Raw genomic sequence first — 56243 nt, 5'->3', positions numbered from 1 at the left:
GGCGGCCACCCTGCAGAGCCTCTACGGCGCCGCGGTGGGCACACAGCTGCGCCTGCCCTGGCACTACTGGCTGGGCGGGCTCGGGGTGACCCTGGGCGGGCTCTTCGTTGCCGGCAGCGGTATCCTTTGGCGAGCCGCGCGGCTCGGCGTGCTGGGGCTCGGCCAGGCCCAGGCGTGGCGCGCGGGCTTCCAGCGCCAGCTGCGTGGCCAGGCCATCGCCAGCACCCTGGCCGCCCTGCTGGCGCTGGCGGTGTGGGCCTGGCTGGCCACGCAGCCCGCCGGCGAGGGGCTGGTCGCCGGCTTCGTGCTGGTGGGAGCGATGATGCTGGCCTGCGCCCTCTGGCTGTCGCCGCTGCTGGCGGCCGGGCTTTCCGGCCTGGGCCGGCTCGCCCGGTCACACCCCTTGACCCAGTGGGCGCTGGCCGACCTGCAGCTCCAGCTGCCGCGTCTCTCGCTTGCCCTGATGGCGCTGCTGATCGCGCTCTCCGCCAACCTGGGGGTGGGCAGCATGGTCGGCGGCTTTCGCCTCACCTTCCTCGACTGGCTCGACCAGCGGCTGACCGCCGACCTCTACCTGCGCCCGCCGGCCGGGCAGTTCGACGCGGTACAGACCTGGCTGGACGCGCGCGACGAGGTCGCCGAACTGCTGCCCACCGCCGACGCCGAGTCGACCCTGCTCGCGGTGCAGGCCGGAGGCGAGCGCCAGCGCCTCGCGGTGCCGGTGACGCTGTTCGGCATCACCCCGGGCGCCCGGCTCACCCCGACCTGGCCGCTGCTCGAGACCCGGGCCGGACGGGACGCGGCCTGGACCGCCCTCGAGGCGGGCGAGGCCTTTATCAACGAGCAGCTGGCCCTCGGCCAGGACATCGCCCCCGGGGAGCGGCTGGTGTTGCGCTCGCCGGGCGGCGACCAGCGGGTGACGGTGGCTGCCATCTATCCCGACTACGGCAACCCCCGCGGCGAGGTGCTGCTGGCCACCGCCGCGCTGCGGGAGCGCTTTTCCGCCGCGCCGGGGTCGCTGGGCATCGTGCTCACTGATGCGGGCCCGCCGGGGGAGCGCCGGGTCGAGTCGCTCTCCCGGGCGCTCGCCACCCGCTTCGCGCTGGGCCGCGACGCGCTGCGCGACCAGCGCGAGGTCAAGGCGCTCTCCACCGAGATCTTCGAGCGCACCTTCGCCATCACCCGGGCCCTCAACGCCCTGACCCTGGCCGTGGCGGCCCTGGCCCTGCTCGCCAGCCTGCTGGCCCAAGCCCGAGAGCGCCGCCGCCGGCTGGCGCCGCTGTGGGCGCTGGGCGTGACCCGCGGGCGCCTGGCCAGCATCCAGCTGGCACAGTTGGGCGGGGCGGCGCTGATCACGGGGCTGGCCGCCGTGCCGCTGGGCATCGCCATCACCGTTTGTCTCGTGGCGGTGATCAACGTGGCCGCCTTCGGCTGGCGCCTGCCGCTGCATGTCTTTCCCGGCGAGATCGGGCTGACCCTGGCCACCGCCCTGGGGGTGGCGCTGCTGGCGGCGGCCCTGCCGGCCCTGACCCTGTGGCGCACGCCGCCCCGCACCCTGCTGGCCGAGGAGGAGGCGACATGAGGCGGGCTCTGACCTGGCTGCCAGTGGCCCTGCTGGCGACCGTACTGGCGACAGGGCTGGCGGGCTGCGAGGGGGAGGCGCCCCCTGCCTCCCAGGGCTTCGCGGGGCTGGGCGCCGAGGCCGGCGGCTTCCGGCAGGCCTCACCCGGCACGCAGCTGCGCTTTCCCGAGGACCACGGCCCCCACCCCGACTACCGCCTGGAGTGGTGGTACCTGACCGCCAATCTGGAAGACGAGAGCGGCGAACCGCTGGGCGTGCAGTGGACGCTGTTCCGCCAGGCCCAGCAGCCCCCGGCCGAGCGCCCCGAGACATCTGGCCCCTGGGCCGCCGACCAGCTGTGGATGGCCCATATGGCCGTCTCCCAGGGAGAGACCCACCGGGTGGCCGAACGCTTCGCCCGGGGCGGTTCGCGGGAAAGTGATCCCGTGCGCGACCAGGCGGGTGTCACCGCGGCCCCCTTCCGCGCCTGGCTCGACGACTGGACGCTGACCAGCCGCGTCGACGACAGCGACCTGGATGCCCTGTCACAGCTTGAACTGGCCGCCACGGCCGAGCATGACGGCGCTCCCTTCGGCTACCGGCTGTCGCTGGACGCCGAGGGGCCCCTGGTACGCCACGGCGAGAACGGCTTCAGCCAGAAGTCCGCCGACGGCCAGGGCTCGATCTACTTAAGCCAGCCCTTCTATCGCGTCAGCGGCGAGGTCACCCTGGACGGCGAGCCGCGCTGGGTGACGGGCCGCGCCTGGCTCGACCGCGAGTGGAGCAGCCAGCTGCTCGGCCCCGACCAGGCGGGCTGGGACTGGTTCTCGCTGCACCTGGCCGATGGCCACCGGCTGATGGCCTTCCGCCTGCGCGGCGGCGGCGAGGGCGGCGACTACCTCTCGGGCAGCTGGATCACCCCCGAAGGCGAGACAACGCCCCTGGAAGACGATGCCCTTGCCCTCACCCCCCTGGCCACCTCGACCGTGGCCGGCCGGACGCTGCCCACCCGCTGGCGGCTGCGGCTTCCGGACCATGACCTCGACCTGACGGTCGAAGCACCCCACGCCGATCGCTGGATGGCCACCACGGTGAGCTACTGGGAGGGCGAGGTGAATGTCTTCGACCACGCCAGCGGCGCGCCGCGAGGGCGGGGCTATCTCGAGATGACCGGCTACTGAGACGACTCAACGACGGAGAACCCCAATGCTTCCCAGCCTGTTCATTTCCCATGGTTCACCGATGCTGGCCCTGACCCCGGGGCCGGCCCACGACTTCCTGCGCCGGCTGGGCCATGAGTGGCAACCGAAGGCCATCCTGGTGGTCTCGGCCCACTGGGCCAGCCGCCAGCTGCTGGTCAGCACCAGCGAGCGTCCCGAGACCATCCACGACTTCGGCGGCTTCCCCCGGGCGCTCTTCGAGTGCCAGTACCCCGCCCCAGGCGAACCCGGGCTGGCGATGCGCCTGGCCCGTGAGCTCAACGCCGTCCCCACCGAGCGCGGCCTGGACCACGGCGCCTGGGTACCGCTGTCGCTGATGTACCCCGAGGCCAAGATCCCGGTAGTCTCGCTGTCGCTGCCGGTGGGGTGGACGAACGCCGAGCTGGTGGCCCTGGGCGAGAAGCTGGCCGCGCTGCGCGAAGAGGGCATCCTGGTGGTCGGCTCGGGCAGCCTGACCCACAACCTGGCGGAAATGCAGGCCCTGGAGGCGCCGATGCCGGCCTGGGTCGGCGAGTTCGCCGACTGGGTCCATGCCCGCCTGGAGGCCGATGACCGGGCGGCCCTGCTCGACTGGCAGCGCGCCCCCCAGGCGCGGCGCAACCACCCCACCGCGGAGCACTTTCAGCCGCTGCTGGTGGCCATGGGGGCCGGCGGGCCGGGCAAGCGGCTGCACCACAGCGTGGCGCACGGCGTGCTGGCCATGGACCTCTATGCCTTCGCTTGAGAACCGCGGCGCCAGGTGAATCGCCACGCCGCACATGAACGAGGCCGCCCCATGGGGCGGCCTCGTCGTGTCACTCATCGCGGCAGGATCAGGCGTCGGGGATCTCCAGCGCCTGCTGCACCACCGGCCAGCCCGGCTCGCCGTCGCGCGTGGTGACCCCTTCCAGGAAGGCCTGCACCTTGCCGGGGTTGGAGCGGATCCAGTCCAGCGCCACCGCCTCGGGCTCGCGTTCCTCGTAGCTGAAGCCGAGGATCATTGCGCTCTGGTCATCGGCGCTGAAGCGGATCTGGTCGAGCAGCCGGGTGGCATTGGGGGCGGCCTCGGCGAAGTCGCTGGTCACCAGGGTCTTGACGTCGCTGCTGCCCTGTTCCGGCCCCCACATGTCTTGGGGATCCTCCAGGTACTTCACATCGTATTCGATGTTCATCCAGTGGGGGGTCCAGCCGGCGAAGACGATCCACTCCTCGCGGTTGATCGCCGCGTCCACCGCGCTGAGCATGCCGGGCGTAGAGGTCTCGGAGAGGTGCCAGTCGCCGAGGCCATAGGTGTCTTCCTCCACCGCGCCGTTGAGGATCTCGCTCATGCCGGAGCCGACCTCGATGGAGTAGATGGTGCGCTCGAGCCGGTCGGCGAACGCCTCCTTGTCCAGATCCTCGGCGGAGGTCAGGCCCACCTCATAGACATAGCTCGGTACCGCGAAGCCCAGCCGCGCGCCCTCGACGTTGTTGCCGAGGTCGACGATGAGGCCCTTCTCCATGGTGGTGTCGTACATGCCCTGCTGGCCGGGCAGCCAGGCGGCCAGGAAGGCATCCAGTTCACGCTGAGTGAGGGCCTCGTAGGTAATGGTGGAGCCCAGCTCCTGCTGGCGGGTCTGGTAGCCCAGGGCATCCAGCAGCTGGGCGGCCAGGGCGGTCTTGACGGTCACACCGGGCCAGGCGGGCACGGAGAAGCGCACCTGGGCGGGCTCCTCGGCCAGGGCAGCGGAGCTCCAGGCCAGCGGCACGGCCAGCAGGGCACCGGCCAGGGCAAGGGTCACGGGGCGATCGAGTGCTTTCATCGGGTCTCCTTGGCAGGTCATGCCATGAACAAACATGGCCGTGACCTTATCCCCGGGAGCCGTGAAAGGCAAAGACCGGGACGGCGTGCGCCTGCCTCAGGCCGCCACTTCCTTTATAAGGCATATACATACATTGCGTTCGCCGCCACGCCATCGGCCGCCACCAGCGTGCGACGCGCTTGATATGGCCGAAACGCCTTCTACACTCGTTGTACACCCATGAACCCACACGAGGTAGCCCCATGTCCATCCCGGCCTATCAATTGGGTGACCATGTTTCCCTGAAGCAGATCGCCAATGCCGTCGCCCATGGCCTCACGCCGATCGTCGAGGTCGAATCGATGGATGGCATCTACACGGTGCGCTTCCACCACGCCAACGACGTCTCGGAGCTCTCCGACAACCAGGGCAGGACCCGCACCTTCCTCGGCACCGGCGAGATCCGCGACCTGCTCGGCGGCATCGGCCTGACCCATGGCGTACTGACCTGGGGCGACCAGTGCGGTGACGAGATGATCGGGGTGCCGGGCCACGCCCTCTCGCCGGACGAGCTGCTCGCCAGCGGCACGCGGATCGCCTTTCGCTGAGGTGCTGCCGCGCCCGCCCCCTGACGCCACGCCAGAGAGGGGCAGGGGGCACCGCATCAAATAACATATGTGTATAAAAAATCCTTTTATATAAATATTTCAGACATAAGAGCCCCAAGCGCTAGGATGAAGGGTCATGATTCACGCCCGGAGAGTGCCCATGTCCCGCGTCCCCCGCCTGCTGGCCCCACTGTTGGCCCTGCTGATCACCACCGGCCCGGCCCAGGCCGCCGACACCATCACCCGCCTCGAGGTGGGCTACATGCCGATCCTGCCGGTCGCCCAGCTTTTCGTCATGCAAGGTGAGGGCTGGACCACCGAGGCCGGCCTCGAGCTCGAGCTGACCCGCTTCTCCAGCGGCCCGGCCATGGTCCAGGCCCTGGCCTCCGGCGAGCTCGACGTCATGTACTTCGGCATCGGCCCGGCCATGGTGGCTCGCGCCAATGGCGTGCCGATCAAGGTGCTGGCGGCCAGCATCCGCGAGCAGATCGGCCTAGTCGCCCGCGGCGAGCTGGCGGACACCTTCGCCCGCGTCGAAGATCCCGCCGAGGCCATCGCCCGCTTCACCGAGGCGCAGGGCCGCAAGCCGAAGATCGCCACCTTCCCCCGCGGCTCGGTGCCCGACACCGTGCTGCGCTACTGGCTGGTCGAGCAACTGGGCGTGGGCGAGGAGGCCGTGGAGATCGTCGCCATGGGTGCCGACCGGGTCCAGCAGGCGCTGCTGGCCGGGGCGGTGGATGGCGCCTCGATCCTCGAGCCGATCCTCACCACCGTGCAGGAGCGCGACGACAGCGCCCGGGTCGTGGCCCGCGCCGACGAGATGCTGCCCGGCCAGCCCGGCGCCGTGCTGGCGGCCCGTGAGAAAGTGCTGGAGGCGCACCCCGAGGCCATGCGTAAGCTGATGGCCCTGCATCTGCGCGCCACCGAGGTACTGCGCGAGGAGCCCGAGCGCGCTGCACCCCACGTGCGGGAGTTCGTCGGCAAGCGACTGATCGGGCTCGATACCGTGGAGGCCGCCCTGCGCTCGCCCTCCTCGAACTACCTCGCCGACCCCCATGCCATCCGCGAGGCCACCCGCACCATGCATGACTTCCAGGTCGCCCAGGGCACGCTCAGGAAACGCGTCGACCTGGATGCGCTGTTCGACACCGACCTCTACGATGCGGTGGCCGAGGAGCTCGCGGGATCATGACACCGGTCCTGTCGCGCTATCGCCGCAGCCTGCTCGGCGCCCTGGGCCTGGCCGCCTTCCTGCTGCTCTGGGAACTGGCCCTGCGCAGCGGCCTGCTGCCCGGCAGCCTGGTGCCGCTGCCCTCGACGATTCCCGGCGTCCTGGCCGCCGAGATCGCCGACGGCATCTGGCTCGAGGTGGTGACGGCGAGCCTCGCCCACTACAGCGTGGGCCTGCTGCTGGGCTCGCTGCTGGGCATCACCGTGGGCGTGTCGGCGGCGATGCTGCCCGTGTTCGATGCCCTGCACGCCTGGCTGGCCCGGCTGCTGCGCCCCATTCCGCCGCTGGCCTGGATCCCCTTCGCCATCATCTGGTTCGGCATCAACCCCTCGGCGGCGGCGTTCATAATCAGCATCGGCGTGTTCTGGATCAACTACTTCGCCAGCGTCAGCGCGGTGCGCTCGGTGGACCCGGGCTATGACGAGGTCGCCCGGGCCTTCGGCCAGGGCGGCTTCCTGGCGCGGCTGACCAAGGTCAGCCTGCCGGCAGCGGCCCCGGGTATCCTGGGCGGGCTGCGTGCCGGCCTGGGCCAGGGCTGGATGACGGTGGTGGCCGCCGAGCTGTTCGGCATTCCGGGCATCGGCCAGCGCATGATGGAGGCCTCCAGCCTGCTCGCCACCGACATCGTGGTGGTCTACATGCTGACCATCGCCGGGCTCTATGCGGCCTTCGACTTCCTGTTCATGACGCTGCAGCGCCGGTTGCTCAGGTGGCAGCCATGACCGCTTCCCAGACGACCCTGCCCCCGGTGCTTCGCGCGCGAGGCCTCCGGCTGGGCTTCGACGCCACCTCGGTGCTCGCCGGCGTCGACCTGGACCTGCATCCCCGGGAGTTCGTCGCCGTGGTGGGCGCCTCGGGGGTCGGCAAGTCGACCCTGCTGCGCGCCCTGGCCGGCCTGCTCGCCCCCCAAGGAGGCACGGTCGAGATTCCCGAGGGCCGGGCCCGCGACACCCGGGCCTGGTCGATGGTCTTCCAGTCACCGCGGCTCTTCCCCTGGCGTCGCGTGCGCGCCAACGTGGAACTGGGCCTGGAGGGGCTGGCCCTCTCCCGGGCCGAGCGACGCCGGCGGGCGCTGGAGCCCCTGGCGCTGGTGGGGCTGGAGGAGCTCGCCGAGCGCTGGCCGCATACCCTGTCGGGCGGCCAGCAGCAGCGGGTGGGCATCGCCCGGGCCCTGGCCGTGCGCCCGCGGGTGCTATTCATGGACGAACCCTTCTCGGCGCTGGACGCCATCACCCGGCGCCGCCTCCAGCAGGAGCTGGTCGACCTGCGCCGCCGAACCGAGGCCGCCATCGTCTTCGTCACCCACGACATCGAGGAGGCCGTGCTGCTCGCCGACCGGGTGATGGTGCTGGGTGGCCAGGCAGCGGCCCAGCCGGCAGGCGTGGTAGAAACCCTCGATATCCCGTTGCCGCTGGACGACCGCCGCGATCACCCGGGCTTCGCCGACTGCCTGCAAGCCGTCGAGCGCCATATCGGGGGCGCCCACTGACGTCCCGCCCCCTCACTCCCGACATCCGCCGCCCTCACCCCCCGAAAACCAGGAGGCCCCATGGCCGCGCTGCGCGTCCTGCTGCATGCCCCCACCGCCGAGGCCCTCGCCCGGGCTCGGCGCAACGCCCGCAACCTGGGCAAGGCCCGTCCCGATGCCGAGGTGCTGATCCTGGCCAACGCGGGGGCGGTGGCCGCGGCCCTGGCGACCCCCGACGAGACCGACCCCCTGCTGCGGCTGTGCCGCAACTCCCTGGCCGCTCAGGGGCTCGACAACAGCGCAGGCCTCGCGGAGGTCGAAGCGGCGGTTGTCACCCTGGCCGAGCGGCAAGCCGAGGGCTGGGCCTATATCCGCGCCTGAGCGGCGGGGCCGAGGAGTCTGCCGTTCCCTTAAGCAGGCGTTAAGTTGCCGGGGCCAGAGTATCGGGGAAACGTCATGGAGACGCCCCGATGCCACCCCCCGATCCCGTTCACTCCCCCGCCCCCTGTCGACCGCCCCCGGCGGCCCTGCCGGCCGTCATGGCCGGCGCGCCCCCGCTCGAGTGGCGGGAGGGCGGCGGGTGGCATGAACGCCGCCGCCTGGAACGCCTGGTGCGCCGCTGCTTCGCCATCGAACATGGCGCCCGCATCACCCACTTCCTGCCGCGCCTCTTTGGGCTCTGGCAGGGGCGGATCCCGTTGGCGGCGATCGGCGTGGGCCTGGCCAGCGAGGGGTCGCTTTTCCAGGAGCATTACCTGGACAGTTCCGCCGAGCATTTCCTCTCGCGGCGCCTCGGCCGTCCGGTAGCCCGCGAGGCGATCGCCGAGATCGGCAACCTGGCGAGCCTGCGCCGCGGCCTGCAGCGTCGCCTCTTCGTGCAGCTGATCGACCAACTGGTCGCCGAGGGGCTCGACTGGGTGATGTTCACCGCGACCCCGACGGTGGCCAACGGCATCCAGCGGCTGGGCATCGAGCTGCATCCCCTCCAGCTCGCCGACCCGGCGCGGCTGGGCGAGGAGCAGGCATGCTGGGGCCGCTACTACGAGCACCATCCCCGGGTCATGGCCGGCGACCTGCGCCTGGCCCACGGCGTACTCACCGAGCGCCGCCTGCTTGACCCGAGGCGCACACAGGAGGCCGGCCATGTCCCGCTGCGCTGAGGCTTTCCTCGCACGGCTGGCCCGCCACGCCGCCGAGCGCCCCGAGCGACCGGCCCTGGACGACGGCCACCGCCGGCTGAGCTACGGCGAGCTGGCCGCCGCCCTGGATGACCGCTGTCGACGCCTCGCCCAAAGCGGCGCCCGCCGGGTGGCGCTGGCGCTGGACAACGGCCTGGAGTGGGCGCTGTGGGACCTGGCCCTGCTGCGGGACGCGCGGGTCGCGGTGCCGGTGCCCGCCTTCTTCAGCGACGCCCAGCGTCGTCACCTGGTGGCGAGCGCCGGCCTGGACGCCTGGCTCGGCCCTGGCGGCGAGGCGCTCGGCTTCTGTGCCACGCCGGACCCGGCCATCGCCACCCGGCGGGTGGCATCGCCCCCGGCCCTGCATGCCGGGACCACCCGCATCACCTTCACCTCCGGGACCAGCGGCACCCCCAAGGGCGTCTGCCTCGACGGCCGCGCCCCGCTGACGGTGGCCGAGAGCCTCGCCGCCGTGGTCGAACCGCTCGGTATCGAACGCCACCTGGCGATGCTGCCGCTGGCGACCCTGCTCGAGAACATCGGCGGCCTCTACGTCCCGCTGTGGCTGGGCGCCACCGCCTGCCTGCCCCCGGTCGCCGAACTGGGCTGGCAGGGCGCCAGTGGCTTCGATCCCCGCCGGGCCCTGGCGGCCATCGAGGCCTTCCGCCCCCACAGCCTGATCCTGGTGCCCCAGCTGCTCCAGGCCCTGGTGGCGGCCAGCCCCGAGGCCCCGGACAGCCTGCGCTTCGTCGCCTTGGGCGGCGCCCGGGTGGCGGCGGCGCTGCTCGCCAAGGCGCAGGCCGGCGGCTGGCCGGTCTTCGAGGGCTATGGGCTCTCGGAATGCGCCTCGGTGGTCTGCCTCAACCGTCCCGGCGAGGCCACCCGTGGCGTGGGCCGACCGCTGCCCCATGCCGAGGTACGCCTCGACGATAGCGGCGAGGTGCAGGTCCGAGGGGCCACCATGCTCGGCTACCTGGGCGAGCCGGCCGCCGGCGACTGGCACCAAAGCGGCGACCTGGGCCACTGGCAGGGCGAGGCCCTGGCGCTCGACGGCCGCCGCCGGGAGGTCTTCATCACCGCCTACGGCCGCAACGTCGACCCCCAGTGGGTCGAGGGCGAACTCTGCGCCCAGGACGCCATCGCCCAGGCGCTGGTCTTCGGCGAGGCCCTGCCCGCTAATCGGGCGCTGGTCGTGCCCGCCGCACCTGGGCTCGACGATGCCCGGTTGGCCACGGCGATCGCCGCCGCCAATGCCGGCCTTCCCGACTATGCCCGGGTGCAGGCGTGGCGCCGCGCCACGCCCTTCACCCTGCAGAACCAGCAGCTGACGGGCAACGGCCGCCTGCGCCGCGACGCCATCCATGAACGCTACCGCGACTGGTTGCTGGCGCCGCCCACTGCCGCCACCGACAACCCCCTTCCCACGGAGGAGTGACCCATGACCCCCTATCAGCAACTCCAGGCCGCCACCCACGCCGAGCGCGACTGGCTGCTGGCCGCGCCGATGCTGACCCGCGCCCTGAGCGGCGAGGTGAGCCGCGACGAGTACCTGGCCTTCCTCGGCCAGGCCTACCACCATGTGCGCTTCACGGTGCCACTGATGATGGCCTGCGGGGCGCGCCTGCCCGACCGCCTCGGCTGGCTGCGCAGCGCCCTGGTGGAGTACATCGAGGAGGAGCATGGCCACGAGCAATGGATCCTCGATGACATCCGCGCCACCGGTGGCGATCCCGAAGCGGCGGCCGCCGCCGAGCCCGACCCCGCCACGCGGCTGATGGTCTCGCATGTCCGCGACGTGATCGAACACGGCAACCCGGTGGGTTTCTTCGGCATGGTGCAGGTGCTCGAGGGCACCAGCACGGCGCTGGCCACCCAGGCCGCCGAGGGACTCCAGGCGAGCCTCGGGCTGCCGGACGACGCGGTACGCTACCTGACTTCCCACGGCAGCCTGGACATCGGCCACCTGGCCTTCTTCGAGGGGCTGGTGAACCGCCTGGAGGGCGACGACCTGGCGGCGGTGATCGACACCGCACGGATGGTCTATCGGCTCTATGGCGCCATGTTCCGCAGCATCGTGGCCCGCTGCGACGGTGGCAGCGCCACTCGGGAGCTCTCCGATGCGCTGGTCTGACAGGGTGTTTCGCCGCGTCAGCCTGCCCGAGGGGGGCTGGCCCGCCCAGCGGATCCTGATCACCGGCGCCAGCGGCGGCATCGGCCAGGCGCTGGTCGACGAGCTCACCGCCGCCGGGGCACGGCTGCTGATCACCGGGCGCCGCGACGAGGCCCTCGAGGCCCTGGTCGCGCGCCATCCGGGCCAGGTGACGGCCATGACCGCCGACCTGACCCGCGCCGAGGACCGTAACCGGCTGGTGATGGCAAGCCGCGAGGCCGGTTGCAACATGCTGGTCAACGCCGCCGGGGTGAACCGCGTGGGGCTGTTCGAGTCCTGCAGCGACGAGGAGATCGAGGCGCTGGTCACCCTCAACCTCACTGCCACCCTGCAGCTGACCCGGGCGCTGCTGCCGCAGCTGCTCGCCGCCGAGCACGGCTGGGTGGTCAACCTGGGCTCGACCTTCGGCACCATCGGCTACCCTGGGCAGGTCGGATACTGCGCTACCAAGTTCGCCCTGCGCGGCTTCAGCCAGGCCCTGCGCCGGGAGCTCGCCGATACCCGCGTGCGGGTGCTGCATGTCTCCCCCCGGGCCACCCGTACCGCCATGAACGCACCCGAGGTGGAGGCGATGAACCAGGCGCTCGGCAACGCCATGGACACCCCGGCGCGGGTCGCCTCGGCGGTACGCCGCGCCATCGAGCATGGCCGCGAGGAAACCCAGCTGGGTGGCCCCGAGCAGCTCTTCACCCGCCTCAACAGCCTGCTGCCGCGCCTGGTCGACCAGGCCCTGCTGCGCCAGCTGCCGGTGATCCGCCGCTTCCTTGCCCCGGCAGGCGAGACTGGCCCCGACGCAAGCGAGACGCGACATCTGCCATGATCGGCCACGGCCGCAGCAGGCGCGCTCGCCTCGTGGGGCTCGACAGGCTCTGCGGGTGAGGCGACCATCGGCATGAACGGGGCCACTATCGGCCCCTTGGAGGAGTGACCCCCACCCCATGCGCATCCTGCTGGTAGAGGACGACCCCAGCCTGGCGGCGGGCATCCGCCTGGCGCTCAAGCCGGAACACTACACCGTGGACCTGTTGACCGATGGCCGGCAGGCCTTGGCTGCCCTCGAGAGCAACGAGCCCTTCGATGCGGTGATCCTCGATCTGGGCCTTCCCGGGCTCGACGGCATGCAGGTGCTGGAGGCGACACGCCGCCGGGGCAACCGCGTGCCGGTGCTGGTGCTGACCGCCCGGGACGGCATCGACGACCGCATCGCCGGCCTGGATGCCGGTGCTGACGACTACCTGGTCAAGCCCTTCCAGGTCGCGGAGCTGAAGGCCCGCCTGCGGGCCCTGCTGCGCCGCAGCCAGCGGCAGGCCAGCAGCGTGCTGGAGGCCCGCGGCATCCGCCTCGATCCCGCCACCCACAGCGTCAGCTACCACGGCGAGCCGGTGTCGCTGTCGCGGCGCGAGTTCACCCTGCTCCAGGAGTTCCTCGCCCACCCCGGCCGGGTATTCACTCGCGACACCCTGACCCGGCTGGTCTATGGCTGGGAAGAAGAGGTGGAGAGCAACGCCATCGAGGTGCATGTGCACCACCTGCGGCGCAAGTTCTTCCCCGAGCTGATTCGTACCCTGCGCGGCATCGGCTATGTGCTCGACAGCCCCGCGCCGGACAGGACGGGCTGATGTCGATCCGTCGCCGCACCCTCGGCGTGGTGCTGCTGGTCTTCGGCCTGAGCATGCTGGTCATCGGCCTGACCAGCTACCGCGATGCCGCCCACGAGGTGGAGGAGCTGTTCGATGCCAAGCTGGCCCAGAATGCCCGCCTGCTCGAGGGCCTGATGCGCGCTCCGCTGGCGAGCGAGCAGCGCGAGGCCCTGCTGGAAAGCCTGAAAGCCTCCCTGCAGCGCGTGGAACAGGCCGACCAGCAGATCGCCGGCCACCGCTACGAGAGCAAGCTGGCCTTCCAGCTGTGGGAAGGCGACCAGTTGCTGCTGCGCTCGGACAGCGCCCCGCCGGCACCACTCACAGCACTGAGCGAGGGTTACGAGGACACTCGGCTGGCCGGCCGCACCTGGCGGGTCTATGCGCTGAGCACGCCTCGATCCCCGCTGCGCGTGGTGGTGGGGGAGCGCGGCGATGTGCGCGGCGAGCTGGTGACACTGATCGCCCTGCGCACCCTGATGCCAGACCTGCTGGGGCTGCCGGTGCTGGCCTTCCTGCTGTGGTGGGCGACCGGCTGGGGGCTGCGGCCGCTGTCGCGGATGGCCGAACAGATCCGCCGTCGCGATCCCCACACCCTGCAGCCCTTGATCCTCCACCCGCTGCCGCGGGAGCTGGAGACCATCGCCGGCGCCCTGAACCGCCTGCTCGAGCGCATCCGCGCGCTGCGGGTGCGCGAGAAGCGCTTCATCGCCGACGCCGCCCACGAGCTGCGCACGCCGCTGGCGGTGCTCGACCTGCACGCCCAGAACGCCCTGGCCGCCGAGGACCCGGCGGATCGCCGCGAGGCGCTGGGCAAGCTGCGCGATGGCGTGGCCCGGAGCACTCGCCTGGTCACCCAGCTGCTCGCCCTGGCCCGCCTGGACCCGGAGGAGGAGTCGCCGCTGGCCGGCAAGCCCGCCGACCTGCTGGTCGAGGTGCGCGAGGCGCTGGCCAAGCTCTCGCCACTGGCCGCCGAGCGCGGCATCGAGTTACAGCTGGAGGCCGACGAGGCCACCGACTGGAGGCTGTCGGTCGAGCCCGGGGCCATCGATACGCTGATCCAGAACCTGGCCGGCAATGCTCTGCAGCACTCCCCCCAGGGGGGCACCGTCACGGTGGGGCTGGCGGCCGGCGACCACGCCCTGTCGCTGACGATCGACGATCAGGGGACCGGCATCCCGCCTGACCAGCGCCTCGAGGTCCTCGAGCGCTTCCACCGGGCCGGGCCGGGCGCCGGCGCCGGCCTGGGACTCTCCATCGTCGACCGGCTGCTGCAGCGCCACGCCGGCCGCCTGCGACTCGACGACGCCCCGGACGGCGGGCTCAGGGTGGAGGTCGTGCTGCCGCGCACGCACCGGGCAGCGTGACCGCCATTCCGCCATAAGGCGGCGTTAAGCTGGCCGGGCCAGTATGGCATCTCCGCTTCTCGATACGGCGATGCCATGCCCGACCTGACACCCCTGGCGACGATGCGCTCCGGCGCAGTGCCGAGGTTTCCCGTTTCCCTCCCCTACCGCCTGGCCCTGGCCTGGTGCGGCTTTCTCGCCCTGATGCTGGTGATATACGGGCTGGGGCTGGACTTCACGCTCGCCGATGTTCTCTACCGCTGGCAGGGCGGCGAGTGGGCCCTGCAGGATCATGTGTTGCTGCAGGACTGGCTGCACCAAGGCGGCCGGACGCTCAGCCAGTGGATGGGAGCCGGGGTCATTGTTGCCCTGCTCGCCAGCCTGCTGCCGACCCCGCTGCGCCGCTGGCGGCGAGCGCTGCTGTTCCTGTTCCTGGCCGTGGCGACCTCGACACTCAGTATCTCGATCCTCAAGCAGCTGGTGAGCATGGAGTGCCCCTGGGACCTGGCCCGCTATGGCGGCGACTGGCCCTTCGTCGGCCTGCTGGCATGGCGGCCAAGCGGGATGCCGGACACCGCCTGCTTTCCCGCTGGCCACGCCAGTGCCGGCTATGCCTGGCTGGCGCTCTACTTCTTCCTGGCCGCCACCTGGCCTCGCTGGCGCTGGCTGGGGCTGGCCACCGGCCTGGGGCTGGGGCTCGCCTTCGGCATCGCCCAGCAGCTGCGGGGCGCCCACTTCCTGTCCCATGATCTCTGGACGCTGATGCTCTGCTGGACGATCAGCACGCTGCTGGCAAGCTGGTTGCTGCCGGCATGGCATCTCCCGCAACGTCGCCTGACCCTGCCGCCCAACACTGACGAGACATCCCCCGATGCCTGATGCGATTTCCCTCACGCGCCTGGGGCGGGCCATCCCCCCCTCGCGACTGCCGGCCCTGTCCCCTCAGGCGCTCACCCTGCTGGCCAGCCTGGCCTTCACGCTGCTCTACAACCAGCGGTTCTGGTCCGCGGTGATCGACGCTGCGCCCCCCGGCGGCCTCGCCGACTGGGGACGACTGGCCGGCTATGGCGTGGCCATGACCGCGCTGCACTTCGTGGTCTTTCTGCCACTGGTCAACCGCATCAGCGTCAAGCCGCTGTTGTCCTTGCTGGTGGTGTTGGCGGCATCAATCAGCTACTTCACCGGCCACTACGGGGCCTACTTCGATACCCACATGATCGACAACGTGCTGCAGACCGATACCCGCGAGGCGGGCGAGCTGCTGACCCCGGGGCTGGCGCTCTACCTGCTGCTCTTCGCCGGGCTGCCGATGCTGGTGATATGGCGCTGGCCGCTGCGACGGCGCAGCTGGCCGCGGGGGCTGGGCATATCGCTGCTGTGGCTGGCCGGTGGCATAGCCGTGCTGGTGGTGTCGCTGCTGTTCTCCTTCCAGAGCCTGTCCTCGCTGATGCGCAATCATCACGAGTTGCGTTATCTGATCACGCCGGGCAACGCCATCGTCTCGACCAGTCAGGTCATGGCGGCCGAGGACCCGCTGCCGGACGAGCGCCTGCCCATCGGCGAGGATGCCGTTCGCCAGGCCAGTGCCACCGGCACCCCGCGCTTGCTGGTGCTGGTGGTCGGCGAGACCGTGCGTGCCGCCGACTGGGGGCTATCCGGCTACTCGCGCCAGACGACGCCACGCCTGGCGGGCCGTGACCTCATCAACTTCACCGACGTGGCAAGCTGCGGCACCAACACCGCCGTCTCGCTACCTTGCATGTTCGCGCCCATCGGCAAGGCCGACTACGACGAACGCTACATCAGGAGCCACGAGTCGCTGCTGGACGTGCTGCAGCGGGCAGGCTACCGGGTGGAGTGGATCGACAACCAGTCGGGCTGCAAGGGGGTCTGCGACGGGGTGGAGCACTTTTCGCCGGACCCGCAGGCCTATCCGGCGCTGTGCGACGGGCATGACTGCCGGGACGGCGTGCTGACCGAGGAGCTCTCCCGGCGCATCGGCTCGATACGCGAAGATACGGTGATCGTGCTGCACACCCTCGGCAATCATGGCCCCAGCTACTTCCAGCGCTATCCCGAAGCCTTCCGGGCCTTCACCCCCACCTGTGATACCTCGGACCTGGCCCAGTGCTCCCGGGAGTCGATCGTCAACAGCTACGACAATGCGATCCTCTATACCGACAGCGTGCTGGATGACCTCATCGGCGTGCTGGAGCAGCAGCCGTCTCTGGCCACGGCGATGCTGTATGTCTCCGACCATGGCGAATCCCTGGGCGAGAACGGCATCTACCTGCACGGCCTGCCCTACGCCATCGCCCCGGATGAGCAGACTCGGGTGCCGATGACCTGGTGGTCATCCCGGGCATTCGACCAGGCCGCCGGGCTCGAGCGCGACTGCCTGGCCAGCCGGGCCGACCAGCCACTGAGTCACGGCCATCTCTTTCATAGCCTGCTCGGCGTGCTGGGCGTCGAGAGCAGCATCCGTGACCCGAACATGGACATCAGCCAGGCGTGTCGCTCCCCCATGGCCGCTGCCACCTGACGTCCTCCCGGCCGGGGCGAGCCCTCACTCCCGCCCCGGTGCGTCCTTGGTGGCCAGGTCGGGGCGCGACTCGTACTCCACGCCATGGTCACGCAGGTAGTCGCGGATCAGCTGTCGCACCACCTGGGAAGGAGTCAGGTCCTGGGCCGCACACAGCTGCTCGAAGGCCCGCTTCTTGTGCGGGTCGATCAGCAGAGTCAGGCGTGCCGTCTTCTTCTCCATCGCGATTCTCCGTCAGTATTATCATCAAATGTTAATGTCCGCGGCCAGCCTGGGCAATGCCGGTGATACATTTGTCGAAAATACTAACGACATGTTAATATTATTCACATAGTCAACCGGCACGAACCCCACCGGGCGTGTGGCTACCGGCCCATCCACGCGACCAGTTAGCCCAGGGAGGACCCCGCGAATGGCACGCCACCGACCGTCCCCACCCCTTCCCAGCATTGCCACCGGCCTGCGCGCGGCCTGGCGAGACGGCTACGGCCTGGACGACCTGCGCCGCGACATCCTCGCCGGGCTGACCATCGGCACCGTGGCGGTGCCGCTCTCCATGGCACTGGCCATCGCCACCGGCGTGCCTCCCCAGCACGGGCTCTACACGGCGATCGTCGCCGGCGCCATCATCGCGCTGACCGGCGGTTCACGCTTCAATGTCTCGGGGCCGACGGCGGCCTTCGTCGTCATCCTCTTCCCCATCGTCCAGCAGTACGGCCTGGGCGGCCTGCTGATCGCCTCGATGATGGCCGGCGTGATCCTGGTGGCGCTGGGCATCGCCGGCATGGGGCGCCTCATCCAGTACGTGCCCTATCCGGTGGTGTTGGGCTTCACGGCGGGGATCGCAGTGGTGATCGCGGTGCTGCAGGTGCCCGACTTCCTGGGGCTCGAGGTCGGACAGCTGGGCGAGCACTTCGTCGAGAATCTAGGACGGATCGCCGCCTCGCTACCGAGCCTGGATCCGCTCGAGCTGGGGGTGGGGGCCTTTTCCCTGGGCGTCATGCTGCTCTGGCCGCGCCTGCATGTGCCGATTCCGGCACCCCTGATCGGACTGATAGTGGGTGCGCTGTCCGCCTATACGATCAATCATGGCATCGGCGACCCGAGCACGGGGAACCTGGTGGAGACCATCGCCTCGCGCTTCACCTGGGAGGCCCATGGCGAGACGGGCAGCGGCATCCCCCCGATCGCGCCGAGTTTCGTGGCCCCCTGGCGGCTGCCCGGCGCGGATGGCGAACCCCTGGCACTGAACTTCGAACTGATTCGCGCCCTGCTGGGTCCCGCCTTCGCCATCGCCATACTGGGGGCGATCGAGTCACTGCTGTGCGCGGTGGTATCGGATGGTTTGACCCGGACCCGCCATGACCCCAACGCCGAGCTGATCGGCCAGGGGCTGGGCAATATCGTCGCACCGCTGTTCGGCGGCATCACCGCCACGGCCGCCATCGCCCGGACCGCCACCAACATCCGCAGCGGCGCCCGTTCGCCGATCGCAGCGGTGGTGCATGCGCTGGTGGTGCTGCTGGCGGTGGTCGCCCTGGCGGGCCTGCTGGGGCTGGTGCCGATGGCCGCGCTGGCGGCGCTGCTGTTCATCATCGCCTGGAACATGGGTGAGGCCCGCCACTTCCTGCACACCCTGCGCTCGGCCCCGCCGGGCGACGTGGCCATCCTGGTGACCTGCTTCACCCTGACCGTGTTCTTCGACATGGTGCTGGCGGTGGCCGTGGGCATCGGGCTGGCCGCCGCCCTGTTCATCCGGCGCATGTCGCTGCTGACCCAGACGCAACGGGTCGACGCCGGATCCCATGCCAGCATCGGCGAGCTGCCTGGCGAGGTCGCCCTCTACGACATCGATGGCCCGCTGTTCTTCGGCGCCGCCGAGAAGGCACTCACCTCGCTGCACCTGGTGGACCCGAAGGTGCGGGTCGTCATCCTCGACATGCATGACGTACCGAGCATGGATGGCACCGCCATCGTGGCCCTCAAGACCCTGATCGACGAGATGCGCCGCCAGGGAGTCGCCCTGGTGCTGGTCGGCCTGCCGACGCGGATCCTCGTCAAGCTGCGCCGCGCCGGCATCCGCCGCACGGCCGGCCGGCTGACCTGGTGCCGAGAGCTGGCACAGGCCCGAAGGGTAGCCCTGCGCTGGCTCGCCGGAGAAGAGGCGCGCCGGCGGGCACACAACTAACGCCGACTCGTCTTGGCGACCCTGGCCCGGCCTTTACAGCCAGGGAGCGTGCAGGGATAGTGGGGACTGACGACAGGGCCGCCCCGTCTCCCCGGCGGCCAGGGCGGCGGCCTCCATGGCCTCGACCCAGTGGGGTGAGAGGGTGCCGATATTGATCGTCAGGGCGCCGGCCAGCGCGGTGAACTCGGCGGCTTCCTCGATACGAAAAAGCAAACCGAACACGCGGCGGATGGGTTGGGCGAAGGCCGTGGCCGTATATTGCATGCGCGGATTGGGTGGCGCGAACCCGCAGTCCCACGCGTCGCAGGGCCGCACCGCGGCGCACCGCGGCGCACCGCGCCGCGGCGCCATGCCCAGCCGGCCACGAGGGCCAGAACCGCCAGCAGAACTACCACCAACGGCGCGCTGTAGCTGGCCGTCTCCGGTGCCATTGGGGTGAGAGCCACAGCCAGCCGCCACCGGTCGCCTGCGGCAGCCCCTGTCCGAGGAGCTGCTCGGGGACGGCCTGCAACATGGCCACTACGACGGTGGGAAGCACACCGAAGAGCAGGCACAGCGCGGCCAGCACGGCCTGGCCGGCGCGCATGCCCAAGGGCACCCGACAGGCGCGGCGCACATGGCGGCTACGGGCACGGCCCAGGAAGGCCACACCGTATACCTTCACGAAGCAGGCCGCGGCCAGCGCCCCGGTGAGCGCCAGTACCGCCGCCGCCATGGGCACCAGGCTGCGCAGCACGCCGCTGTCCAGCTGCCAGGCCTGCAGGGCGGACTGGAAGGTCAGCCACTCAGAGACGAAGCCGTTGAACGGCGGCAGCGCCGAGATGGAGATGCAGCCGACCAGGAAGATCAGGCCGGTCCACGGCATGCGCCGCAGCAGCCCGCCCATCTGCTCCAGGTCGCGCTCGTGGGCGCTGTGCAGCACCGCGCCGGCGCCGAGGAACAGCAGGCCCTTGAACAGGGCATGGTTGACGGTGTGGTACAGGGCGGCCACGAGGGCGAGGACCCCCGGGACCGGATGGCCCGTCGTGGCCAGGAAAAGCAGGGCCAGCCCGAGCCCGATGAAGATGATGCCGATGTTCTCCACCGAATGATAGGCCAGCAGGCGCTTGAGGTCGTGCTGCATGAGGGCATAGAGGACCCCCATCAGGGCCGAGATGCTGCCCACGGCGAGCACGGCCACGCCCCACTGCCAGTGGACGGTCCCGATGAGGTCGAAAAAGAAGCGGATGAAGCCGTAGACCGCCACCTTGAGCATCACGCCCGACATCAGCGCCGAGATATGCGATGGGGCCACCGGATGGGCCTCGGGGAGCCATGAGCAGGTAGAGGAAGGCGGCGCGGCGGTTGGCGCCGTGCTCGTGGTGGAAGGCGACCAGGAGATAGGAGGACAGCGACATCACCTCCCAGGCCACCATGAACCCGAAGGCGTCGTCGGCGGCGACGGCGAGCACCCGTGCCTCCAGGAAGTCGAAGCGCCCCTCCGTGATTGCCTCAGCGAGCACATGATTGAGCACATCCTCGATGACGGCACGCTGCTGGCCAATCGGTACGCTCCGGCTGAGTACCCGCGCGGCCGTCGGGCAGAAGGGCGTGCAACCGCATAGAGGACTCCCATTCGCGGCGGCGAGACGGTGCGTTACCGTAGCACCGCGCGGCCGCCGAGGGTTTGCGCAGGCTCAAAGGTAGGGCGGCGGCACCGCGCTAGTCCTGCCCTGTTCCCACATCTCGGGCTGAACAAACGCGTAGTGGCTGGCTACTGTGCTCGGCATGCGGGCACAGAGCCAGATCAAACGCTCGTTGAGCGAGCCCGCAGGCGTCGCCCGGGCGCAGGCGCTGATGCGCGAAGCGCCCGAGGCGCATCGCACGGCGCTCGCGGGATCGGCTCTGCGGGAGTTCGGGTTCGTCGACAGCTGTGGCCGCGCGCACGGCGCCAGGGCCATGGCGCGAGCGAAGATAGGCGCCAGAGCGCGCGCATCAAGCGGCTCTATGTCACCGGCGCCCAACAGGCCCGGCTCGCGCGTGGCGAGCTGGAGATCGCGCGCACCCGCGGGCGCTACCGGCTGATCCCCGCGGAGGTCGCCGACCGGGTCGAGCCCATGGCGCCGTTTCTGATCGCCTTCCGCGGCGGCGCCGCCGAGGGCGAGGACGATCCCGCTTATGCGGAGCACCCCGTCCCGGACGACCTCATGTGGTAGGGCGAACCGGGCGCGCCGGCGCGGGCATTGACCCCGTGGGCACCATGGCGGTGTCCCGGGCCAGGCACGGCCCCGGGATCAACAACCCCCTGGGCTGGCGGCGCCGGGCTGCGAGGACGGCCCGACGGCATGACGGAGGCAGGACATGAACGCACTGATCTGGCTCGCCGTCGCGATCACCAGCGAGGTGATCGCGACCACCGCACTCAAGGCCTCCGAGGGCTTCTCCCGCCCGGGCCCGTCGGTAATCGTCTTCGGCGAGACGTTCCCGCTCGCCAAGGCCGGCGGGATCGCGCTGATCGTTGCGGGCGTGGTGATGCTGAACCTGCCGGCGGCGAGGGGCTGACCCGCAATACAGCCCCCCGCCGCGACAGCCCGGCCGCCCACTACCCGCAAAGCGGGCGGCCGACCCGGGCCCGCGGTCAGGCCCTGTGTTTGCGGCCGGTCACCATCGCGCGCACCAGGTTCTCGCGATGGAGCCGGCTTGAGACGATCACGCCCGCGATATGCAGGAATACGAGAAAGAGCGTCGCATTGGTCGACACCTCGTGGACCTCCTCCCAGAACTCCTCGCCGCCTTCGCCGCCTTCGCCGCGCTCGCCGGCCTCACCGTACTCGCCTTCCTCCGCGCGGGCTGTGGCGATGACCGCCCCACCGTTGCTACCGGCCGCCGCGGTAAACACACCGCCCTCGGCCGTGTCGAGCATCACGCCGCTCAACGTCACGACGAACAGGCCCACGAGCAGGGCGATGATCATCCAGCCACCGGCCGGATTGTGGCCGAGGTAGTGGCGCGGCTTCCCGGACACCAGCCCACGCAGGTAGGCGAAGACCTCCCCCGGCGGCCGCACGAAGTCCGCGAAACGCGCATACCTTGAGCCCACCACCCCCCAGATCACGCGCACGACGATCAGCGCCAGCACGATGTACCCGGCGTAGATGTGAACCATGCTCTCCTCCTCGGCGGAGAAATACGCGACAGTGAAGGCCACCACCAGCGACCAGTGAAAAAGCCGCACCACCGGATCCCACACCTGCACCATCTTTCCGGCGCGGGCGTCACCTTTCTCTTCTTCCGTACTCATACACCCTCCTTTATCGGAACGGGCCGACGCCCTGTCCGCTCATAAGTATGAGGGCACCGCGCGCGGTACCCCGGCGCCTCTCACCTGTCGTCGCCATCCCGGCGCTCTCCATGCCCACGGCGTTCCCCATGCTCGCCGTAGGTACCCCGGCGATCATCATCGTACCAGCCACGACCAATTTCGTTGCGCTCGATGCGGCCGTCGCCGTTACGGTCCATCCACATCAGCCGGCGCTCCATCGGGTAGGCGAACTCGTCCTGGCTGACGCTACCGTCGCCGTTGCTGTCGAGCCTCTGCATGCGGCGCTCGGCACGCATGCGCATCATCAGCGCCTGCATCTCCCGGACCTCGAGCTGGCCGTCGCCGTTGACGTCCGCCTCGGAGAAGCGGCCCGCCTGGCGATCCTTGAGGTCCTGGACACTCATGGGCAGGTCGTCCGGGGTGACCCCCGACATCATGGGCCCGCCGTAGCCCCCACGCCGCTCCGGGCTGGCGTTGGCGACGCCGGCCACAACGACCGTGAGAACGGTGGCACCGATCAAGAGCTTGCCTTTGTGCATAGGTCTTCTCCCATAATGGCTGTTGTGATTACCGCGAAGATTGCGGCCGCGGCGGACCGCCACATCTCACCCGATTGTAGCCATGGGCAATGGCGGGAATATGCGCCAATCGGGGAGAAAGTGTGAACATCACCACGGTCTTACGGCGACGTTGCGCCGGTGTGGCCGTTCCGGGCCCGCGGGGGAGAACAGCTCGCCGACCCCGAGCGTAGTAACCCCGTCGGAGCCGCGGTCACGGATCAGGAACAGGGCATTCAGTCCTATTGCCTCGGCGAGAACGCGGCCACGCTCGGCCCCCAGGACCATGAGCGCGGTTGCCCACGCATCCGCCTCGACACAGCGCCGGGCGAGGACGGTCACCGACGCGGGGGAGGCCGCGAGCGGGGCACCACACCCCGGGTCCATTGTGTGGGACAGCCGTCGCCCCTGGGCTTCGACCCAGTGCCGATAATCGCCGGATGTGGCAACGGCCGCGTCCTGGAGCGTCAGGATGGAGTGCGGTGCACGGGCCGCCGAGTCCGGCGCCTCGACGGCGATGCGCCATGCCTCACCGTCGCCGCGCAGGCCCATGGCGCGCATTTCCCCGTCGATACCGACCAGCGCGTCACGGATGCCAAAGCCGGCGAGCACCTCGGCGAGCCGGTCGACACCATAGCCCTTGGCGATGCCATTGAGGTCGAGGGTGATCGGGGCGCGCTTGATCACGCTGCCTTCCTCCAGGGTGAGCACCTCGTGGGCCGGCCGCCGGGGTGCCGCGAGTGCGGTACGGATTCGCTCACCGGACCCCCCACCCGGCCCAAACCCCCAGGCGGTTACCGCGTCGCCCATGCCGATATCGAAGGCCCCGCCCGAAGCGCGCCCGACTTCAAGGCCGAGTGCCAGTACCTGCCGCAGGCGCGCGGGTAGCGCAATGCGCTGATTCACAGGCGCGTCGTTAAGCCGCATGAGGTCACTGTCGGGGTTCCAGGTCGACATCTGCCCGTCCACCTCGTCCACGGCCGCCTGCAGTGCGACCCGCAAGCGGGACGGATCGAACCCCGGCGCCGCCAGGAAGGTCGCCTGCCAGCGCGTGCCCATGGTCGGGCCGTTGAGCGCGTGGCGCACGGGTTCAGTAGATGTCTTCGACATAGCGCCCTTCCTCTTTCAGTACGGCCGGTGTCAAGCCTGTTGGGGCGAGGATCTCCTCCAGGGCCTCGGACACCCCCCTCGCCATACCCTGTCCGCCGCAGACCACGACACGCGCGCCGCTGCGGATGGCCTCCGCAACCGGCGTAGCCTCCGCGCGCAGCGCGTCCTGCGCGTAAGGGGGGCCTGCCGCACGCGAGGTTGCGGTGGTGAGACGCTCAAGCCGTCCCTGCGCCCGCCACTCGATCAACTCCCTGTCGTAGAGGAAATCGCTGTCCGGGTGACGCATGCCGAAGAACAGATGCACCGGGCGGCGCCCGGTGTTGTCGCGGATGAACCCCGCAAGCGGCCCCACGCCCGTGCCCGCGCCGATCAGGATCAGCGGTGCATGGCCCGAACCCGGTTTGAAGTCGGGGTGACGGCGCAGAAACGCACGCACCGTCTGACCCGGTTCGAGCCCCACGAGCTGACCGGAACACAGCCCGCCGGGGTGCTTTCGGACCACGATCTCGATGAAGCCGTCACGGCGCCCCGAGGCCAGCGAGTACAGGCGCGGCAGCTCCGAGCCGTCCGGCACAATACCCAGGAGATCGCCTGCGCTGAACCGGCCGAACCCGTGCCCGGTCAGGCGCTGCCAGAGCGACTCCCTTGGCAGGGCAAAACGCAGGATGGACGTGGGCGCCTGCACCTCGGCGCCGTAGTCGCGACGCGAAACGAGTGTGAGATGGCGGGTAGCGTGACCCCGGGGGCCGATGCGTGAGCGCTAGCTCGAGGCCCAGGGCGGCACCGCTGACGGACAACACGATGAGCAGGGCCAGGGCCACCAGCCCCGGCCACCGATGCAGCACACGAATCACGGGCCGGACCCTCACATCTCGTACTTGAAGCTGGCGATGTAGCGGCGACCGCGTACCACCTCGCCGGCATTGGCACGGTTCAAGGGGATATTGATTTCCCGCGGGGACTCACGCCTATCTTCAACCGCCGCATCGACATGCAACGTGTACCCTTGCTCGAACAGCGCCTCGTTGAGATCCAGCGTGAATTCCAGGGTCTGCCCCTCGCCAACACTGGCACCGGTGATGCCATCGACCTGCGCCGTGTCACCGTTCGTGGCGCGATACCAGCCCGTCAGGTCCTTGTAATATTTGGACTTCTCACCGGCCATCCAGAGACTGCCGACATAAGCGCCGCTGGCGTCGGTAACGTAATAGGCCAGGTAGGCGCCATTGCCGCCGTAACGATTCAGCTGAGTGGTGAACGTCACTGGTGCCGCCGAGGCGATTGCCGGAAAGGTCAGCGCAGCGGCCAGCGTGAGGGGGACGAGGATCGATTTCATCGTGTCTTCTCCTTGCGGTTCGCGACCACAGTCATTGCCTCGGCCTTACTTGGTGTTCACCTTCGGGGTCGAGCCCGGCGTGAACAGGCCGTTGTCCGGGGGCGCGGTAGTGCCGGCGGGGGCGGGTCCGGCGGTGGCGCCGTCGTCGTCCTCCTCGTCCTCGTCCTCGTCCTCGTAGCCCTCGTCGTCGTAGCGTCTGCGGTTATCGGTATCGCGCTCCATGCCCACGCCGGGGCCTCCCGCCGGCCCAGTAAACTCCGCCTGGCTGACCGCACCGTCTCCGTCCCGGTCGAGCCACTGGACGCTGCGCTCGGCACGTATGCGCATCAGCAGCGCCTGGATCTCGTCGACGTCGAGCTGGCCGTCGCCGTTGGCGTCCGCCTCGGAGAAGCGGGCCGTGACCCGTTCCCCGGACGCCGAAGCCTGCATGGGCGGGGCGGCACCATCCCCCGAACCCCGATCCGGACCGGCATTGGCCAAGCCCGCAACGGCGGCGGTGAGAACAGTGGCACCAATCAAGAGCTTGCCTTGATACATGGGTTTTCTCCCGTAATTGCTGCGAGGATTGCGGCCGCGGCGGACCGCGACCTCGCAGACGATTGTGATCACGGGTGGTGGAGGGAATATGGGCGAATCGGGGAGAGAGTATGAACGTCGCGGCGGAGGGCCTTAGTCCACGGCCTCGAGACGGTAACCGACGCCGTACACCGAGCGGATCAGCTCCTGGTCGCCGCGGATCGCCGCCATTTTTCGCCGGAGGTTCTTGACGTGGGTGTCCACCGTCCGGTCGGTGACCACGCGGTGGTCGTCGTAGAGGTGATCGAGGAGCTGGTCCCTCGAGAACACCCGGCCGTGGTGCGCTGCCAGGCTGGCGAGCAGCCGGAACTCCACCGGCGTCAGCGACAGGGGCTCGCCGTCGAGGCTGGCGCGGTAGCCGGCCTCGTCCACCACGAGCCCACGGCCCGTATCGGCGCCCGGGTCCGTGCGGCTCCGGCGCAGGATGGCCTTCACCCGCGCCACCACCTCCCGCGGGCTGAACGGCTTGCAGATGTAGTCGTCGGCACCGAGCTCCAGGCCGAGGAGGCGGTCGATCTCTTCCACCCGGGCGGTGACCATGACCACGGGTACCTCGCTGAAGCCGCGGATCTCACGGCACACGCTCATGCCATCCTCGCCGGGGAGCATGAGGTCGAGGAGCACCAGGTCGGGCCGATTCCGGCGAACCCAGGGCACGACGTCGCGGCCGTCATCGAGTAGGTGCGGCTCATAGTCCGCCCTGCGCAGGTAGTCGGCCAGCAGCCCCGCCAGCCGGGGCTCGTCTTCCACGATGAGGATGCGTGCACTCATGCCCCGGATACCCTCCCCGTTTGTCGTGCCCCGTTGACCCGGTCCGCCATCGGCAGCGTCAGGCGTATGCCAACGCCGCCGATGGGCGAGGGGTACGCCTCGATCCAGCCACCATGGGCCTCGGCGATGTTGCGGCATATCGCAAGGCCGAGGCCCGCGCCGCCGCTGGAACGGCTGCGCGAGCCCTCCACCCGGTAGAGCCGCTCGAACAACCGCTCCAGGGCCTCGGCGGGCACACCCGGTGCGGAGTCCTCCAGCCGCAGCACGGCCTCCCCGTCCCGGGTGGTGAGCGACAGCCGCACCTCGCCATCGCGGTCGGTATAACACAGGCTGTTGTGCAGCAGGTTGCCCAGGAGCTGGTTGACGCGGCCGCGATCGGCGGTGACCGTCACCGGCACGCCAGGCACCTCCAGGGCCAGAACCAGGCCGGCGTCCGCCATCCTCGAGCGCCACTGCTCGGCGCCCGCCCGCACCAGCGCGGCGAGATCCAGTCCCTCCATGCGGTAGTTCAAGGCACCGGCATCGGAGAGGGAGAGCTCGTAGAGGTCGTCGACGAGCTTGCTCAGGGTCGCGACGCTGCCCTGCAGGCCGGTCAGCGACTCCCGGGTGAGCGGACGCACCCCGTCCTCCATGGCCTCCAGCTCGGCGCGCAGCACCGACAGCGGCGTGCGCAGCTCGTGGGAGATGTCCGCCATGAATGCGCGGCGCAGGCGCTCGTTGCGTTCCAGGGTCTCGGCGAGGCGGTTAAAGTCGTTTGCCAGCTGGCCGAGCTCGTCACGGCGTGACTCGTCCACCCGGGTGTCGAATCGCCCGGCGGTGAGTGCCAGGGTGGCACCGGCGAGGCGGCGTACCGGCGCGAGGAATCCCCGGGCGAGCAGGAGGCTGACCACCGTGGCGAGCACCACGACGACCAGCGCGGTCATCCAGGCGGCGTCGAACTGTTTCTCCTGGAAACGCAGGGCGAGGTCGTCGGTGATACGCCCCGGCGGGCGGTAGACCAGCCAGCCCACGGTTGCGCCGTCCACCACGACCGAACGCGACTCCGTCTGGCCCGACACCACCTTCGGCCCGGCCACGTGCCGCCGGTCGGCGTCCAGCAGGGCGGGGCCGAAACGGACCGGGCCCTGCATGGACGGCACGTCCCCGGCAGGGCCGGTAAACAGGTGCCGGGAGCCGTCGCTTTCGTGGTCGTCGTCATCGTCGTCGTCCCCGCCATCCCGTTCCCGGTGTTCGCCCTCGTCGCGCTCGCGGTGATCGGCCTCCGCCTCTCGCTGGCGCCACAGCGCCTCCCGGAGCAGGCGCTGCCAGCGCCCGCCCTCGGATAGATTTTCCCAGTCCCCGGCCTCGCGATAGTAATCGGCAAGCACCGACGCCAGCGTGTCGATGCGCTCGCCCTCGCGCTCGCGGACGTAGTCGAGGAAATCGCTGCGAAAGGTCACCTGTACCGCGAAGGTCATGAGCACGACCACGCACAGCGTGACGCCCAGAATGGCGAGAAACAGCTTCGCAGTGATACCCGGTCGCCTCATGAACTCCTTCCAGTCACCTGTGCCTTGCCCATTGTCATGGCAGGCCGACTCACGAGCGCCAAGTATCCCGCGCGGAGTGCGCGACGCAAGCGCGATGGCGCCGACTCCCCGGTATCTTCATATTCCACCCACTATCGCCTCGCACCATTGCGAGTGAACCGACACGACCAAGGAGGCGTCCCCATGCAACTGCGCGATACACCGATCGATTACGGCACCATCAACCTCTGACTCCACTGGCTCACAGCGGTGGCCACACCGCCGATTTCTCCGGGCTCTTTTCTCTGCCACCGCTAGTCGGGGACGACACCACGAGAGCCGGCTCACCGCGGAGGCGCATCCGGCGTGACGATGGTGCCCTCGCCATGCCCGGTGCGCGGGTGCTTATCGAGCCTACGGGGTCAGATGGATAGCCGGTATCGTGCGGTCAACGATCACGCCAGTCTGCGATGAACCCGCTTTCCTTCCGGCTTCCACCTGCTGGCCTAACCCCGGGCCTTTACAGCCAGGGAGCGTGCAGGGATAGTGGGGACTGACGACAGGGGCGCCGCGGCGACATCGCCACGGCTGAGACGCACCCTCGGAACCTGACCCGGATAATGCCGGCGGAGGGAGTCGTGCGGCCCCGGCCCTGCCGCCGCGCCGCACCTCCCGCGCCGGGGAGGCCCCATGCTTGCCATCGATCCCGCCGCGCACCTGGCCCGGGTGCGCGAGACCAGCCCGCTGGTCCACAACATCACCAACCATGTCGCCATGAACAGCATGGCCAACGTGCTGCTGGCCATCGGCGCCTCGCCGGCCATGGTCCATGCCCGCGAGGAAGCCGCCGAGTTCACCGCGCTGGCCGGCGCCCTGACGATCAACATCGGCACCCTCTCGCCCCACTGGGTCGAGGCCATGGAGGCCTCCGCCCTGGCCGCCGGGGAGACGGGGCGGCCCTGGGTGCTGGACCCGGTGGCAGTGGGCGCCACGCGCTATCGCCGCGAGACCGGCGCGCGACTGCTGGCGCTCGCACCGGACGTGATCCGCGGCAACGCCTCGGAAATCATCGCCCTGGCGGGGCAGGCCGGCGGCGGGCGGGGCGTGGACAGCACCGACCCGGCCGAAGCGGCCCTCGACGCCGCCCACCGGCTGGCCCGCCAGACGGATGGCGTGGTCGCGGTGACCGGCGAGGTGGATCTGGTCACCGACGGCCGGCGGATCGCCCGCCTGCGGGGCGGCCACCCGCTGATGCCCAGGGTCACCACCCTGGGCTGTGCGCTGACCGGCGTGGTGGCGGCCTTCCTGGCCGGCGCCGATGATACCTTCGAGGCGACGGTGGCGGCGCTGGCCTGCTACGCCGTGGCCGGCGAACTGGCCGGCGAGGTGGCGCGAGGCCCGGGAAGCTTCGCCGTGGCCTTCCTCGATGCCCTCTATCACCTGGATGCAGAGGCCCTGGCCGAACGGACTCGACTGGAGGTTCACGATGCGCCTTGATCTCTCGCTCTACCTGGTCACCGACCGCGAGCTCTGCGCGGGCTCGGGACTGGAGGAGACCGTGGTGGCGGCAGTGCGTGGCGGCGTGACACTAGTGCAGCTACGCGACAAGCATGCCAGCGACGCCGAGCTGGTCGACCAGGCGCACCGCCTCAAGGCGGCGCTTTCCGGCAGCGGCGTGCCACTGATCATCAATGACCGGCTGGAGGTGGCCCTGGCAGCCGGTGCCGACGGCCTGCACCTCGGCCAGGACGACGGCGACGTGGCCGAGGCCCGCGCCGCCCTGGGCCCGGAGGCGATTCTCGGGCTCTCGGTACAGACCCATGACCAGCTCGCCCGCCTCGACCCGGCGGCGCTGGACTACCTGGGGCTGGGCCCGGTGTTCGCCACCCCCAGCAAGCACGACCACGCCACACCGCTGGGCTTCGACGGCCTGGCCGTCCTGGTGGCCGAAAGCCCCCTGCCGAGCGTGGCCATCGGCGGGCTCAAGGCCGAGCACCTGGCCGCGACGCACCGGGCCGGCGCCCACGGCCTGGCGGTGATCTCGGCGATCTGCGGCAGCCCCGACCCCGAAGCCGCCGCGCGGGCCTTTGCACGGCCGCCTCGCCACTGACCACCCAAGACGCCGTCACCGCGGCAAGCGCGGTGACGGCGTGGATCGGGGCAGGTCGAGATCAGGCGTCCGAGCGCGGATGCCCCGGGTGTCGGTGGTAGCCGTGCAGCATGCCGGCGATGAGATTGTCGCCTCGCTTGCGGCTCTCGAGGAGCGCTCCGAGGACATGCAGCGGGATGAGGACGAGGATGGCGTTGGCCATCAGCTCGTGGGCCTCCTCGACCCACTCGACGCCCCAGAAGAGATCGGTCTCCTCCATCATGTAGCCGGTAGCGCCCAGCCCCAGCAACAGGGCCAGCAGCGTCAGCATCATCACCGCCCCCAGCGGGGTATGGGTGATACCGGGCGACGACGAGGCCGTGTCGACATTCCCTTCGGGCGGATAGCGCAGCGAGGCCCGCAGGCGGCAACGCGTCGGCCAGAAGCTCGCCCAACGCGCCGACCAGGGGCCAACGAACCCCCACAGGATGCGCGCGCTGATCAGCGCCACCACGCCATAGCCGATCCACTGGTGCCAGGTCTCGCCCGCCTCGGTGAGGAAGTAGTTGGCCAGGAAGCCGGCCACCAGTGACCAATGGATGACTCTGACCAACGGGTCCCAGACGCGGACCCGTGGGCTGCTCGCATTGCCGGTCATGGCACGGCCTCCGCTCAGTCGACTTCCTTCTTGACGATATCGCCGTTGACGGGGTTGAAGTAGATCTCGACCCGACGCTCCTGGTCATCCCAGCCGTAGATCTCGTAGCAGCTGCCATCGGTGGTCTTGAACTCCTTGACCTTGTAGCCCGCGTCGGCAATCTGCTGCTTCATCTGGTCTTGGCTCATCCAGTCGCTCTCGGGCGCGTCGGTGCAGGTCGGCTCGGCCAAAACAGTGAGGCTTGTCGCCAGCAGGCTGGAGGCAACGATGCCTTTCACTAGGGTGCGCTTCATTTTGGAACTCCAAGAAGACAGTGGTAGATAATCGCCTGCCCAGTGGCCGGCGGCACGTTCCGGAGACAGCCGCCGGAACGCAACAGGGCCATCATCAAGGAGTGCGCTTAAGTGAAGCTTAAGCGCTCAATCCCCCTCACACCCATGGCGGCGTCTCAGGAGGTCGGCCGGCGCTTCAGGGTGGTGCGCCGCTCGTGGTAGGCGATCGACAGGCCACTGACGATGATCAGTGCGCTGCCGACGAACACCCAGAAATCCGGCATCTCGCCCCAGAACCACCAGCCCAGCAGCACCGCCCAGAGCATCGCGGTGTAGTCGAAGGGGGCAGCGATGGCCGCCGGAGCATGGCGGAAGGCCAGGGTGATGAAGGCGGTGGCCCCGACGCCGAAGAGCCCCGACCCCGCGAAGGCCAGCCAGTGCCAGGGATGGGGTGTCTGCCACACCCAGGGCAGCGTCAGGGCGGTCATCACGAAGGGCACCAGGGTCATGTAGAAGACCATAGCCCAGAGGTGCTCGGTACCGCCCCAGCGCCGTGCGGTGATCATCATCAGCGCATAGAAGACCGCCGCCCCGATCAGCGCCAGGGCGCCGGGGTCGAAGGCCTCGCCGCCGGGACGCACCACGATCAGCACCCCGGCGAAGCCCACCAGCGAGGCCGCCAGCACCGGCCCCGCGATGCGCTCGCCGAGCAGCGGCACCGAGAGCAGGGTGACAAACAGCGGCGCCACGAAGGCGATGGCGGTGGCCTCGGCCAGCGGCAGCAGGGTCAGGCCCAGCACGAAGCAGAACATGGTGCCGGTGTAGATCAGCCCGCGCAGCAGGTGGATCCCGGGGCGTCGGGTACGCAGCTTGCGCAGGCCGCCGCCGAAGTGGGCCAGCGCGGCGATCAGCGGCAGCGAGACCAGGGTACGGAAGAAGATGATCTGCAGCGGCGAGTGAACCTCGCCCAGCCACTTGGCGATGGCGTCGCCGATGGCCAGGCAGAGCACCCCCAGGCACATGAAACCGATGCCCCTGAATGACGATGACATGCCGCCTGCCCTCCCCTGGCCGAGCCTCAAAAAGCCACCCCGCCGGCCTGGGGCCGGCGGGGTGGGAAATCACTACGCTAGTCGGTGACGTGCCATAGGGCAAGGCGTCAGAGGCTGGCCTGGACCACCATGCACTCCATGCCCTGGGCCACCAGGCGACGACAGGCGGTATGGGCCTGGCCCTCGTCCATGTCCAGCAGCCGGGCACGGTAGACGCCGGCCTTCCCGGCATTGGCCACGGCGACCCGGGCGTCGGTCAGCTCGCTGGCCAGCTGACTGGCGGCGCGGGAGGCCAGGGTGCGGGCATGGACGGCATCGCTAAAGGCGCCGACCTGCACGCCCCAGCTCCCTCGCTGGACGGCGCCCCCGCGGACGGGATCCGCCGATGCACGGGTGCTGGCCATCAACTCGCGGATGGGATCGTCGGCCGAACCCTGCGCCAGGCCCGCGCTCGCACCGGCAACCGGCGTCTCGATGCGGGCCACCCACGATGCCGTCGCCTGCCTCGTGGCGCCCCCTGTCGCCGTCGGTGCCTCCACCGGGGCCGGCGGGAAGGCCGAGGCCTCGGGCGGCGAGGCGGCGCCCGGGGGCGGTGCGCCGAGGCTGGCCAGGCGGACCCGATCGCCCACCGGCTGGCCCGGCGCCTGGGGCTCGCCCGGCATCAGCCGGCCACCGGAGATGTCCGTACTGGCCAGCCAGCCGCGGCCATCGGCCAGCGAGGCGCGCACGAAGCCGCGATCCAGCAGGTCGGCGGTGTGCGCATCTCGCGAGGCGGCGGTAAAGCCACCCATCACCACGGTCAGCAGGCGACGGCCGTCACGCACCGCCGAGGTGGCCACGTTGAAGCCCGAGGCGCGGATGAAGCCGGTCTTGAGGCCGTCGGCACCGGGATAGTTCTTGAGCAGGCGGTTGTGGCCGGTGATGGTCTTGCCCTTCCAGCTGAAGCTCGTCCGCGAGAAGTAGGGGTAATACTGGGGGAAGTCGCGCATCAGGTGCCGAGAGAGCACCGTCATGTCGTGTGCCGTGGTGACCTGTCTGGCATCGGGCAGGCCGTTGGGGTTACGGAAGACGGTGTCCTGCATGCCCAGGTCGCGAGCCTTGTCGGTCATCATACGGGCAAAGTGCGTCTCGCTGCCGCCCAGGGCCTCGGCCACCACCACGGCCACATCGTTGGCCGACTTGATCACCAACGCCTGGATGGCGGTTTCAATCGGAATCGTCGAGCCGGCCTTCACATAGAGCTTGGAGGCCGGCCTGGAGGCGGCATAGGCAGAGACCGGTAGCGGCTGGCTCAGGCTCAGCCTGCCCTCTTCCATGGCCTCGAACATCAGATAGAGCGTCATCATCTTGGTGAGCGAGGCCGGATAGCGCAGCTTGTCGGCATTCTCGGCGTAGAGAATCTCCTGGCTGTCGGCATCGATGACGATACCGGCATAGCGAGGATTGGCCTGGACAGCCGTGGTGGCCAGCAGCAGGCAGGCCAGCAGCACGAAGATGCCCCCTCTGCGGCGCCGGTTGTTTGTTGTGATTGGCACCATGTCGCGTTCCCTCGAGGTTTTTTACCGTTGCTGCTAGCCATTATGGCCGTCTGTGATGCGCTGTACAGGGCAGGGGCCGGACTTTTTGCCGATTTTTCGCCGCGTTACCTCGCTCCTCGCCGTCGTGCACTGCTGCGTGGCCTTCGGCGTGACTTTCCTGATCACCGGCAGCTGGATGCTCCGCGGTCAGGCGCTGCCAGCCCGATCAGGCCGGCGCAGTCATCCAGGGCCTCTCGGGCCTGATCCAGAGTCCCCATCAGTGCGGCGTCGGCACCGCCGCTCGCCAGCTGCTCCCGACCAGCCATCAGCCGCCCTCGCGCATCCTCGGGCGCGCCGGCCAGCCGACGCAGGGCCTCGAGGACAGCCTCCAGCTCCTGGCGCTGCTGCGCCGTCAGCCGGGGGTCGACCCGCTCCTCGCGCAGCGCGATGATCGCGTGGGCCAGGTTCAGGACCCCGAGCAACCCCGCACGCTCGCCTATCCCCATGCGATCGGCGCGCCCCAGGTGGAGCATCAACCGCAGCAGGCGCCGGAACATGCGGCCGTGCCAGCGACGGTCGAGGCCCCCGCCGCGCTGGCCGCAGAGCCGCTCGATGTCGCGCAGGATCAGCCGCGCCAGGTGGCCGGCTCGGCGCCCCGGGTCGCGGGGCAGCAGCCGGTAGACCAGAGCCACCAGCAGGATACTGGCGAGCAGTGCCGCGGAATCGACCAGCACGTCCGGCACGGCGATGGAGGCCGACAGGAAGGGCTGGCTGGCCAGCATGAAGCACATGTTGCCGTCCAGGGCCGGGATGGCCGTCCTCGTGCTGGCCCGGGCCAGCCCACCCAGCAGCATGAAGGGGGCCAGCATCAGCAGGATCTCCCCCAGGGAGCCGGCATGGGGCATCAGCAGCAGCCGGAACAGCGCCGCCAGGGTCACCCCCACGGCCACCCCCTGGGCCATCTTCGGGGCGACTTTCTGGGGCAGGTCCATGCTCGACAGCACCGTGGTGAAGGTGCAGAGCCCCATGGCCGGCATCCAGGCATTGGACCAGTCGGAATAGAACACGAACAGCCCCCCGGCCAGGGTGACCAGCCCCGAACCGGCGGCAGCAATCAGCGCCGAGCGCGTGTCACGCCGGGTGACCAGGGTCGCACCCCGGGCCAGCAGGGGGCCGGGATCCTCCCCTTGGCGCCAGGCGAGCGCGGCCTGCTCCGCCATCAGCAGCTTGTCCAGCGCCGCGGCGAGCCCCCGGTCGAGGGGGCGGGCCAGGGCCGACGCCTGGGCCAGGGCATCCCGGGCCGAGCCGCGCGCCAGCGGCTGCTTGAGGGCCGTTGCCGCCCGTGTCAGGGCCTCCTGCAGGGCACGCCGGTCCGGCGCCCCGCCGGCCCCCGCCATGGTACGCAGCGCCGCCATCAGCCCCAGCGTCCCCGCCACGAAGGCGTTGTCCACGCGCACGCCCCGTGAGGGCTTGAAGGGGCCGGCATACGTCGGGGCCAGTTGCTGTTCCACCTCGACCAGCGCCATCAGCAGCTCGCCGTCTTCCCGGGAAGATGGCGCGGAGGACGCGAGGCGCGCCAGCGCCTCGCCGGCCAGCCGCCGGACCCGCTCGAGGAGTTGCTGCCTGGGCGGCCGGGGCAGGATCAGCCAGCCCATCAGCATCACGCAGAGCACCCCGATCAGGGTGCTCTCCACCCGGGAGAGCGCCAGGGTGAAGACCTGGCCGGCATCCCCGAGGCTTGGCAGCAGCACCACGCTGGCGGTCAGGCCCGCCATCATCGCGGCATAGCCCAGCGAGGCCCGAATCAGTTGGGAGGTGGCACCGCAGAGGGCGGTCCAGAGTGCCAGAAGGAGGATCGAGGCCAGGGTCGGCAGGCCGCTCGTGAGCAGCAGGAAGCCGACCATAGCGCCAACCAGGGTCCCGGCGAGGCGATGGACCCCGCGCTCCAGCAGCATGCCCCGTGACGTCTGGGCGACGATCCACACCGCCATGGGCGCCCAGAAGGCGTTCTGCACGTGCAGCAGGGAGGCAATGGCAAAGGAGGCCCAGGCGGCAAGGGCCGTGGCGGCGCCGAAGTACACCCCTTGCCGGTCGAGTCCCGTCAGTCGCTGAAGGCGCGTCGCGCTATCCAAGGGCACTGGCTCCCGTGATCACTGGTGGAGGGACGAAGACAGCATGCGACCAAGGTCTACCCCTGCCCCGTCAGTGGCCCAGCAGGCGCTGCCCGCCGAGCCACAGCAGGCGCAGCGCCAGCAGCGTCAACGCCCACTTGAAGAGGGTGTCGAAGCGGTGATCCGAGAGGCGATGCAGCAGGCGCAGGCCCAGCCAGGTGCCGAGGAAGCCCGCCGACACCATTACCAGCATCAGCGGCAGCCAGTCCCGGAAGACGAAGCCGGCCACGCCGAACACGAAGGCCTTGGTCAGGTGCTGCAGCAGCATGCAGGCGGAGAAGGTGGCCACCTTGGCCAGCCGGCCGAACTGGCTCTGCTTGATGAAGGCGGCCACCATGGGGCCGCTGGCGCCCACCAGGCTGGAGAGCAGGGTGGTGACGGCACCGGCGACCAGCACGCCGCCCCGTCCCAGGGCCCGCTGCGGCAGGCCCGGCCCCCAGCAGGTGAAGAGCACGAAGGTAGCGATGCAGAGCTCCAGTACCCCGCCCGGCAGGCGCACCAGCAGCCAGGCGGCGGCCAGCGCACCCAGCACCACCCCCGGCAGGAAGGCGGCGAGCATGGCGAGATCGACATGGCGCCAGGTCAGCGCCGTGCGGCCGACGTTGGAGCCGAGCTGCACCATGCCGTGTTAGAAGGACCTGCTCATTCCATTGATATATGCACGCGCGCCGCCACTTTTTCCTTTGAAAAACAGAATAGTAAGGACTTGATACATAATTACCTAAAATCAGGGACTTAAGCATTTTTTTGGCGCATAATAGATGTATGTCATCCCCAAGCACTCTGGAGAACATTAATGGTGCACGGCGTCAGATGTATCGAAGTAGATTTCAGCGAATCTAAAGTTGAAAGGGTTAAAAGGTTAAGGGTTGTACCTCAATTCTTCAGTGAAGAAGCAACTCTATTAAAAGCTGCCAATCGTTACATGAGAACAAAATCCCGGAGCCTTTCTCCGAAAAGCTTACGTACAGAAGCAGAGCACCTCAAGGAGTTTCTTATTTGGCTATTTTTGAATGAAATTATACTTGATGACATAGACGAAGATTCCTTCGATAACTATATCGAAGCTTTATGCATGTACGAGAAGTCCAATGGGGATGGGCTTAGTTGGAATACAGTAAATGCTCGGACGGCTGGCGCATATCGATTTTTAATCTGGGCTTCTAGCAGCGATTATTGCTCTTATTTAAAACCCGATGATGCTCGCCTAGTGGCCAATAGCGCAAAAGGAATATACAAAAGCCGCAGGCACCTGTCACGCCAAATTAAAGAACCGGTCAAATTTTTACTGATGGATGACGCGCTTAACTTTATAAGTGCTTTGGGAGTCATTTCAGGGCGAAATAGTCCGCAGGTCAAGCATCGAAACGTCTTAGTAGGTGCGCTCATGTTACAGACGGGGATGAGAATCTCGGAGGTGTGCAATTTCCCCCTTTCCGACCTACCAGAAGTGCAAGAGCGTTTAAAGTTAACACCTGCTCGATGCGTGGGAAAAGGTGGCAAGGCTAGAGTGATCCTCATCCCAAATGAACTCTTACTAAAACTATGGGAGTATACCGACATTGACCGAGAAAATATTTGTGAAACAATAAGAAAGTTTTCTCCAGATACTGTTTCACCGAGCTTATTCATCTCCAACAAAGGTTCAAAGCTTACACCCAACTGGATCCAAAAACTATTTAGAAAAGCAGGGCAACACACCGAAATTATCGCCCACCCCCATAGTCTTCGCCACACCTTTGGAACTTACCATTATTTATTGAACAGAGACTTACAAGGCCTTTCCAAATTAATGGGGCATGAAAATGTACAAACCACCCATAAATTCTATGTAGACACAGCGACCAAAGTTTCTTATGCATCCACTTTCTCAGAGTGGAATAGTAGAATAGACGCCCACTTGGGGGAGATTTATGACTAGCGAGAAATATGCATCCGTGGAAGCGTTGCATGCTATGGAAAAGCGCATACAGAGAGATCTGGCTTTTACAGCAACTTGCAAAAACACAAACACTCAAAAATTATTTGATTTCTCTAAAAAGAAGGCTGCCGAAAAAAATCGCGCGATAATGGAGGTTTTCGTTTGGGCTATTTACAAACTTAGAAACAGAACTGGAAATACCACTAAAACATCTTATTATGAAAAGTGCAGCAGTTTTTTTGAATTTTTAGAAACAAACGATATATACGACCCCGAGCTTCTTGATACAGCGGTATTCTCCAGATACGCTGAATGGCTTAAACGGTATCCAACCATGTCGTACTCAACAGCTGCAGCCGTATATCGCGGATTAAGGCCTGTTTTCAACAAAATGGGCAGTCATCCGAAAATCAATAAGAACATCAGCCCACCAAGGAATGCATTCCCCAAATCCACTTCCTTACAAAAGGTAGACCCCGGGTATGATGAAAAAGAATTCAAACAAATCTTAAAATCCGTCATTCAAAGCTTGAGGGAGTCAAAGAAACGCCTAGAAATAGAGCATGAGCCACAGTACTTAGGTACAGAGCCGCCGCTAGATGGCGTGGCCACCCTTAATAAAAAAACAGGAAAGTATGTTCTTTGGGCCACACATGAGTATAGAATATGGTATTTCGAAAACAAAATGAAATGTCAAATTTTAACTAGGTACTCGGATGTCATACAAGTACCGAAAGGCCATCAGTTTTGGTATAGCATTACTCGCGACCACCCCCACCAAGAATACAAAACCGTTGAGGGATTTTATGAATACATCAAGGCCGGCCCTTGCTATCAGCCAAAATATTTGAACCAACCAAGCCCCGTAAAATACATAACGCCATGGAAAAAATGGGAATATGTTGTGTGGTACTGGGAAAACAAAATGGGTTCAAAGAGCTATACTGAAAAAGAATTAAAAGACAATTTCCGAGAATTTAGAACCGCAATGAGAGAGCACTGGACAGGGGCATATAGCGTTATGGCCAAACTGAATACGTGCCACTGGATATCATCTTACGACCTAGCCCCTTACTATTTACTTCTTATTATTCGCACAGGGCTCAACCCTGCAACTGTGCAAAACCTTGATATAGACTGCATACAGCCTGACCCAGTTGACCCAACGCTTAACTATATTAATTGGACAAAATATAGAGCACACAAAAAGGGCAGCACCATACCTGAAGAAAGAAAGAATAACGACACTTGGGCCGTTTCAATTATAGAAAGAGTTATCAACATCACATCGAGAATTCGTCCAAAAGGAATGAAGGAACTTTGGATTAGCAATGCAAACAATCATAAGATTCCTAAACCTTTTTCAGCTGGATATTTCCAGGCAGGTGTAAGACGCATTTTTGATAAACACCCTGTCTTTTCCTCAGAGTCTGGAGAGAAAGTAAAAGTTCATGCTAAAAACATAAGGCCAACAATTGCTTGGAATGAATATTTAAGAACCGAGGACCTTCAGTATCTCCAAACTCTTCTTGGTCACACTAAAACATCTACAACATCGGAATACTTGAGACGTTTAAATGACCCTCTGTTCCGGGCCCGCAGGGCAATTCATAGCGAGGCGATGCTGCTAGGGCTTACAGGAGAAGATGAGCTTGCAAAGCAACACTTGGTCAAAAATGATTCAATAGTTATCGCAAAAGATGAGGCTAATGGGATATTTGATGGCCTGCTTAATCACTGCAAAGATCCAGCTAGCTCTCCTATTCCAGGTCAGCGTAGAGGGGAGCTCTGCACTGCATCAACCGACATGTGCCTCGGCTGCCAAAACTTGGTAATAACTCCTGAAGACATAAAAAAACATTTTTGTTATATTAACTTTCACGATCACTTGCTGGCAACTGGTGAAATATCCGAGCAAGAATTTGACAAAGCAGTTTCTGGAAAAAAACACTTCTGGAACGAATATATTTTGCAAAAATATCCTGAATATTTTGTGAGAGAATTAAAAGCAGAAGCTGAGGCATCACCAATACCCATTTGGGATCCAAAGCTTTATGAGGATAATAAATAATGAAGAATGAAGAAGTTCTCGAACTGATAGAGCCAACAACCTATCAGATCACATCCCTTCAAAGCAAACATGCCTTGGTTAAATTTGTTGATATAAAAAAACTCAGCAACGGTGAAAAACGCCGCCTTCAAGTCTCGGTTAATTCTTTATATGAAGATAACCAATGGAGCTTTCACTCAGAGTTTCCTGACAACAATGACAGCGAGGCAACTCTTAGCTTTGAAATCAAGCTCAGCGATGGAACTTTGTTAACTGAAAACAGCAACGAAATCTATCTCGAACAACTTAAAGATTTCTACTATACGATGTTAACTGACCCTGTTAGCTCGAGACCGAAATTCTCGACCTACAAGAGGGCTATAAATAGAGGAATTAAGTTTTTAGTTTGTTATATGAAGCAGGCTAGAATAAGGACCTTTTCTGACATTGATAAACATGATGCCGAAAATTATTTAGCGTATGTCGCCACCACCAGAATAAAAAGCAAAGAGCAAGAACCTATTACTAACAGAACTCTAGCAAGTAGAGTAGAAGGAGTTGATTGGCTTTTTGAACAAGAGCCAAAAATGAAAAATGGACTTACGTTTAATATGTTTGAGGAGTATGGCGGCCGTATCAAATGGTCGCGAATAGCGGCAGAAAAAGTATTAGGCCGCACAGAATCACGAACTATAGAAATGCCGGACGAGGTTGCTAAGAAAGCAATTGAGTGCGCAATATCTGATTTAAAAATTGCTGACTGCCTTTTCGATATATATAAAATTGATAAAAAATACAAAAATAAAGAACTTGGCTATCAAGACTGGGTGTGCTTTAGAGAGGAAGCATATCGAAATCATGGATATTGGAGTGGCCGCATAGAACGGCAAAAAAGGGGTACACTTGAGTGCCAGCTATCCGCTGCCTGCTATGTGATAATAGCACTTTTAACGGGCATGCGACTCCATGAGATCTTAAATATACAATATGGCAATGCTAATAACTGGTGTTCCGAACAATTAGAGATAGACGGCTCACTTTTGAATCTTTATTTCGTAAAAAGCAAAACCACTAAACTTGAGGCAAAGCCAACAAGATACCAATGGCAAACAGTTCCTATTGTAAAAACCGCTTTAGAGGCACTTGAAAAGGCTCACGAACGATATCATGATGATGGTAATCCTTGGCTCTTCCCTGGCGTAAAATCAACTGCGAGATTGGGAAAAGGCTCTGTCGGACACAGGCTTAAAATTTTTTCGGCCAGACATGACATCAAGTTCAAAGGTGAACTTTGGAGTTTAGCATCTCATCAATTTAGAAAAAAATTCGCTAGGATTATGGTTAGGCAAGGCCTGGGGCTTAAAGCACTGCAGGATCAGCTCAAGCATTTTGACATTGAGATGACAAAACTATACGGCGACCCTAACCTTTATGCTGAATTACAAGCTGAGAAATTCATACTTTCAGAGGAGTTAATGGAGGAATTTGTCGGCTCACAAGTCCCAATTATCGGCGGTGGTGCAGATGAAATCAATCAACTCCGAAAAGAGTTTTTAGGTATGGCAAAAAAGGATAGATTGAAATTCCTTAAGTCCCTTCCCTCTCAAGGACTGGTTGAGCAAACTGATGATGGACTTTGCTTCTATAGAGCAAAAAAAGCGTTATGCGGAGGTGATAAGTCTAATTGCAGACCGGCTGATTGCAATAATTCCTTCATGGTGTCCACCGGGAAGAAGAAAACGCTCATTTATCGCAAAATGGAAAACGACAGACTTATTAAATATTTCAAAGGGAAACCATTTAAGGTCGCATATTTAAAAGAAAGAAATAAGGAAATTGATAAATTGCTCAATCAACTCAAATTAGTAGAGGTGGCTCAATGAATAAAATTTCTAGAGGCAGCCATCAAGGGTTGCTAAAAAACCGAGAAGAGACAAAAGAACGGAATACAGAAGCATTGTGGAATCAAGTTCAGCGATTGAGGAAAGAAAAGCCAGACACTCTTTGGTCATTCAAGGAGGTCTGGCAAGGCGCGGGCCTAAAAAGCAATGTGGCACTCGACAGCCCATGGAATGCGAGCATTAAAGAAGCCATCTCTGAACATAACAGACTGTTGAGGGAGAAGGCTGAAAGTGGTTCAGTCGGCCAAGCGCAGAGAAAGACCTTGCGAATCACTAATAAAGAGTTGAGAATCCAGATGCAGCAGATAAAAAAAGAGTACGAAAAGGCACTTTCTAAAATGGCCGTGTGGGAGGCGGAAGCTGATTTTTATCAACGCGAAAATGAGCGTTTGCAAAGAAAGATAGAGCGTTTGTTGTCGGCTGACTGATGTACTCTATGCCAAGCTGCCGCTAACGCTGCAGTGACCGCCTCATTCACGAGGGTGCTGATTGAGCGGTCTAAAGGTGCTGGCTGGTGGCATCGCTTATCAGGATCGGCCTCTTCAGCGCGGGTGGCCGTTGAATAATGCCCGAGCACGGCTTTCTTCCCGCTTTCTTATAGCTCTTGGGAATCAATTGCGGCCGTCCTAGCAGCCATGATCGCCGACCGCTGCTCCGGTCGCTCGCTTTCTGATGCTGTGGTGGTCTCGCAGGAGCGTCAGCTCAGTGCGGTCAGCTTCGGCAGACCCTTCAGCAGCGTCGGCTACCACTTGTCGGCGGTGGCACCCAGTGAACGGTGATTCGCCGAGCGTGCAGCCTCAGCGTGGCGGCGACCTTCAGCACCTGCTCGCGCATCCGGCTGAGGCTCCAGCCTTGCCGGGTCTGCGGCTCCAGCAGGCAGCGCAGGCCATGCAGGACCTGGTAGGCGTAGAGGCTGAGCAGCAGGCTCACCTCGTTGCGTGCCATCGCGGCCTGAACGGTGGAGACGCCGCGATCGGTCGACGAGGGGTGCACGTCGAGCGCCGACTTCACCTCGCCCATATGGGCCTCGGCGCTGCCGCGTTTTGCGGTAAAGCGCCAGGACCTTCTCCGGCGACCAGTCGAACTTGCCGAGGTTGGTGACCAGGAAGAAGGCATGCAGCAGCAGGTCATCGGGGCGTTCCTGCAAGACCAGCACCACGCGTGACGCGGTGCCGGCCAGGAGCTCGCTTGGTACGCCAGATCGTGGCACCACTCGCGAGGCTGTTCGGGTGGCCGGCCCCGTGGCCGCTTCAGAAGTGGCGCCGCCAACTTCTGCAGGCCAGTGTGACTGCGCAGCCGGCCCAGATACTCGATCCCGCGACCTTCCAGAGCCTCCAGCGTCGCGTTGTCGGTGAAACCGGCGTCGATGCGCACGCGAACCTGGGCCCCGCTGCTCTCGTTGAGTCGCAGCACCAGATGCGGGATCCAGGTATCGGCATTCTCGGCCGGGCCAGCGTTGCCCTCGCGCAGCAGGCCGCCGACCATATCGCAGATTTCGGCCAGCGAGGCGGCCAGCGGCGAGTAGATGCGGGCCCAGTAAAGACCATGATAAGCCGACCCGCTCTGGTGGCCATGCACCTCGATCGGCAGGCCGTCGATGTCCAGCGTCAGCTGCTTGGGACGCTCACCGTTCTTCAGCGCGGTCAGGCGCCAGACCACCAGCCGCAGCAGGCCTTCGTTCACAGCATCGATGTTATCGTTGCGCCCGAGGCAGGTCAGCAGCCGCGACAGCGTGGCTTGAGACTGCCGGACCTGGGCCAAAGGGCGTCATCCCCCGTGCATCGCTGCAGGCCAGCTGCCAGAGCGGATCACGGCGCAGCGTGTCGGTATCGCTGAGATCGATCCAGCCCATCGCCCGTTGTAGCACCAGGGTACGCAGCTGGCTGGCCAGAGGGTGGCGGATGCGTAGCGGGTTGCGGAAGTCGACCAGATTGTCTTCCAGTGCCTCGATCACGCCGCTGTTGTCGAGGGCTTCACGCAGCAGCAGAGCGCCGCTGTCGCTGGTGGTGCGCTGGCCGCTCAGCTCGACACGGACAGCGCCGTTGCATGAGGGCGTCCAGGTGGATAGGGTTTCACCCATAGCGGATGGCTCTCTTGGTTCAGGTTCTTGGCGGAACACACTGAATTTTCAAGAGAATACCATCTGCTATCTTCGTTTTCAGGTCGGCCTCATGAATAAGCCGGGGTTATCTGAAAGTTGTGTAGAGCCCCGCTTATAGAGGAAGGACTCTGAATTTTGAGATTAATGAAAGTGGAGAGGGCTTTTTGACGAAAAATGGCTTCTAGACGCACTTTACGCAATGAAGAGTGGTTCGTTTATCCGCAAGGGTTCAAGCACTCGAGCAGTTGCCCATGCCGCGCAGGGTGCGCTGCAAGCAGGCTGCTCCATTGGTCGGGAGTTGGATCACCGTTGAGATCTGTTACCGTGCAGCCTGCCTCTCGCGCAATGACAATTCCTGCGGCGATGTCCCAGAAGTCGAGTCTAGCGCCCTGGGACCAGAATGCATCAAAGCGGCCGAGGCTGGTATAGGCAATTTCAAGTGCTGCAGAGCCCGGGCTGCGAATACCAGCCACCTGGGGCATTAGGGCGGTCAGTTGGTTGAGGGCAGTCGTGTAGTCTCCCTTAGCATGATAGGGTAGGCAGGTGCTTACCAGCATTTCGGAAAGAGGACGGGGGCTCGACATCGTGAGTCGCGTTTCATTGAGAAAGGCCCCAATGCTGTGTCCAGCCCAGAGCATTTCATCAAGTACCGGGTGATAGACAACACCAAGCAGTAGTTCATCTCCCTTGGTGACGGCGATCGATACTGAAAAGTGAGGCACACCGTGCAAAAAGTTATTAGTGCCATCGAGAGGGTCAATAACCACGGTGTAGTCACTGCCCGATCCTTGCGTAGCTCCACTTTCTTCGCCTAAAAAAGCGAATTCGGGAAAATCTCTACTAATGTGTCGGATGATGGCTGCCTCGGCGGCCTTGTCGTAGGAAGTGACGAAGTCGGATGCCCCTTTGTGCTCAAAGGCAACTCGTCCATCTGCCTGATGCCCCTCGCGTAACAATGCTCCGGCTTCATAAGCTGCATGTTTGACCGTTCCCAATATTTTTCCAATATCCTCAAGCATTACGCCTCTCCTTGATAGTTCTGATGATTAATGGTCTGAAGTAGCTCCACTTTTTTCCACCAGACGACGTCGGTAGTTCACACTTCTTCCACTTTATTCCAGCCCAGGCTCTCGATATCCTATCCGAGAATTTTGGCCATGAAACTTATGGTGGCGAAGGCTAAGAGAATCATGCCGTGCTGACGGCGTAATCGCGACGTCGATCAATCACCTGGGCCCCATGACCCTGATGCCGCATGATCATCCTGCCACCAACTCGTCGAACGACCTAGGCATGGTGTGGAGATTGACTGTGAACCGTTTGCACGTGCCATTTGATTGGCAACAGGTCGTCGGGGCCATAATCTACTCGCATCTCATGAGCCATGGGTGTTTGCCAACTCACGATTGCGTGGCGTGCGCAGTATTCGCCTGTACTTGTTCTGAGCTGCCATTAAGGTTGGACGAAAAGGCATCAGATGAAGCGCTTGCGCATCTGTTGCGAGGCCATGTCCAGCAGCGTCACAGAGACGATAATCACCAGCATGATCGTAGCGGTCTCGGTGTACTGGAAACCGCGCATGGTCTCCCATAGCGCCACACCGATCCCGCCACCCCCCACCATGCCGAGCACTGTGGCCGAACGGATATTGGACTCGAATCGATAGAGACTGACTGAGATCCACAGTGGCAGGACCTGGGGAATCAGGCCGAATATGATCTCCTCGATACGCCCCGCACCGGTGACGCGAACACCTTCCATCGGACCAGCGTCGGCAGCTTCGACCGCCTCCGAGAACAGTTTGGCCAATACCCCTGTGGTATGGATGAACAACGCCATGGTGCCGGCAAAGGGCCCGAGGCCGACGGCGACTACGAAAAGCATGGCGAAGACCAATTCGTTGATCGCACGGCAGGCGTCCATCAGTCGGCGCACCGGCTGGTTGATCCACCACGGCGCCAGGTTATCAGAGGAGAGAAGGCCGAACGGGATGGCGAATAGCACCGCCAGCAGGGTGCCCCAGATGGCGATCTGGATCGTCACCAGCATCTGGTCGATGTAGTGCCCAAGGTTGCCGAATCTCGGGGGAAAGAAGTCACCGGTTAGAGTCGTCATATTGCCGGCATTGGCGATCAACTGTCCTGGCGCCATTTCGGCTCCCTGCCAGGCCCAAGAGAGCACTGCGAAGGCAGCGATCCAGCCTAGCAATTGTCGCCAGCTGCGTTTGCTGGCCCGGACCTGGGTGTCGAGCGTGGTGGTCGGGATCATGTGTGGACTCCGAGCAAGTAAGCGATGGGGGCGCAGTTTGCCCCCGATCGATGTAACGGTTACTGAGTCACCATGGCAGTGGAGTTGTCGGTCTGCTCTGCTTCGCGGGCTTCCATACGCTGATTCAGCAATTCGAGCTGGGCGTCTAGCTCAGCCAGACGTGATTGCTTGTCATCGGCATCGAGCGAATCGTCGTCTGCGATCAGAGAACGCTGCCTGAACAATTCTAGCTGCCGGATCGGCAGCAGCTGGTCGTTGTCGGATGCGGCAAAGCCAGACCAGCTCATCGGCTCCAGAGCCGCCTTCTGCTCCGGTGTATCACCGTAGCTCAAAATAAACTGGCGCAGCGCGTCCTTAGTCTCCTGATCCAAATCACTGCGCCAGACCAGCGGGTCGGACGGGATTATTGGGGATTTCCAGATTACCTTGAGCTGGGCGGCTTTATCGGGATGGTTTATTTCCAGGCGCTTCATGCTATCGGTGCTGAAGGTGGCGACATCAACCTGGCCGTTGGCCACGGTCAAGGCGTTGGTCTCGTGGTTGGAGTTTAGCGTGCGCTTGAAGGCCGTTTTGGGGTCGACGTTGTTCTTGGCGAAGACGTAGTATCCTGGCACCAAGTAACCCGACGTGGAGTTTGGGTCGCCGTTGCCGAAGGTCAGCTCGCTCGCGTGTTCGAGTATGTCATTGACCGAGTTGTAGGGACTACTCTTGTTGACGATCATCAAACCCCAGTATCCCTGCGCACCGCTGGTGGCTACTGTTTGGGCGAAGATTTCCCCCCCTGCGCGATCGACCGCTTCCATAGCAGACTTATTGCCGTACCAGGCGAGATCGATCTTGTCGAAACGCATCGCCTGAATCACTGCGGCATAGTCGGTGGCGAAGAAGGGCTCGACTTCGACCCCCAGTGCGTCGGACATGTCGTCCAAGAACGGCTGCCACTGACCGGCTTGGTTCTGGCTCGACTCGGTAGAAGTGATGCCGAAACGCAGCGGCTCGTCGGCGGCCTGGACGAGACCGCTGCTTAATAGACCGAGACTGGCGATCAGCGACAGCGTGGCACGACGAAAACAGATAAGGTTCATGCGGTTCTCCTCAAGAGATGGGTTGGGGTGAGTCAGGGTCGTACGGCGCTCAGCCTAACGCGTGCAGCGGTGCGGCAGGCTCCAGTCGGCTGTTGTGTGAGTTGAGTTCGTCGAGTCCGGCGTTTTCATAGAGCGCTTGCAGACGGGCATCGGTCAGCCCCTCTATCGGGCCGTCGTAATAGAGCCGCCCTTGCTTGAGAGCGATCGCTCGGCGGCAATAGCGGCGTGCCACATCGACCTGATGCAGGGTGACGACAATGGTTCGCCCATCCTCGTGATTGATGCGCTGTAGAATCTCCATCACCTCGCGAGCGCTGCGTGGGTCGAGGGAGGCGATCGGCTCGTCAGCGAAGATCACTTCGGCGTCCTGAACCAGGGTGCGAGCGATGGCGACGCGCTGCATCTGACCGCCGGACAGGGTATTGGCGCGCTGATGCGCCAGACCAACGATGCCAACACGCTCCAACGCCCGCAGGGCCAGATCGCGTTCTTTCTGGTTGAAGCGGCCGGTAAGCGAGCGCCAGCGCGGCATGGCACCAAGGCAACCGATCAAGACATTGGACAGCACGCTGAGGCGACCGACGAGATTGAACTGCTGGAAGATGTAGCCGCTGCGACGGCGCTGATTGCGGCCTGCGGCCAACAAGCGGCCGTAGCGCTGTACGGTCCGGCCTAGCACCTCGACCTGACTGCACGATTGGTGATCGGCACGGCTCAGACCGATAAGATGACGCAATAGTGTCGATTTGCCGGAGCCGGAGGGGCCAATCAGCGTGACCATCTCACCAGCTTCGATGGTGAAATCAATGCCACACAGCGCTGCACGAGGTCCAAAGGATTTGTCAAGCCCCTCTACATGGATGCTGGCAGTCATGCGCTTCGTCTCTTGATTCGGTGTGTTTTCGGCTGGCTCGACGTATTTCTTGGCGTTATGGAATTGGCATCCCATAGCCTCCGGGGACAGCTAATAGCGAACCGCGCTCGGCCAATAATTTAGCTTCCCATTATGACCATGCATGGACAATGCAATGAACTGGTGATGACATTAAGAATTCAGCCGCCCTTGTAGGAATTCAACGGAACTTTATCGTTTCTAGTATGGGGTGAGATAATGGAGTTATCTCTATATAGGGGCACCGCCTCAAGAACCTTAAATGCCTGGATTCATAGAATAACCGCAGCACTTTGGGCCACACGGTAGAGGCAGGAGGGCCAGCGCCGGTACCCTCCCTGCTTTACCAATGGGATGGAGTCCTCCCCACCCTCCCGGCGCCAGTGCGCCAAACTGAGAGGGTGAGGCCCCTGGCAGAGGAGAGCATCCCATGAGCATTTCACGTGTTGGTGTCGATATTGCCAAATCCGTCTTCCATGTCCATGGCGTGGACCGTCACGACCAGGTCGCATGGTGTGGCAAGTACAAGCGCGACAAGTGGCTGGATGCCATCGTCAAACGCGTTCCCGCAGGTGCCGAGATAGGCATGGAAGCCTGCTCTTCATCCCATCACTGGGCACGCGCGCTTCAAGCACGTGGCTATCGCGTCAAGCTGATCGCTGCCCAGTTCGTGAAACCCTACGTCAAGAGCAACAAGAATGACCGGGCGGATGCCGAGGCAATCTGTGAGGCCATGGCGCGTCCTCACATGCGCTTCGTCACCATCAAGACAGTCGCTCAGCAGGACGTGCAGGCGGCGCATCGCATCCGCAGTGAACTGGTCCAGCAACGCACCGCCAAGGCCAACCAGATTCGCGGCCTGGTCAGTGAGTACGGCCTGGTAGCCCCTACCGGTATGGGGCAGTTACGTGCCACCTTGCCGTGCTGGCTGGAGGATGCGGAGAACGGGCTGACGGACGATTTCCGGATCCTGCTGGCAGGCCTCGCAGACGACCTGCGTTACCTCAACGAGCGCATCGCCGCGATGACCGAGCGCATCGAACAGCATGCCCTTACCGACCCAGTAGCCAAGCGCCTGATGACCCTGAGGGGCGTTGGCACGATCACTGCCAGTGCTCTAGCCGGGGCCCTGGGAGATGCCAAGGCCTTCAAATGCGGGCGAGATTTTGCCGCCTCGCTGGGCCTGACGCCGCGCCAACACAGCACCGGCGGGCGCGAGCGCTTGTTGGGAATCAGCAAGCGCGGTGATAGTTATCTGCGCACGTTACTGGTCCATGGTGCCCGAGCGGTGGTGCGCTACACGGGAACAAAGGATGACAACCTGAGCAACTGGCTCCGACATCTGACGGAGCGAAAGCACGTCAACGTGGCAATTGTGGCGTTGGCCAACAAGACGGCTCGAATGGCCTGGGCCATCACGCACCATGATACGTCCTACGATCCTGACATGGCGGCTCAGGCCGCGTAGTCCCGAACTGCTGTACCGAGCCGTTGACACCGTTTCACTTCACTGAGGTCACCACCCGCCACCACGATTGCTGAGCATGCTGGAAGATGGCAAACAGGTCGAACCGACGCCAGGAAACCCCGTTTTGGTCGAAGAGCTTGTAGCTCGCCTCACCAACTGGGACCTGACGTGCGGATAGCCCATTAGGGTCCGATGCCCCTGGCATCACTAGAAAGACCGGATATACGTGTGCAGTCGTACCTTTCAGCCACCGTGCCAGATGCTTGCAAACGGGGAGGACTCCATATACGACCAAAGTGAAGCAGAGCATGGGATACCGACAGCTGACCCAGATCCAACGATACCAGATACACGCCCGCTATGACGTGGGCATGAGCCAGCGGCAGATCGGCAGGGAGCTGGGTCTCCACAGCAGCACGATCAGCCGTGAACTGCGGCGCAACGCCATCTCCGGTGGCTACGATCCCGAGCAGGCCCAGACCCTCAGTGATCGCCGGCGTCGTACCGCCTGGAAACGAACCAAGCGCCTGCCAAGCCTGATTGCTGCTGTTGTCGGCCGGCTGCGTGAGGAGTGGAGCCCACAGCAAATCAGTGGCTTCATCGCGCCCCTGGCAGGCGTAGGCGTCAGTCATCAGTGGATCTACTCCTTGATCTGGGATGACAAGGCACAGGGTGGCGATCTCTGGCGGCATCTCCGCCAGCCCAAACGCCTCAGCAAGCACCGCGCTCAGGCCAAGAGCGCTGGGCTGGGCAAGATCCCTAACCGGGTAGGCATCGAGCACCGCCCGGCTGAGGCTGATGACCGGCGCTTCATCGGCCACTGGGAGGGCGACACCGTAATCCAGGGGCACAAGCAGTCGGGCCTGGTCACGCTGGTCGAGCGTCGTAGTGGCTATCTGCTGGCGGCACGACTGCCCAAGATCTCCGCGGAGCTGACGAGAGCGGCCATGATCCGTCTGTTGAAGCCTCGCCGGGGCGCTGTCCGGACCATCACGCTGGACAATGGCTCGGAATTCGCCGACCACGAAGCCGTGTCCAAGGCGGTGACGGCGGCAACGTACTTCTGTGATCCGTACTGCTCCGGGCAGCGTGGGACCAACGAGAACACGAATGGCCTGATACGGCAGTACTTTCCCAAGGGAACAGACTTCCGCCAGGTCACCGATACGGAGTTGCGCAGGGTGGTCAGGAAGCTGAATGACCGCCCTCGGAAACGGCTCGGCTATCGGACACCGGCACTGGTGTTTCTGGGGGAATACTCAGGAGCCCTGAATACCGCAGGTGCTGCACTTATTGCTTGAATTCAGGCCATTAAGAGGCCCTATCATCATGGCTCCTCCGTGTCGCGGCGTGCTACCAGATGGACGCGCGCGACCTTCTGGAGAATGACCTCGGGCACGGCCAGGTCGATGACCTGGACATCGCACCGCCGCTGTCGCTGCTGTCGCTGCTGTCCCAGCGCAGCGGCATCGAGCTGGACCGGCTGCGTTGCCTGAGCGTGGTCGGTTGGGTGCCGTGGCTGCTGGACAGCCTGGACGACCAGGTTCCGGCAGCGCTGGACACCTATGCGTTCCAGTTCTCGGTACTGCTGCCGAGGCGCACCCGCAAGACAAGAGCGATCAACCGCTGGCGAGCCTGGCTCCCCAGCCAACTGATCCGCCGGGCCTGCCCACTCTGCCTGGACGGTTCGGCGGAACAAGCCATCTTGCTCGCCTGGAAGATGCCCCTGATGCTGAGCTGTCCGCAGCATGGTTGTTGGCTGGATTCCTATTGGGGCGTTCCGGGGCATTATCTTGGCTGGGAGAACGCCGACCCTGCACCTCGCGAAGCCAGCCAAGCGATTACGGCGATGGACCAGCGCAGCTGGCAGGCGCTGACGATGGGCTACGTGGAGCTGCCGCGCCGGCGCCTTCATGCTGGCCTCTGGTTCCGGTTGCTGCGCAGCGTGCTGGATGAGCTGAACACCCCACTCTCATACTGCGGGAGTGATGCTGGCAGCATCCGCTATGTCTGGGAACGCTGTGGCCATCCACTGCGCGCCGGAAAAATCCGATGGCATCCCTTCGAGACTCTTGACCTGGCCGTGCAGCTGTAGATGCTGGAGGCGGCAGCCACCGCCTTTGACCTGCTCGTACCGCAGACTGTGATCCCGCGCGGGGAGCAGGCGGCGTTATTCTTGCCAGCGCTGCAGACTGGCGCCACCAGCGGCCTGCCCGTGAAGGAACGGCAGCAGGAGCCCATTCACGACTGGAAGAGGATGGTCAGGGTGGTCAACGAAGCCTTCACCGAAGCGCGGTACAATCCCGAGACAGCCCGGCCACTGTTCGCGCTGGCGGCCTATGGGAAGCGAGACCCCGACTCCCTCGAGCGTCTGCGTGCCGAGTTTGCCCAGGAAGGCATGCCGCAAGAATTTCTGTCACATTATGAGCCCGATGTACCCTTTGCATGCCGTAAGATAAGTGATTCATTAAGCAGCAAATTTTGACGGCCGTCGTCACCTGGCGAAGTCGGTCAATGACTATAATATCAGACTGGCAATCCAACTGAAAAATAGTACAATAATATCCTGCTTTTACCTGCAAGGTGTCGATCGAACTGTTTTTCAGAGGTGTAATCTATGACATTTTCAATATGGATAACCTTTCTGGTAGCGGCAGTCCTTATCAGTATGTCTCCCGGCGCCGGCGCGGTAAACTCCATGAGTAGCGGGTTGCGCCACGGTGTACGTAAATCTATGCCAACTATTCTTGGGCAACAGTTTGGTTACGGTGTGCAAATCGTGCTGGTCGGTGCTGGGCTGGGGGCTATTGTGGCCTCTTCAAATATCGCACTGTCAGTGATCAAGTGGATGGGAGTGGCCTATCTGGTTTGGTTGGGCATTCAGAAATGGCGAGAGTCACCAGTTGAAGCAACGGGAGAGACCCCGACAGGCATCAGTAAGAAACAGCAGTTCTGGAACGGAGCTCTGGTGAACCTGACTAACCCGAAAGCGACTATTTTTCTGATCGCTCTGTTTCCCCAGTTTCTTGTGGCAGGGATACCTCATGGCCCACAACTTGCCACCATGGGCGCAACCCTCATTCTGGTGGACATTCTGGTCATGATTGGCTATGCCCTGCTGGCCAGTCAGCTGTTTCGGTTCCTGACTACCCCCTGGCGTCAGCGGCAGATGAACCGGGTATTCGGAGGTCTGTTTGTGACAGCCGCCGTGGCCCTAGCCAGTTTCAAACGCTCTTGATTTCGTTAAAAATTGCAGATTCTGAAAGTCGCTATACAATCAATATCATGGAGAGTCGCAAGGTGTGCGAAGAATGGAATCGTGGTAGTATTTATGCCGAAATTACCTTGAATCATTTTTTCTAATAAGTGGGGATGTCATGCAGTGGGTTGCTTTTTTTATTGCCACGATGGGTTTTGCATTTCTGCCTGGTCCGGCAATGCTGTATACCGCTGCTCAAACAATCGGGCGGGGTAAAAAAGCTGGTTGGTTAGCGGCCGCAGGCGTTCATTTGGGATGTTACGTACATGTGGTCATGGCAGCGCTGGGCTTGGCTCTGCTATTCGCTGCAATACCGGCCGCATATATAACAATGAAAGTCGCTGGTGGTGTTTATTTGCTATGGGTGGGGTTGCGGCTATGGCGAAAAGGCGTTCCTTTGCAAGGGGAAAGCGTTCCGGGAGTCAACACAAAGCGGGTGCTGAGGGATAGTGTTTTGGTAGAAGTTCTCAATCCTAAAACGGCACTCTTCTTCGTTGCATTTTTACCTCAATTTGTTCAGCCAGAAAGTGCTGTGCCTGTTGCCTGGCAGTTGCTATGGTTGGGTATTGCGACTAATCTTCTGTTTTCTATTGCTGACGTTGTTGTAGTGATGTTGGCTAGTCCATTGAGGCGTTGGCTTCAGAGAAAAGGCAATTCTTCTCGGCTTATCCAGCGCATCAGCGGGGGAGTGCTCATGGTGTTAGGGGGAAATACCCTAGCACAAGCAACTCGCTAATGTGGTTGATTATGAACCAAAGCATGAGCAGTTCTTGGCCTCAATAAAGCTATGTTAATCAAGTGTGTATAACGCCACTACCGACGATCACTGCCTGCCCAGCAGTGCGGATCTTTGAAGCCTTATCGTTTCGTTCTGCCTCGGCGAAGGTGAGGCTGGGACGACGCATCTCTATGCCCTTGTTCATGCCGGCCTCTGATTCCGGTTGCTGCGCACCGTGCTGGATGAGCTGAACACCCCACTCTCGTACTGCGGGAGGGGGTCACTTCACCGGCAGCATTCGCTATGTTTGGGAGCACTGTGGCCAGCCGCCACGCGCTGGACAAGACCGATGGCGTCCCTACGCTGGACCGGCGGTGCAGCTGCAAATGCTGGAGGCGGCAGCCACCGCCATCACCATGGTCGAATCGCAGCTCGTAATCCCGCGCGGAGAGCAGGCGATGCTGTTCTGGCCGGAATCGCAGGCCGGCTTCAACAGCGGCCTGCCGGTGAAGGAGCGACAGCAGAAGCCTATTCACAACTGGAAGGAGGTGGTCAGGGCGATCAACGAAGCCTTCACAGAAGCGCGGTACAATCCCGAGACAGCCCGGTCACTGTTCGCGCTGGCGGCCTATGGGAAGCGAGACCCCGGATCCCTGGAGCTTCTGCGCGCGGAGTTTGCCAAGGAGGGCATGCCGCCGGAATTCCTGTCACATTATGAGCCCGATGGACCTTTTGCATGCCGTAAGAAAAGTGACTAATTAAGCAGCAAACTTTGACAGACTCCACCGCCAATACAGCGCTTATCTCGGATCCTCGGCACCTAGCAGTGGGCGCGCTGGCTGGCATGCACTAAACTAACAAGACTCGTTCCTCTGGAACGACCAAATGAACCGAAGGGGCCCCGGCTAGCGGGCTGAGATACTGCCAGGCGTTTTACAACGCAGCTACCCTTTGATCCTGATCCGGGTCATACCGGCGAAGGGACGGATATTCTTCTGCTCGCCGCTTGCTGCTGGATGGCTCTCCTTTGATGAAGGAACCGCCGTCGTGTCTTCCTCGACCAACGATCCTCATGCCGTGGCTCGGCCAGTGGTGGCGACACTTGCGGCCGTGGTCCGCGAGAACCGCATTCTGTTGATACGTCGCTCGAATCCGCCGGACGCGGGGCGATGGGCGTTTCCGGGCGGGAAGATCCGTTTCGGAGAGTCTGCCGCCGACGCAGCGCAACGCGAACTGCTCGAAGAAACCGGCGTTCAGGGCAAACCTGTACAGGTGTTCGATGCAGTCAATGTGTTCGACCAGCGGGCAGACGAAGGCGACGTGCTGCACCAGCACTATATCCTCATTGCCACGCTGTTCGACTGGCACGTCGGCGAGCCGCGTGGCGGCGATGACGCGCTGGACGCGCGCTGGTTCGCCGATGCGGATCTCGATTCGACCGAATTGGCGCAGAGCTTCGACATCGCCGCAGTGGCTCGCCGCGCCTTCCGGCTCGCGCTATCGCTTCGCACGGGAGTCGACTCATGATCGCTAACGTGCTGAGCATTGCTGGCACCGATCCCACAGGGGGCGCCGGCATCCAGGCAGACCTGAAGACATTTTCCGCATTAGGTGCCTATGGCATGAGCGCCATCACGGCCGCGGTGGCGCAGAACACCCAAGGCGTGCGTAGTTTCGTAGCACTGGAGCCCAATTTCATCGCCGACCAGATCGACGCGGTGTTCGATGATGTTCGGGTAGATGCAGTCAAGATCGGCATGGTGGCCAACGCGGGGATAGCCGTGGCCATCGCAGATCGTTTGAGCGGGCGTGCGCAATGCCCGATCGTCCTCGATCCCGTGATGGTTGCAAAGAGCGGGGATCGTCTGTTGGCGCCCGACGCGGTGACTGTCCTTCGTGACACGCTGATACCGCTTTGCACACTGATCACCCCCAATTTGCCGGAAGCCGGTGATTTGCTGCAACAGTCCGAGCCCAAGTCCACGCAAGAAATGCGATTGGCGCTTGAACCACTTCAGGCATTGGGAGCAGACTGGGTGTTACTCAAGGGCGGCCACTTGGATGGACAAAATAGCATCGACCTGCTGCATGGCAAAGGCAGGACGTGTGTACTGGAAGCTCCTCGCATAGTGACGCGTAATACGCATGGCACTGGCTGCACGCTATCAGCCGCCATTACCGCATTGCTGCCGCTCATGGACGTTCCGACTGCCGTGCGCGAGACCAAAGACTACTTGACGGCCGCTTTGGCTGCCGCCGACTCGTTGGAGGTCGGTGATGGCCATGGTCCTGTCCATCACTTCCATGCCATCTGGAATTGAACTGGTCTAATTGGAGCGGACACCCCGGTAAGCCTCATACTGGAGGCATTGGAGGTGTTCATGACCAAGAAGACGCGACGTCGGTACTCCGACGCATTCAAGGCTGAGGCGGTCAACATGGTTCGAGGAGAGGGCTATGCCATCTCCGAGGCTGCCAGGCGGCTGGATATCGATCGCAGCCTGCTGGATCGCTGGTGTCGCCAGCAACGTGATCGGGAGGATGGTGTGACTGACGACCAGGCGGATGAGCGGGATGCCGAGATCAAGAAACTTCGCGAAGAAGTTCGTAAGCTGCGGATTGAAAAGGAAGTTTTAAAAAAGGGGTATCCGGATTAACTGGTTGAAGGGGCCCTCAAGCCCTTCCAAACCCTTAATCCTCCCAGAAGGTTGATAGATCGACGCCGAAATTCTTCTCTGGCTCGGGGAGCCCCA

The 56243-nt window shown here is 64.2% G+C and carries 55 protein-coding genes, 3 pseudogenes and 2 riboswitches (1 of these 60 running past the window's edge); of the genes and pseudogenes, 34 read left to right on the top strand and 24 right to left on the bottom strand.

What is annotated here, in order from left to right; genetic code table 11:
- The 3 genes in view from OP498_RS11245 to OP498_RS11235 are tightly spaced (at most 25 nt apart) and all read left to right on the top strand, a layout consistent with a single transcriptional unit that may run on beyond the window.
- Window positions 1-1582, top strand: partial view of an FtsX-like permease family protein gene (locus OP498_RS11245; protein WP_280553567.1) — the 3' portion only. The gene continues 950 nt to the left of window position 1, outside the view; 1582 of the gene's 2532 nt are visible here — the last part of the coding sequence; its start codon lies off the left edge, out of view; it ends in the stop codon at window positions 1580-1582.
- On the top strand, window positions 1579-2742 hold the full coding sequence (locus OP498_RS11240) for a lipocalin-like domain-containing protein (protein WP_280553566.1): 1164 nt from the start codon (window positions 1579-1581) through the stop codon (window positions 2740-2742). Before OP498_RS11245 ends, OP498_RS11240 begins: the two co-directional genes overlap by 4 nt.
- A 25-nt stretch (window positions 2743-2767) precedes the next feature.
- A complete protein-coding gene (locus tag OP498_RS11235) occupies window positions 2768-3505 on the top strand; it encodes a class III extradiol ring-cleavage dioxygenase (RefSeq protein ID WP_280553564.1) in 738 nt (245 codons plus the stop codon).
- Between the two features lie 88 nt (window positions 3506-3593).
- On the opposite strand, the gene OP498_RS11230 is transcribed toward OP498_RS11235, so the two are convergent.
- Window positions 3594-4562, bottom strand: a complete 969-nt coding sequence (locus OP498_RS11230) for an ABC transporter substrate-binding protein (protein WP_280553562.1) — start codon at window positions 4560-4562, stop codon at window positions 3594-3596.
- Window positions 4563-4804: 242 nt separating this feature from the next.
- On the opposite strand from OP498_RS11230, the gene OP498_RS11225 reads away from it, so the two are divergent.
- The 13 genes from OP498_RS11225 to OP498_RS11165 all read left to right on the top strand — a co-directional run bounded on the left by OP498_RS11225 (window position 4805) and on the right by OP498_RS11165 (window position 16721).
- Window positions 4805-5149 carry a hypothetical protein gene (locus OP498_RS11225; RefSeq protein ID WP_280547013.1) on the top strand — a complete coding sequence of 115 codons (345 nt, stop codon included), beginning with the start codon at window positions 4805-4807 and terminating at the stop codon, window positions 5147-5149.
- A gap of 160 nt (window positions 5150-5309) precedes the next feature.
- On the top strand, window positions 5310-6341 hold the full coding sequence (locus OP498_RS11220; protein WP_280553560.1) for an ABC transporter substrate-binding protein: 1032 nt from the start codon (window positions 5310-5312) through the stop codon (window positions 6339-6341).
- On the top strand, window positions 6338-7102 hold the full coding sequence (locus tag OP498_RS11215) for an ABC transporter permease subunit (protein ID WP_280553558.1): 765 nt from the start codon (window positions 6338-6340) through the stop codon (window positions 7100-7102). Before OP498_RS11220 ends, OP498_RS11215 begins: the two co-directional genes overlap by 4 nt.
- Window positions 7099-7869 (top strand): ABC transporter ATP-binding protein, encoded by a 771-nt coding sequence (locus OP498_RS11210; RefSeq protein WP_280547008.1) that lies wholly within the window; start codon window positions 7099-7101, stop codon window positions 7867-7869. Before OP498_RS11215 ends, OP498_RS11210 begins: the two co-directional genes overlap by 4 nt.
- A 60-nt stretch (window positions 7870-7929) precedes the next feature.
- Window positions 7930-8229: a hypothetical protein gene (locus OP498_RS11205; RefSeq protein WP_280553557.1), complete on the top strand. Its 300-nt coding sequence runs from the start codon at window positions 7930-7932 to the stop codon at window positions 8227-8229.
- A gap of 89 nt (window positions 8230-8318) precedes the next feature.
- A complete protein-coding gene (locus tag OP498_RS11200; RefSeq protein ID WP_280547005.1) occupies window positions 8319-9008 on the top strand; it encodes a thermostable hemolysin in 690 nt (229 codons plus the stop codon).
- Window positions 8992-10461, top strand: a complete 1470-nt coding sequence (locus tag OP498_RS11195) for an AMP-binding protein (RefSeq protein ID WP_280553555.1) — start codon at window positions 8992-8994, stop codon at window positions 10459-10461. Before OP498_RS11200 ends, OP498_RS11195 begins: the two co-directional genes overlap by 17 nt.
- Window positions 10462-10464: 3 nt before the next feature.
- Window positions 10465-11157 (top strand): iron-containing redox enzyme family protein, encoded by a 693-nt coding sequence (locus OP498_RS11190; RefSeq protein WP_280547003.1) that lies wholly within the window; start codon window positions 10465-10467, stop codon window positions 11155-11157.
- Window positions 11144-12016: an SDR family oxidoreductase gene (locus OP498_RS11185; RefSeq protein ID WP_280553554.1), complete on the top strand. Its 873-nt coding sequence runs from the start codon at window positions 11144-11146 to the stop codon at window positions 12014-12016. The genes OP498_RS11190 and OP498_RS11185 overlap by 14 nt, the downstream gene beginning before the upstream one ends.
- 118 nt (window positions 12017-12134) lie before the next feature.
- Window positions 12135-12815 (top strand): response regulator transcription factor, encoded by a 681-nt coding sequence (locus tag OP498_RS11180; protein WP_280547000.1) that lies wholly within the window; start codon window positions 12135-12137, stop codon window positions 12813-12815.
- Window positions 12815-14200, top strand: coding sequence for an ATP-binding protein (locus OP498_RS11175; protein ID WP_348533484.1), 1386 nt, complete (start codon window positions 12815-12817; stop codon window positions 14198-14200). Before OP498_RS11180 ends, OP498_RS11175 begins: the two co-directional genes overlap by 1 nt.
- Window positions 14201-14275: 75 nt before the next feature.
- On the top strand, window positions 14276-15058 hold the full coding sequence (locus OP498_RS11170) for a phosphatase PAP2 family protein (protein ID WP_280553553.1): 783 nt from the start codon (window positions 14276-14278) through the stop codon (window positions 15056-15058).
- The gene (locus tag OP498_RS11165) at window positions 15051-16721 is read left to right on the top strand and encodes a phosphoethanolamine--lipid A transferase (RefSeq protein ID WP_280546998.1); all 1671 of its coding nucleotides are present in this window, start codon (window positions 15051-15053) and stop codon (window positions 16719-16721) included. The genes OP498_RS11170 and OP498_RS11165 overlap by 8 nt, the downstream gene beginning before the upstream one ends.
- Before the next feature lie 24 nt (window positions 16722-16745).
- Here OP498_RS11165 and OP498_RS11160 read toward each other — a convergent pair whose 3' ends face one another.
- On the bottom strand, window positions 16746-16943 hold the full coding sequence (locus OP498_RS11160) for a CopG family transcriptional regulator (RefSeq protein WP_280546997.1): 198 nt from the start codon (window positions 16941-16943) through the stop codon (window positions 16746-16748).
- Window positions 16944-17133: 190 nt separating this feature from the next.
- On the opposite strand from OP498_RS11160, the gene dauA reads away from it, so the two are divergent.
- On the top strand, window positions 17134-18909 hold the full coding sequence (gene dauA, locus OP498_RS11155) for a C4-dicarboxylic acid transporter DauA (protein WP_280546996.1): 1776 nt from the start codon (window positions 17134-17136) through the stop codon (window positions 18907-18909).
- A 33-nt stretch (window positions 18910-18942) separates the two neighbouring features.
- Here dauA and OP498_RS11150 read toward each other — a convergent pair whose 3' ends face one another.
- On the bottom strand, window positions 18943-19173 hold the full coding sequence (locus OP498_RS11150; protein ID WP_280553552.1) for a hydroxyethylthiazole kinase: 231 nt from the start codon (window positions 19171-19173) through the stop codon (window positions 18943-18945).
- 124 nt (window positions 19174-19297) lie between these two features.
- Window positions 19298-20290, bottom strand: a complete 993-nt coding sequence (locus tag OP498_RS11145; protein ID WP_280547042.1) for a proton-conducting transporter membrane subunit — start codon at window positions 20288-20290, stop codon at window positions 19298-19300.
- 250 nt (window positions 20291-20540) lie between these two features.
- On the opposite strand from OP498_RS11145, the gene OP498_RS11140 reads away from it, so the two are divergent.
- Window positions 20541-21104 carry a DUF2058 family protein gene (locus OP498_RS11140; RefSeq protein WP_348533483.1) on the top strand — a complete coding sequence of 188 codons (564 nt, stop codon included), beginning with the start codon at window positions 20541-20543 and terminating at the stop codon, window positions 21102-21104.
- A 145-nt stretch (window positions 21105-21249) separates the two neighbouring features.
- Window positions 21250-21450 carry an SMR family transporter gene (locus tag OP498_RS11135; protein WP_280546994.1) on the top strand — a complete coding sequence of 67 codons (201 nt, stop codon included), beginning with the start codon at window positions 21250-21252 and terminating at the stop codon, window positions 21448-21450.
- Between the two features lie 76 nt (window positions 21451-21526).
- Here OP498_RS11135 and OP498_RS11130 read toward each other — a convergent pair whose 3' ends face one another.
- From OP498_RS11130 to OP498_RS11095, 8 genes are all read right to left on the bottom strand, one after another.
- Entirely contained in the window at window positions 21527-22189 is a 663-nt protein-coding gene (locus OP498_RS11130; RefSeq protein ID WP_280546993.1) for a cytochrome b/b6 domain-containing protein, read from the bottom strand.
- Window positions 22190-22269: 80 nt separating this feature from the next.
- Window positions 22270-22749: an EF-hand domain-containing protein gene (locus tag OP498_RS11125; RefSeq protein ID WP_280546992.1), complete on the bottom strand. Its 480-nt coding sequence runs from the start codon at window positions 22747-22749 to the stop codon at window positions 22270-22272.
- 129 nt (window positions 22750-22878) lie between these two features.
- Window positions 22879-23877: an FAD:protein FMN transferase gene (locus OP498_RS11120; protein ID WP_280546991.1), complete on the bottom strand. Its 999-nt coding sequence runs from the start codon at window positions 23875-23877 to the stop codon at window positions 22879-22881.
- Window positions 23858-24562, bottom strand: coding sequence for an FAD-binding oxidoreductase (locus OP498_RS11115; RefSeq protein WP_280546990.1), 705 nt, complete (start codon window positions 24560-24562; stop codon window positions 23858-23860). The genes OP498_RS11120 and OP498_RS11115 overlap by 20 nt, the downstream gene beginning before the upstream one ends.
- A gap of 180 nt (window positions 24563-24742) precedes the next feature.
- Window positions 24743-25213: a DUF2271 domain-containing protein gene (locus OP498_RS11110; protein WP_280546989.1), complete on the bottom strand. Its 471-nt coding sequence runs from the start codon at window positions 25211-25213 to the stop codon at window positions 24743-24745.
- A 45-nt stretch (window positions 25214-25258) separates the two neighbouring features.
- Entirely contained in the window at window positions 25259-25750 is a 492-nt protein-coding gene (locus OP498_RS11105) for a hypothetical protein (protein ID WP_280546988.1), read from the bottom strand.
- 132 nt (window positions 25751-25882) lie between these two features.
- Window positions 25883-26560 carry a response regulator gene (locus tag OP498_RS11100; protein ID WP_280546987.1) on the bottom strand — a complete coding sequence of 226 codons (678 nt, stop codon included), beginning with the start codon at window positions 26558-26560 and terminating at the stop codon, window positions 25883-25885.
- Window positions 26557-28089, bottom strand: coding sequence for an ATP-binding protein (locus tag OP498_RS11095; RefSeq protein WP_280553550.1), 1533 nt, complete (start codon window positions 28087-28089; stop codon window positions 26557-26559). Before OP498_RS11095 ends, OP498_RS11100 begins: the two co-directional genes overlap by 4 nt.
- A gap of 530 nt (window positions 28090-28619) precedes the next feature.
- A riboswitch (TPP riboswitch) is annotated at window positions 28620-28720 on the top strand.
- A gap of 38 nt (window positions 28721-28758) precedes the next feature.
- Between OP498_RS11095 and thiM the strand changes: the two genes are divergently transcribed.
- A complete protein-coding gene (gene thiM / locus OP498_RS11090) occupies window positions 28759-29565 on the top strand; it encodes a hydroxyethylthiazole kinase (RefSeq protein ID WP_280546985.1) in 807 nt (268 codons plus the stop codon).
- Window positions 29555-30178 (top strand): thiamine phosphate synthase, encoded by a 624-nt coding sequence (gene thiE, locus OP498_RS11085; RefSeq protein ID WP_280546984.1) that lies wholly within the window; start codon window positions 29555-29557, stop codon window positions 30176-30178. Before thiM ends, thiE begins: the two co-directional genes overlap by 11 nt.
- Before the next feature lie 61 nt (window positions 30179-30239).
- On the opposite strand, the gene OP498_RS11080 is transcribed toward thiE, so the two are convergent.
- The 6 genes from OP498_RS11080 to OP498_RS11055 all read right to left on the bottom strand — a co-directional run bounded on the left by OP498_RS11080 (window position 30240) and on the right by OP498_RS11055 (window position 36449).
- Entirely contained in the window at window positions 30240-30815 is a 576-nt protein-coding gene (locus tag OP498_RS11080) for a cytochrome b/b6 domain-containing protein (protein WP_280553549.1), read from the bottom strand.
- A gap of 14 nt (window positions 30816-30829) precedes the next feature.
- Window positions 30830-31108, bottom strand: a complete 279-nt coding sequence (locus OP498_RS11075; RefSeq protein ID WP_280553548.1) for a PepSY domain-containing protein — start codon at window positions 31106-31108, stop codon at window positions 30830-30832.
- A gap of 155 nt (window positions 31109-31263) precedes the next feature.
- Window positions 31264-32139 (bottom strand): DMT family transporter, encoded by an 876-nt coding sequence (locus OP498_RS11070; protein ID WP_280553547.1) that lies wholly within the window; start codon window positions 32137-32139, stop codon window positions 31264-31266.
- 107 nt (window positions 32140-32246) lie between these two features.
- The gene (locus OP498_RS11065; protein WP_280553546.1) at window positions 32247-33677 is read right to left on the bottom strand and encodes a serine hydrolase; all 1431 of its coding nucleotides are present in this window, start codon (window positions 33675-33677) and stop codon (window positions 32247-32249) included.
- Window positions 33678-33838: 161 nt separating this feature from the next.
- Window positions 33839-35788 carry an FUSC family protein gene (locus OP498_RS11060; RefSeq protein ID WP_280553544.1) on the bottom strand — a complete coding sequence of 650 codons (1950 nt, stop codon included), beginning with the start codon at window positions 35786-35788 and terminating at the stop codon, window positions 33839-33841.
- A gap of 70 nt (window positions 35789-35858) precedes the next feature.
- Entirely contained in the window at window positions 35859-36449 is a 591-nt protein-coding gene (locus tag OP498_RS11055; RefSeq protein ID WP_280553542.1) for a sulfite exporter TauE/SafE family protein, read from the bottom strand.
- A 174-nt stretch (window positions 36450-36623) separates the two neighbouring features.
- On the opposite strand from OP498_RS11055, the gene OP498_RS11050 reads away from it, so the two are divergent.
- The 4 genes from OP498_RS11050 to OP498_RS11035 are packed head-to-tail and all read left to right on the top strand — an operon-like array spanning window position 36624 to window position 42127.
- On the top strand, window positions 36624-37748 hold the full coding sequence (locus OP498_RS11050) for a site-specific integrase (RefSeq protein ID WP_280553540.1): 1125 nt from the start codon (window positions 36624-36626) through the stop codon (window positions 37746-37748).
- Complete coding sequence (locus tag OP498_RS11045) at window positions 37741-39819, top strand: hypothetical protein (protein WP_280553539.1); 2079 nt, start codon at window positions 37741-37743, stop codon at window positions 39817-39819. The genes OP498_RS11050 and OP498_RS11045 overlap by 8 nt, the downstream gene beginning before the upstream one ends.
- Window positions 39819-41681, top strand: coding sequence for a tyrosine-type recombinase/integrase (locus OP498_RS11040; RefSeq protein WP_280553537.1), 1863 nt, complete (start codon window positions 39819-39821; stop codon window positions 41679-41681). Before OP498_RS11045 ends, OP498_RS11040 begins: the two co-directional genes overlap by 1 nt.
- Window positions 41678-42127, top strand: coding sequence for a hypothetical protein (locus tag OP498_RS11035; RefSeq protein ID WP_232913642.1), 450 nt, complete (start codon window positions 41678-41680; stop codon window positions 42125-42127). Before OP498_RS11040 ends, OP498_RS11035 begins: the two co-directional genes overlap by 4 nt.
- 301 nt (window positions 42128-42428) lie before the next feature.
- Here the strand turns inward: OP498_RS11035 and OP498_RS11030 are convergent, their stop codons facing one another.
- From OP498_RS11030 to phnC, 6 genes are all read right to left on the bottom strand, one after another.
- Window positions 42429-43382 (bottom strand): IS1380 family transposase, encoded by a 954-nt coding sequence (locus OP498_RS11030; RefSeq protein ID WP_280553536.1) that lies wholly within the window; start codon window positions 43380-43382, stop codon window positions 42429-42431.
- Between the two features lie 10 nt (window positions 43383-43392).
- A complete protein-coding gene (locus tag OP498_RS11025; protein WP_269816117.1) occupies window positions 43393-43779 on the bottom strand; it encodes a transposase in 387 nt (128 codons plus the stop codon).
- A 236-nt stretch (window positions 43780-44015) separates the two neighbouring features.
- Window positions 44016-44819 (bottom strand): inositol monophosphatase family protein, encoded by an 804-nt coding sequence (locus OP498_RS11020; RefSeq protein ID WP_232911793.1) that lies wholly within the window; start codon window positions 44817-44819, stop codon window positions 44016-44018.
- Window positions 44820-45273: 454 nt separating this feature from the next.
- On the bottom strand, window positions 45274-46068 hold the full coding sequence (gene phnE / locus OP498_RS11015; RefSeq protein ID WP_232911794.1) for a phosphonate ABC transporter, permease protein PhnE: 795 nt from the start codon (window positions 46066-46068) through the stop codon (window positions 45274-45276).
- A gap of 59 nt (window positions 46069-46127) precedes the next feature.
- Window positions 46128-47153 (bottom strand): phosphonate ABC transporter substrate-binding protein, encoded by a 1026-nt coding sequence (gene phnD, locus OP498_RS11010; RefSeq protein ID WP_232911795.1) that lies wholly within the window; start codon window positions 47151-47153, stop codon window positions 46128-46130.
- A gap of 49 nt (window positions 47154-47202) precedes the next feature.
- Window positions 47203-48027: a phosphonate ABC transporter ATP-binding protein gene (phnC, locus tag OP498_RS11005; protein ID WP_232911796.1), complete on the bottom strand. Its 825-nt coding sequence runs from the start codon at window positions 48025-48027 to the stop codon at window positions 47203-47205.
- 448 nt (window positions 48028-48475) lie between these two features.
- Between phnC and OP498_RS11000 the strand changes: the two genes are divergently transcribed.
- From OP498_RS11000 to OP498_RS10955, 9 genes and pseudogenes are all read left to right on the top strand, one after another.
- On the top strand, window positions 48476-49513 hold the full coding sequence (locus OP498_RS11000; protein ID WP_232911797.1) for an IS110 family transposase: 1038 nt from the start codon (window positions 48476-48478) through the stop codon (window positions 49511-49513).
- 308 nt (window positions 49514-49821) lie between these two features.
- On the top strand, window positions 49822-50814 hold the full coding sequence (locus tag OP498_RS10995; RefSeq protein WP_269816118.1) for an IS30 family transposase: 993 nt from the start codon (window positions 49822-49824) through the stop codon (window positions 50812-50814).
- 14 nt (window positions 50815-50828) lie between these two features.
- Window positions 50829-51998: pseudogene (locus tag OP498_RS18595) on the top strand (TniQ family protein); the annotation flags it as partial.
- Between the two features lie 132 nt (window positions 51999-52130).
- Entirely contained in the window at window positions 52131-52751 is a 621-nt protein-coding gene (rhtB, locus tag OP498_RS10980; RefSeq protein ID WP_280553533.1) for a homoserine/homoserine lactone efflux protein, read from the top strand.
- A gap of 139 nt (window positions 52752-52890) precedes the next feature.
- Window positions 52891-53508, top strand: coding sequence for a LysE family translocator (locus OP498_RS10975; protein ID WP_280553532.1), 618 nt, complete (start codon window positions 52891-52893; stop codon window positions 53506-53508).
- Between the two features lie 181 nt (window positions 53509-53689).
- Window positions 53690-54248 (top strand): annotated as a pseudogene (locus OP498_RS10970) (TniQ family protein); the annotation flags it as partial.
- Between the two features lie 125 nt (window positions 54249-54373).
- Window positions 54374-54491: riboswitch (TPP riboswitch) on the top strand.
- A 46-nt stretch (window positions 54492-54537) separates the two neighbouring features.
- Window positions 54538-55017, top strand: a complete 480-nt coding sequence (locus OP498_RS10965; protein ID WP_232911803.1) for an NUDIX hydrolase — start codon at window positions 54538-54540, stop codon at window positions 55015-55017.
- The gene (gene thiD / locus OP498_RS10960) at window positions 55014-55811 is read left to right on the top strand and encodes a bifunctional hydroxymethylpyrimidine kinase/phosphomethylpyrimidine kinase (protein ID WP_280553530.1); all 798 of its coding nucleotides are present in this window, start codon (window positions 55014-55016) and stop codon (window positions 55809-55811) included. The genes OP498_RS10965 and thiD overlap by 4 nt, the downstream gene beginning before the upstream one ends.
- A gap of 60 nt (window positions 55812-55871) precedes the next feature.
- Window positions 55872-56138 (top strand): annotated as a pseudogene (locus tag OP498_RS10955) (transposase); the annotation flags it as partial.
- Window positions 56139-56243: the final 105 nt, after the last annotated feature.

Origin of the sequence: Halomonas sp. 25-S5 (assembly GCF_029889845.1) — a bacterium.
In the GTDB taxonomy this organism is placed as follows: Bacteria; Pseudomonadota; Gammaproteobacteria; order Pseudomonadales; family Halomonadaceae; genus Halomonas.
Note: the sequence above shows the minus strand (reverse complement) of the source record. Positions and strands in the feature narration are given on the sequence as shown.

Bases quoted from the DNA above. Each gene is read 5' to 3' on its own strand.
- OP498_RS11240 (WP_280553566.1), top strand. From the start codon at position 1,579: ATGAGGCGGGCTCTGACCTGGCTGCCAGTGGCCCTGCTGGCGACCGTA.
- OP498_RS11235 (WP_280553564.1), top strand. From the start codon at position 2,768: ATGCTTCCCAGCCTGTTCATTTCCCATGGTTCACCGATGCTGGCCCTG.
- OP498_RS11230 (WP_280553562.1), bottom strand. From the start codon at position 4,562: ATGAAAGCACTCGATCGCCCCGTGACCCTTGCCCTGGCCGGTGCCCTG.
- OP498_RS11225 (WP_280547013.1), top strand. From the start codon at position 4,805: ATGTCCATCCCGGCCTATCAATTGGGTGACCATGTTTCCCTGAAGCAG.
- OP498_RS11220 (WP_280553560.1), top strand. From the start codon at position 5,310: ATGTCCCGCGTCCCCCGCCTGCTGGCCCCACTGTTGGCCCTGCTGATC.
- OP498_RS11215 (WP_280553558.1), top strand. From the start codon at position 6,338: ATGACACCGGTCCTGTCGCGCTATCGCCGCAGCCTGCTCGGCGCCCTG.
- OP498_RS11210 (WP_280547008.1), top strand. From the start codon at position 7,099: ATGACCGCTTCCCAGACGACCCTGCCCCCGGTGCTTCGCGCGCGAGGC.
- OP498_RS11205 (WP_280553557.1), top strand. From the start codon at position 7,930: ATGGCCGCGCTGCGCGTCCTGCTGCATGCCCCCACCGCCGAGGCCCTC.
- OP498_RS11200 (WP_280547005.1), top strand. From the start codon at position 8,319: ATGCCACCCCCCGATCCCGTTCACTCCCCCGCCCCCTGTCGACCGCCC.
- OP498_RS11195 (WP_280553555.1), top strand. From the start codon at position 8,992: ATGTCCCGCTGCGCTGAGGCTTTCCTCGCACGGCTGGCCCGCCACGCC.
- OP498_RS11190 (WP_280547003.1), top strand. From the start codon at position 10,465: ATGACCCCCTATCAGCAACTCCAGGCCGCCACCCACGCCGAGCGCGAC.
- OP498_RS11185 (WP_280553554.1), top strand. From the start codon at position 11,144: ATGCGCTGGTCTGACAGGGTGTTTCGCCGCGTCAGCCTGCCCGAGGGG.
- OP498_RS11180 (WP_280547000.1), top strand. From the start codon at position 12,135: ATGCGCATCCTGCTGGTAGAGGACGACCCCAGCCTGGCGGCGGGCATC.
- OP498_RS11175 (WP_348533484.1), top strand. From the start codon at position 12,815: ATGTCGATCCGTCGCCGCACCCTCGGCGTGGTGCTGCTGGTCTTCGGC.
- OP498_RS11170 (WP_280553553.1), top strand. From the start codon at position 14,276: ATGCCCGACCTGACACCCCTGGCGACGATGCGCTCCGGCGCAGTGCCG.
- OP498_RS11165 (WP_280546998.1), top strand. From the start codon at position 15,051: ATGCCTGATGCGATTTCCCTCACGCGCCTGGGGCGGGCCATCCCCCCC.
- OP498_RS11160 (WP_280546997.1), bottom strand. From the start codon at position 16,943: ATGGAGAAGAAGACGGCACGCCTGACTCTGCTGATCGACCCGCACAAG.
- dauA (WP_280546996.1), top strand. From the start codon at position 17,134: ATGGCACGCCACCGACCGTCCCCACCCCTTCCCAGCATTGCCACCGGC.
- OP498_RS11150 (WP_280553552.1), bottom strand. From the start codon at position 19,173: ATGCAATATACGGCCACGGCCTTCGCCCAACCCATCCGCCGCGTGTTC.
- OP498_RS11135 (WP_280546994.1), top strand. From the start codon at position 21,250: ATGAACGCACTGATCTGGCTCGCCGTCGCGATCACCAGCGAGGTGATC.
- OP498_RS11130 (WP_280546993.1), bottom strand. From the start codon at position 22,189: ATGAGTACGGAAGAAGAGAAAGGTGACGCCCGCGCCGGAAAGATGGTG.
- OP498_RS11125 (WP_280546992.1), bottom strand. From the start codon at position 22,749: ATGCACAAAGGCAAGCTCTTGATCGGTGCCACCGTTCTCACGGTCGTT.
- OP498_RS11120 (WP_280546991.1), bottom strand. From the start codon at position 23,877: ATGTCGAAGACATCTACTGAACCCGTGCGCCACGCGCTCAACGGCCCG.
- OP498_RS11110 (WP_280546989.1), bottom strand. From the start codon at position 25,213: ATGAAATCGATCCTCGTCCCCCTCACGCTGGCCGCTGCGCTGACCTTT.
- OP498_RS11105 (WP_280546988.1), bottom strand. From the start codon at position 25,750: ATGTATCAAGGCAAGCTCTTGATTGGTGCCACTGTTCTCACCGCCGCC.
- OP498_RS11100 (WP_280546987.1), bottom strand. From the start codon at position 26,560: ATGAGTGCACGCATCCTCATCGTGGAAGACGAGCCCCGGCTGGCGGGG.
- OP498_RS11095 (WP_280553550.1), bottom strand. From the start codon at position 28,089: ATGAGGCGACCGGGTATCACTGCGAAGCTGTTTCTCGCCATTCTGGGC.
- thiM (WP_280546985.1), top strand. From the start codon at position 28,759: ATGCTTGCCATCGATCCCGCCGCGCACCTGGCCCGGGTGCGCGAGACC.
- thiE (WP_280546984.1), top strand. From the start codon at position 29,555: ATGCGCCTTGATCTCTCGCTCTACCTGGTCACCGACCGCGAGCTCTGC.
- OP498_RS11080 (WP_280553549.1), bottom strand. From the start codon at position 30,815: ATGACCGGCAATGCGAGCAGCCCACGGGTCCGCGTCTGGGACCCGTTG.
- OP498_RS11075 (WP_280553548.1), bottom strand. From the start codon at position 31,108: ATGAAGCGCACCCTAGTGAAAGGCATCGTTGCCTCCAGCCTGCTGGCG.
- OP498_RS11070 (WP_280553547.1), bottom strand. From the start codon at position 32,139: ATGTCATCGTCATTCAGGGGCATCGGTTTCATGTGCCTGGGGGTGCTC.
- OP498_RS11065 (WP_280553546.1), bottom strand. From the start codon at position 33,677: ATGGTGCCAATCACAACAAACAACCGGCGCCGCAGAGGGGGCATCTTC.
- OP498_RS11055 (WP_280553542.1), bottom strand. From the start codon at position 36,449: ATGGTGCAGCTCGGCTCCAACGTCGGCCGCACGGCGCTGACCTGGCGC.
- OP498_RS11050 (WP_280553540.1), top strand. From the start codon at position 36,624: ATGGTGCACGGCGTCAGATGTATCGAAGTAGATTTCAGCGAATCTAAA.
- OP498_RS11045 (WP_280553539.1), top strand. From the start codon at position 37,741: ATGACTAGCGAGAAATATGCATCCGTGGAAGCGTTGCATGCTATGGAA.
- OP498_RS11040 (WP_280553537.1), top strand. From the start codon at position 39,819: ATGAAGAATGAAGAAGTTCTCGAACTGATAGAGCCAACAACCTATCAG.
- OP498_RS11035 (WP_232913642.1), top strand. From the start codon at position 41,678: ATGAATAAAATTTCTAGAGGCAGCCATCAAGGGTTGCTAAAAAACCGA.
- OP498_RS11025 (WP_269816117.1), bottom strand. From the start codon at position 43,779: ATGGGTGAAACCCTATCCACCTGGACGCCCTCATGCAACGGCGCTGTC.
- OP498_RS11020 (WP_232911793.1), bottom strand. From the start codon at position 44,819: ATGCTTGAGGATATTGGAAAAATATTGGGAACGGTCAAACATGCAGCT.
- phnE (WP_232911794.1), bottom strand. From the start codon at position 46,068: ATGATCCCGACCACCACGCTCGACACCCAGGTCCGGGCCAGCAAACGC.
- phnD (WP_232911795.1), bottom strand. From the start codon at position 47,153: ATGAACCTTATCTGTTTTCGTCGTGCCACGCTGTCGCTGATCGCCAGT.
- phnC (WP_232911796.1), bottom strand. From the start codon at position 48,027: ATGACTGCCAGCATCCATGTAGAGGGGCTTGACAAATCCTTTGGACCT.
- OP498_RS11000 (WP_232911797.1), top strand. From the start codon at position 48,476: ATGAGCATTTCACGTGTTGGTGTCGATATTGCCAAATCCGTCTTCCAT.
- OP498_RS10995 (WP_269816118.1), top strand. From the start codon at position 49,822: ATGGGATACCGACAGCTGACCCAGATCCAACGATACCAGATACACGCC.
- rhtB (WP_280553533.1), top strand. From the start codon at position 52,131: ATGACATTTTCAATATGGATAACCTTTCTGGTAGCGGCAGTCCTTATC.
- OP498_RS10975 (WP_280553532.1), top strand. From the start codon at position 52,891: ATGCAGTGGGTTGCTTTTTTTATTGCCACGATGGGTTTTGCATTTCTG.
- thiD (WP_280553530.1), top strand. From the start codon at position 55,014: ATGATCGCTAACGTGCTGAGCATTGCTGGCACCGATCCCACAGGGGGC.